At 64.8% G+C, this 55573-nt stretch carries 54 protein-coding genes and 1 pseudogene (2 of these 55 running past the window's edge); 15 read left to right on the plus strand and 40 right to left on the minus strand.

Features of this window, described 5'->3' with window-relative positions:
• Together ppc and ACSKT0_RS02195 are read left to right on the plus strand one after the other, a co-directional pair.
• Window positions 1–2172 carry the 3' portion of a phosphoenolpyruvate carboxylase gene (ppc, locus tag ACSKT0_RS02190; RefSeq protein ID WP_437772304.1) on the plus strand. 627 nt of this gene lie to the left of the window's left edge, so 2172 of the gene's 2799 nt are visible here — the last part of the coding sequence; the start codon falls outside the window, past its left edge; it ends in the stop codon at window positions 2170–2172.
• Window positions 2173–2296: 124 nt separating this feature from the next.
• Window positions 2297–2602, plus strand: coding sequence for a hypothetical protein (locus ACSKT0_RS02195; protein WP_437772305.1), 306 nt, complete (start codon window positions 2297–2299; stop codon window positions 2600–2602).
• 19 nt (window positions 2603–2621) lie between these two features.
• Here ACSKT0_RS02195 and ACSKT0_RS02200 read toward each other — a convergent pair whose 3' ends face one another.
• Window positions 2622–3245: a DedA family protein gene (locus ACSKT0_RS02200; protein WP_437772306.1), complete on the minus strand. Its 624-nt coding sequence runs from the start codon at window positions 3243–3245 to the stop codon at window positions 2622–2624.
• Window positions 3246–3302: 57 nt separating this feature from the next.
• Between ACSKT0_RS02200 and ACSKT0_RS02205 the strand changes: the two genes are divergently transcribed.
• Window positions 3303–3830, plus strand: a complete 528-nt coding sequence (locus tag ACSKT0_RS02205; protein ID WP_437772307.1) for an O-acetyl-ADP-ribose deacetylase — start codon at window positions 3303–3305, stop codon at window positions 3828–3830.
• A gap of 60 nt (window positions 3831–3890) precedes the next feature.
• Here the strand turns inward: ACSKT0_RS02205 and ACSKT0_RS02210 are convergent, their stop codons facing one another.
• The 3 genes from ACSKT0_RS02210 to ACSKT0_RS02220 all read right to left on the minus strand — a co-directional run bounded on the left by ACSKT0_RS02210 (window position 3891) and on the right by ACSKT0_RS02220 (window position 7311).
• Entirely contained in the window at window positions 3891–4331 is a 441-nt protein-coding gene (locus tag ACSKT0_RS02210) for an SRPBCC family protein (RefSeq protein ID WP_437772308.1), read from the minus strand.
• 366 nt (window positions 4332–4697) lie between these two features.
• A complete protein-coding gene (locus ACSKT0_RS02215) occupies window positions 4698–5645 on the minus strand; it encodes an RluA family pseudouridine synthase (protein ID WP_437773950.1) in 948 nt (315 codons plus the stop codon).
• Between the two features lie 31 nt (window positions 5646–5676).
• Window positions 5677–7311 (minus strand): alkaline phosphatase family protein, encoded by a 1635-nt coding sequence (locus ACSKT0_RS02220; protein WP_437772309.1) that lies wholly within the window; start codon window positions 7309–7311, stop codon window positions 5677–5679.
• Window positions 7312–7600: 289 nt separating this feature from the next.
• Between ACSKT0_RS02220 and ACSKT0_RS02225 the strand changes: the two genes are divergently transcribed.
• Both ACSKT0_RS02225 and ACSKT0_RS02230 read left to right on the plus strand, forming a co-directional pair.
• The gene (locus tag ACSKT0_RS02225; protein WP_437772310.1) at window positions 7601–8233 is read left to right on the plus strand and encodes an ArsR/SmtB family transcription factor; all 633 of its coding nucleotides are present in this window, start codon (window positions 7601–7603) and stop codon (window positions 8231–8233) included.
• Window positions 8226–8918, plus strand: a complete 693-nt coding sequence (locus tag ACSKT0_RS02230) for an SRPBCC family protein (protein ID WP_437772311.1) — start codon at window positions 8226–8228, stop codon at window positions 8916–8918. Before ACSKT0_RS02225 ends, ACSKT0_RS02230 begins: the two co-directional genes overlap by 8 nt.
• A gap of 68 nt (window positions 8919–8986) precedes the next feature.
• Here the strand turns inward: ACSKT0_RS02230 and ACSKT0_RS02235 are convergent, their stop codons facing one another.
• Window positions 8987–9589, minus strand: coding sequence for a TetR-like C-terminal domain-containing protein (locus ACSKT0_RS02235; protein ID WP_437772312.1), 603 nt, complete (start codon window positions 9587–9589; stop codon window positions 8987–8989).
• 92 nt (window positions 9590–9681) lie between these two features.
• Between ACSKT0_RS02235 and ACSKT0_RS02240 the strand changes: the two genes are divergently transcribed.
• Window positions 9682–10170 (plus strand): DUF4188 domain-containing protein, encoded by a 489-nt coding sequence (locus ACSKT0_RS02240; protein WP_437772313.1) that lies wholly within the window; start codon window positions 9682–9684, stop codon window positions 10168–10170.
• 73 nt (window positions 10171–10243) lie between these two features.
• Here ACSKT0_RS02240 and ACSKT0_RS02245 read toward each other — a convergent pair whose 3' ends face one another.
• Window positions 10244–11728, minus strand: coding sequence for a PLP-dependent aminotransferase family protein (locus ACSKT0_RS02245; protein ID WP_437772314.1), 1485 nt, complete (start codon window positions 11726–11728; stop codon window positions 10244–10246).
• 60 nt (window positions 11729–11788) lie between these two features.
• On the opposite strand from ACSKT0_RS02245, the gene ACSKT0_RS02250 reads away from it, so the two are divergent.
• A complete protein-coding gene (locus ACSKT0_RS02250) occupies window positions 11789–12409 on the plus strand; it encodes a YczE/YyaS/YitT family protein (protein ID WP_437772315.1) in 621 nt (206 codons plus the stop codon).
• Between the two features lie 71 nt (window positions 12410–12480).
• Here ACSKT0_RS02250 and ACSKT0_RS02255 read toward each other — a convergent pair whose 3' ends face one another.
• From ACSKT0_RS02255 to ACSKT0_RS02325, 15 genes are all read right to left on the minus strand, one after another.
• Window positions 12481–13404, minus strand: a complete 924-nt coding sequence (locus ACSKT0_RS02255) for an Fpg/Nei family DNA glycosylase (protein WP_437772316.1) — start codon at window positions 13402–13404, stop codon at window positions 12481–12483.
• 11 nt (window positions 13405–13415) lie between these two features.
• Window positions 13416–18455: an ATP-dependent helicase gene (locus tag ACSKT0_RS02260; RefSeq protein ID WP_437772317.1), complete on the minus strand. Its 5040-nt coding sequence runs from the start codon at window positions 18453–18455 to the stop codon at window positions 13416–13418.
• Window positions 18456–18545: 90 nt separating this feature from the next.
• Complete coding sequence (locus ACSKT0_RS02265) at window positions 18546–19196, minus strand: DUF4232 domain-containing protein (protein ID WP_437772318.1); 651 nt, start codon at window positions 19194–19196, stop codon at window positions 18546–18548.
• A gap of 105 nt (window positions 19197–19301) precedes the next feature.
• Complete coding sequence (locus ACSKT0_RS02270; RefSeq protein ID WP_437772319.1) at window positions 19302–20030, minus strand: YcnI family copper-binding membrane protein; 729 nt, start codon at window positions 20028–20030, stop codon at window positions 19302–19304.
• A gap of 83 nt (window positions 20031–20113) precedes the next feature.
• Complete coding sequence (locus ACSKT0_RS02275) at window positions 20114–20737, minus strand: hypothetical protein (RefSeq protein WP_437772320.1); 624 nt, start codon at window positions 20735–20737, stop codon at window positions 20114–20116.
• A gap of 69 nt (window positions 20738–20806) precedes the next feature.
• Window positions 20807–22096, minus strand: a complete 1290-nt coding sequence (locus ACSKT0_RS02280; protein ID WP_437772321.1) for a hypothetical protein — start codon at window positions 22094–22096, stop codon at window positions 20807–20809.
• A gap of 568 nt (window positions 22097–22664) precedes the next feature.
• Window positions 22665–23879: a cation:proton antiporter gene (locus ACSKT0_RS02285; RefSeq protein WP_437772322.1), complete on the minus strand. Its 1215-nt coding sequence runs from the start codon at window positions 23877–23879 to the stop codon at window positions 22665–22667.
• A gap of 39 nt (window positions 23880–23918) precedes the next feature.
• Complete coding sequence (locus ACSKT0_RS02290) at window positions 23919–24314, minus strand: hypothetical protein (RefSeq protein ID WP_437772323.1); 396 nt, start codon at window positions 24312–24314, stop codon at window positions 23919–23921.
• On the minus strand, window positions 24307–24879 hold the full coding sequence (locus ACSKT0_RS02295) for an SRPBCC family protein (protein ID WP_437773951.1): 573 nt from the start codon (window positions 24877–24879) through the stop codon (window positions 24307–24309). The genes ACSKT0_RS02290 and ACSKT0_RS02295 overlap by 8 nt, the downstream gene beginning before the upstream one ends.
• Before the next feature lie 93 nt (window positions 24880–24972).
• Window positions 24973–26124 carry a sulfite oxidase gene (locus tag ACSKT0_RS02300; RefSeq protein WP_437772324.1) on the minus strand — a complete coding sequence of 384 codons (1152 nt, stop codon included), beginning with the start codon at window positions 26122–26124 and terminating at the stop codon, window positions 24973–24975.
• Window positions 26125–26779: 655 nt separating this feature from the next.
• Window positions 26780–28180 (minus strand): dihydrolipoyl dehydrogenase family protein, encoded by a 1401-nt coding sequence (locus ACSKT0_RS02305; protein WP_437772325.1) that lies wholly within the window; start codon window positions 28178–28180, stop codon window positions 26780–26782.
• A gap of 261 nt (window positions 28181–28441) precedes the next feature.
• Window positions 28442–28594 (minus strand): hypothetical protein, encoded by a 153-nt coding sequence (locus ACSKT0_RS02310; protein ID WP_437772326.1) that lies wholly within the window; start codon window positions 28592–28594, stop codon window positions 28442–28444.
• Window positions 28595–28672: 78 nt separating this feature from the next.
• A complete protein-coding gene (locus ACSKT0_RS02315) occupies window positions 28673–28999 on the minus strand; it encodes a DUF981 family protein (protein WP_437772327.1) in 327 nt (108 codons plus the stop codon).
• Window positions 28945–29349, minus strand: a complete 405-nt coding sequence (locus tag ACSKT0_RS02320; protein WP_437772328.1) for a DUF981 family protein — start codon at window positions 29347–29349, stop codon at window positions 28945–28947. Before ACSKT0_RS02320 ends, ACSKT0_RS02315 begins: the two co-directional genes overlap by 55 nt.
• Before the next feature lie 3 nt (window positions 29350–29352).
• Window positions 29353–29592, minus strand: a complete 240-nt coding sequence (locus ACSKT0_RS02325) for a hypothetical protein (RefSeq protein WP_437772329.1) — start codon at window positions 29590–29592, stop codon at window positions 29353–29355.
• Between the two features lie 55 nt (window positions 29593–29647).
• On the opposite strand from ACSKT0_RS02325, the pseudogene ACSKT0_RS02330 reads away from it, so the two are divergent.
• Window positions 29648–29821: pseudogene (locus ACSKT0_RS02330) on the plus strand (IS1380 family transposase); the annotation flags it as partial.
• Between the two features lie 270 nt (window positions 29822–30091).
• Here ACSKT0_RS02330 and ACSKT0_RS02335 read toward each other — a convergent pair.
• The 4 genes from ACSKT0_RS02335 to ACSKT0_RS02350 all read right to left on the minus strand — a co-directional run bounded on the left by ACSKT0_RS02335 (window position 30092) and on the right by ACSKT0_RS02350 (window position 34421).
• Window positions 30092–31603, minus strand: a complete 1512-nt coding sequence (locus ACSKT0_RS02335; RefSeq protein ID WP_437772330.1) for an MFS transporter — start codon at window positions 31601–31603, stop codon at window positions 30092–30094.
• Between the two features lie 10 nt (window positions 31604–31613).
• Window positions 31614–32840, minus strand: a complete 1227-nt coding sequence (locus ACSKT0_RS02340) for an amidohydrolase (RefSeq protein WP_437772331.1) — start codon at window positions 32838–32840, stop codon at window positions 31614–31616.
• 1015 nt (window positions 32841–33855) lie between these two features.
• Entirely contained in the window at window positions 33856–34149 is a 294-nt protein-coding gene (locus ACSKT0_RS02345) for a type II toxin-antitoxin system RelE family toxin (RefSeq protein WP_437772332.1), read from the minus strand.
• A complete protein-coding gene (locus tag ACSKT0_RS02350) occupies window positions 34146–34421 on the minus strand; it encodes a type II toxin-antitoxin system Phd/YefM family antitoxin (RefSeq protein WP_345450542.1) in 276 nt (91 codons plus the stop codon). The genes ACSKT0_RS02345 and ACSKT0_RS02350 overlap by 4 nt, the downstream gene beginning before the upstream one ends.
• Window positions 34422–34956: 535 nt before the next feature.
• Here ACSKT0_RS02350 and ACSKT0_RS02355 point away from each other — a divergent pair.
• From ACSKT0_RS02355 to ACSKT0_RS02365, 3 genes are all read left to right on the plus strand, one after another.
• Window positions 34957–35559, plus strand: coding sequence for a DUF1214 domain-containing protein (locus tag ACSKT0_RS02355; protein WP_437772333.1), 603 nt, complete (start codon window positions 34957–34959; stop codon window positions 35557–35559).
• Window position 35560: 1 nt separating this feature from the next.
• Complete coding sequence (locus tag ACSKT0_RS02360; protein WP_437772334.1) at window positions 35561–36214, plus strand: DUF1254 domain-containing protein; 654 nt, start codon at window positions 35561–35563, stop codon at window positions 36212–36214.
• An 87-nt stretch (window positions 36215–36301) separates the two neighbouring features.
• The gene (locus ACSKT0_RS02365) at window positions 36302–36607 is read left to right on the plus strand and encodes a hypothetical protein (protein ID WP_437772335.1); all 306 of its coding nucleotides are present in this window, start codon (window positions 36302–36304) and stop codon (window positions 36605–36607) included.
• A 26-nt stretch (window positions 36608–36633) separates the two neighbouring features.
• Here the strand turns inward: ACSKT0_RS02365 and ACSKT0_RS02370 are convergent, their stop codons facing one another.
• Entirely contained in the window at window positions 36634–37275 is a 642-nt protein-coding gene (locus tag ACSKT0_RS02370) for a dihydrofolate reductase family protein (protein ID WP_437772336.1), read from the minus strand.
• Between ACSKT0_RS02370 and ACSKT0_RS02375 the strand changes: the two genes are divergently transcribed.
• A complete protein-coding gene (locus ACSKT0_RS02375; protein ID WP_437772337.1) occupies window positions 37274–37645 on the plus strand; it encodes a DM13 domain-containing protein in 372 nt (123 codons plus the stop codon). The genes ACSKT0_RS02370 and ACSKT0_RS02375 overlap by 2 nt on opposite strands.
• Here ACSKT0_RS02375 and ACSKT0_RS02380 read toward each other — a convergent pair.
• Window positions 37637–38569 (minus strand): methyltransferase family protein, encoded by a 933-nt coding sequence (locus ACSKT0_RS02380; RefSeq protein ID WP_437772338.1) that lies wholly within the window; start codon window positions 38567–38569, stop codon window positions 37637–37639. The two genes, ACSKT0_RS02375 and ACSKT0_RS02380, sit on opposite strands and share 9 nt — an antisense overlap.
• Before the next feature lie 153 nt (window positions 38570–38722).
• Here ACSKT0_RS02380 and ACSKT0_RS02385 point away from each other — a divergent pair, with 153 nt between their 5' ends.
• Window positions 38723–39196, plus strand: a complete 474-nt coding sequence (locus ACSKT0_RS02385; RefSeq protein ID WP_437772339.1) for a MarR family winged helix-turn-helix transcriptional regulator — start codon at window positions 38723–38725, stop codon at window positions 39194–39196.
• On the opposite strand, the gene ACSKT0_RS02390 is transcribed toward ACSKT0_RS02385, so the two are convergent.
• From ACSKT0_RS02390 to ACSKT0_RS02435, 10 genes are all read right to left on the minus strand, one after another.
• Entirely contained in the window at window positions 39193–39447 is a 255-nt protein-coding gene (locus ACSKT0_RS02390) for a hypothetical protein (protein WP_437772340.1), read from the minus strand. The genes ACSKT0_RS02385 and ACSKT0_RS02390 overlap by 4 nt on opposite strands.
• Before the next feature lie 198 nt (window positions 39448–39645).
• Window positions 39646–40431, minus strand: a complete 786-nt coding sequence (locus ACSKT0_RS02395) for an SRPBCC family protein (RefSeq protein ID WP_437772341.1) — start codon at window positions 40429–40431, stop codon at window positions 39646–39648.
• Between the two features lie 22 nt (window positions 40432–40453).
• Window positions 40454–41308, minus strand: a complete 855-nt coding sequence (locus ACSKT0_RS02400) for an FAD binding domain-containing protein (protein WP_437772342.1) — start codon at window positions 41306–41308, stop codon at window positions 40454–40456.
• The gene (locus tag ACSKT0_RS02405; protein ID WP_437772343.1) at window positions 41305–43674 is read right to left on the minus strand and encodes a xanthine dehydrogenase family protein molybdopterin-binding subunit; all 2370 of its coding nucleotides are present in this window, start codon (window positions 43672–43674) and stop codon (window positions 41305–41307) included. The genes ACSKT0_RS02400 and ACSKT0_RS02405 overlap by 4 nt, the downstream gene beginning before the upstream one ends.
• Window positions 43671–44201 (minus strand): (2Fe-2S)-binding protein, encoded by a 531-nt coding sequence (locus ACSKT0_RS02410; RefSeq protein WP_437772344.1) that lies wholly within the window; start codon window positions 44199–44201, stop codon window positions 43671–43673. Before ACSKT0_RS02410 ends, ACSKT0_RS02405 begins: the two co-directional genes overlap by 4 nt.
• 89 nt (window positions 44202–44290) lie before the next feature.
• Entirely contained in the window at window positions 44291–45457 is a 1167-nt protein-coding gene (locus tag ACSKT0_RS02415) for an XdhC family protein (RefSeq protein WP_437772345.1), read from the minus strand.
• Entirely contained in the window at window positions 45450–46592 is a 1143-nt protein-coding gene (locus ACSKT0_RS02420; RefSeq protein ID WP_437772346.1) for a vWA domain-containing protein, read from the minus strand. The genes ACSKT0_RS02415 and ACSKT0_RS02420 overlap by 8 nt, the downstream gene beginning before the upstream one ends.
• 4 nt (window positions 46593–46596) lie before the next feature.
• Entirely contained in the window at window positions 46597–47493 is an 897-nt protein-coding gene (locus ACSKT0_RS02425; RefSeq protein WP_437772347.1) for an AAA family ATPase, read from the minus strand.
• A 63-nt stretch (window positions 47494–47556) separates the two neighbouring features.
• Complete coding sequence (gene moaA, locus ACSKT0_RS02430) at window positions 47557–48594, minus strand: GTP 3',8-cyclase MoaA (RefSeq protein ID WP_437772348.1); 1038 nt, start codon at window positions 48592–48594, stop codon at window positions 47557–47559.
• Window positions 48595–48703: 109 nt separating this feature from the next.
• Entirely contained in the window at window positions 48704–49390 is a 687-nt protein-coding gene (locus tag ACSKT0_RS02435; RefSeq protein WP_437772349.1) for a DUF2848 domain-containing protein, read from the minus strand.
• A 147-nt stretch (window positions 49391–49537) separates the two neighbouring features.
• Here ACSKT0_RS02435 and ACSKT0_RS02440 point away from each other — a divergent pair, with 147 nt between their 5' ends.
• Window positions 49538–50929 (plus strand): MFS transporter, encoded by a 1392-nt coding sequence (locus tag ACSKT0_RS02440; RefSeq protein ID WP_437772350.1) that lies wholly within the window; start codon window positions 49538–49540, stop codon window positions 50927–50929.
• Between the two features lie 63 nt (window positions 50930–50992).
• On the opposite strand, the gene ACSKT0_RS02445 is transcribed toward ACSKT0_RS02440, so the two are convergent.
• Entirely contained in the window at window positions 50993–51649 is a 657-nt protein-coding gene (locus ACSKT0_RS02445; protein ID WP_437772351.1) for a GntR family transcriptional regulator, read from the minus strand.
• A gap of 32 nt (window positions 51650–51681) precedes the next feature.
• Between ACSKT0_RS02445 and ACSKT0_RS02450 the strand changes: the two genes are divergently transcribed.
• Window positions 51682–52476, plus strand: a complete 795-nt coding sequence (locus ACSKT0_RS02450) for a carbon-nitrogen hydrolase family protein (protein WP_437772352.1) — start codon at window positions 51682–51684, stop codon at window positions 52474–52476.
• Here the strand turns inward: ACSKT0_RS02450 and ACSKT0_RS02455 are convergent.
• Together ACSKT0_RS02455 and ACSKT0_RS02460 are read right to left on the minus strand one after the other, a co-directional pair.
• Entirely contained in the window at window positions 52473–53015 is a 543-nt protein-coding gene (locus tag ACSKT0_RS02455) for a DUF2087 domain-containing protein (protein ID WP_437772353.1), read from the minus strand. The genes ACSKT0_RS02450 and ACSKT0_RS02455 overlap by 4 nt on opposite strands.
• A 133-nt stretch (window positions 53016–53148) precedes the next feature.
• Window positions 53149–55573, minus strand: partial view of a glycoside hydrolase family 32 protein gene (locus tag ACSKT0_RS02460; protein ID WP_437772354.1) — the 3' portion only. 29 nt of this gene lie beyond the right edge of the window; only the last 2425 of its 2454 coding nucleotides appear in the window; its start codon lies off the right edge, out of view — the gene reads right to left on this strand; its stop codon occupies window positions 53149–53151.

The raw sequence follows: 55573 nt of genomic DNA on the forward strand, positions 1-55573 counted from the left end.
CGCCCCACTCCCGTGGACGAGGCCCGCAACGCCATCTACTACCTGAGCAGCATCCTGACCGATGCCATGCCGGAGATGCTCACGGACCTTTCCGAGCTGCTCGCCGAGCACGGCGTTGTGCTGCCGGCGCACAACGCTCCCATCCGCTTCGGTTCCTGGATCGGCGGAGACCGCGACGGCAACCCGAACGTCACCGCTTCCGTCACGCGAGAGATCCTGCAGCTGCAGAACCAGCACGCCGTGCGGATCAGCATCTCGATGATTGACGAACTGATCTCCGTCCTCTCCAACTCCACCGCCCTCGTGGAGGCGGAAGAGGACCTCCTGGACTCGATCGCCGTCGACCTCAAGAACCTGCCCGGCCTGGACAAGCGCATCCTTGAGTTGAACGCGCAGGAGCCATACCGGCTCAAACTGACCTGCATCAAGGCCAAGCTCATCAACACGGGCCGCCGTGTGTCCGCATCGAGCCACCACGAACCCGGGCGCGACTACGCCTCCACCTCTGAACTCCTGGCAGAGCTCGAGTTGTTGGAAGCCTCGCTGCGCAAGCACTCGGCTGTGCTCGTGGCCGACGGCGCCCTGGCGCGGGTCCGCCGCGCGATCGCTTCCTTCGGGCTGCACTTGGCGACCCTCGACATCCGTGAACACGCCGACTACCACCACGACGCCGTCGGGCAGTTGGTGGACCGGATCGGCGTCGGAACTCCCTACGGCGAGTTGAGCCGCGCCGAGCGCTTCGAACGGCTGAGCGCGGAGCTGGCTTCGCGCCGACCGCTGTCCGGCCACCCCATCAAGCTCGACGGCGACGGCGACCGCACCTACGACGTCTTCCGCAGCATCCGCCACGCGCTCCAGACGTACGGGCCCGACGTCGTCGAAACCTACATCATCTCCATGACGCGCGGTGCGGACGACGTCCTGGCCGCCGCGGTGCTGGCCCGCGAAGCCGGACTGATCGACCTGTTCGGCGCAGCTCCGTATGCCAAGATCGGCTTCGCCCCGCTCCTGGAAACCGTGGAGGAGCTGCGCGCCTCGGCCGAAATCGTGGACCTGCTGCTCTCCGATCCGTCCTATCGCTCGCTCGTACGGCTGCGTGGGGATGTCCAGGAGATCATGCTGGGATACTCGGACTCCAACAAGGAATCCGGCGTCATGACCAGCCAATGGGAGATCCACAAGACCCAGCGGAAGCTGCGCGACGTCGCCGCCAAGCACGGCGTGAACGTCCGCTTGTTCCATGGCCGCGGCGGTTCCGTGGGCCGTGGTGGCGGTCCGACCTACGACGCCATCATGGCCCAGCCGAACGGCGTGCTCGAAGGCGCCATCAAGTTCACCGAGCAAGGCGAAGTCATCTCGGACAAGTACTCCTTGCCGGAGCTCGCCCGCGAAAACCTGGAGCTCTCCCTTGCCGCCGTGATGCAGGGTTCCGCGCTGCACCGCACCCCGCGCACCTCGGACGACGAGCGCGAGCGCTACGGCCACGTCATGGAGATCATTTCCGACGCCGCGTTTGCCCAGTACCGTTCTCTGATCGACGACCCGGACCTGCCTTCGTACTTCCTGGCCTCGACGCCGGTGGAGCAGCTCGGCTCCTTGAACATCGGCTCGCGCCCGTCCAAGCGTCCTGATTCCGGCGCCGGACTGGGCGGTCTTCGGGCCATTCCGTGGGTGTTCGGTTGGACCCAGTCGCGGCAGATCGTTCCGGGTTGGTTTGGCGTGGGCTCAGGCCTGAAGGCCGCCCGCGAGGCAGGCAACACCGCCGAGCTCGCAGAGATGATGAAGCGCTGGCATTTCTTCCAGTCCGTGATTTCCAACGTGGAGATGACGCTGGCCAAGACGGACATGGACATCGCCGGGCACTACGTGTCTTCGCTGGTTCCGGAAGAGCTGCATCACCTGTTCAAGGCAATCCGCGCTGAGTACGATCTCACGGTTGCCGAGGTGGAACTCCTGAGCGGCGAAACCGAGCTCCTGGAAGCGCAGCCGACGCTCAAGCGTTCCCTCGAAATCCGCGACCAATACCTCGACCCCATCAGTTACCTACAGGTGGAGTTGTTGCGCCGCGTCCGCGAAGCCTCCATTTCCGGCGCGGAGATCGACGAACGCCTCCAGCGGGCCATGCTCATCACCGTCAACGGCGTGGCCGCCGGCCTCCGCAACACCGGATAGCCGTTTTCTGCCCTTCAGACGCTCGCTCACTTATATGGGTCTTTTGGCGCACGCTCGCTCACATCATGTGAGCCGGCGTTTCCGGCGGGAGCGCCATAGGTGAGCGAGCGTTTAGGGTTGATAGATGCCGTCGTTCCAGACCAAGTTGAAGATCACCGGGCTCAAGCCAGGCAATCCGCCGGAGTCAGTAATGGCCGCTGCGCTTGAGGCCCTGGAAACGCGGCACCATGTCGAATCCAACCAGCTGGACATTGTTGGCGGCGTCGCCCAGATCAGCCTCCGCTTCCTGGTGGAGCCGCGCGACTATCCCGGTGAGAACCGCGAGGCCCGCGCGTCGGCAGCCATGATGCGCGACGCCGTCGAACGCGTAGCGCTCACTGGGAACCTTTACGTTCTGCGCCGCAAGCGGGGGAAATGGTCGCCGGTTTGAGCCCGACATCGGGACGCGCCTAAAGGTGCGGCGGCTCGCCCGGCTCGTCCACCGGCGAGCGGTCACCCCGGCGACGCGTGACGATCACGCCCACCACGACGCCGATCAGCAGCCCCACGCCGACGCCGATCAGTGAGCTCGCCCAGAACGGAAGCTTCGTCGTCGAGCCCGTAAAGTAACCCAGCCCCGTCTGCCACGTGGCCCACAACAGCCCGCCCAAGCCAGCGCAGAGGCTGAAGCCGCGGGAGGAAACCTCGGCGATCCCGGAAGCGGCCGACGCAGCAAGCCGCCCGCCAGGGATGAACCGGGCGCCGATGATCGCGCCGTAGGTGGAGGAGCGCCCGGCCCTGGCGATGGCCCGGTGGATGCCCTGATGGACTTTGCGGCCCCAGGCCCAGCGGTCCAGGACATGTCCCAGACGGCGCTTGAACAGTTGGAAAACGATCATGTCGCCCAGCCAGGAGGCGACGGCGGCCATCAGACCCACGAGCCACAGGTTGACCCGGCCCTCAGCGGCCAGCGCGCCACCCGTGATCACCAGCATCTCGGACGGGATGGGCGGGAAGATCGCGTCGCCCACCACCATGGGGATGATCCAGACATAGATCGCGGCTCCCCAGCCATCGGCGGTGGTGATGTCCATGGGCACAAATTACCCCACTTTGGTGCATCCGCCGGAGTGTCGTGCAAGACTGGCGCCATGCGGCTCGAAATCCTGCAAGGTGACATCACCACGCGCGACGTCGACGCGATCGTCAACGCTGCCAACTCGTCGTTGATGGGTGGCGGGGGAGTGGACGGCGCGATCCATCGCGCGGCGGGCAGGGAACTCCTGGCCGCGTGCATGGAGGTGCGCGAGCGGTACCCGCATGGACTGCCGGTGGGCCAAGCCGTGGCCACCCCCGGATTCAAATTGCCTGCCCGATGGGTGATCCACACCGTGGGTCCTAACCGCCACATGGGACAGAACGATCCGGAACTGCTCGCGTCGTGTTTCCTCGAAAGCCTGAAAGTGGCAGCATCCCTCGGGGCGGGTTCCGTTGCCTTCCCCGCAATCAGCGCGGGTGTCTACGGCTGGGACGCGCGCGACGTCGCCACAGTAGCGCTCGACGCCGTCAGCCGGTTCGCCGTCGAAAGCTCCAGTGGGCTGGAACTCGTCGAGTTTGTGCTGTTCAGTGCGGAGACGACGGACGTATTCCGGAGCGTGTTCGGGCCTTCGGAAGGGTGAGGGAAGCCGCGGGCTTTCGCGGGTGGCCTTTTCAGGTGGCGCGCGCTTTCGCGGGTGGCGTCAGGCAGACTGCGCCTCAAGCACGGACTTCAACTGCCCCAGTTGCCCGACTTCCGACTCCATGGTCTTGGTGATCATCGACCCCATGAGCTTCATGAAGCCCTTGGGCTGGAGATCCAAGGCAAAGCGTACGGTCGTGCTGCCGTTGTTCTCGTCCAGCGTGAAGGATCCTGTTGGTCGGGCGGGGCCGGCAATGACCTGGAAATCGAGTCGTTTGCCCGGCTGGGCTGCGATGATCTCGTAGTCGCCGGCGATCGTGCGGCCACCGGGGCCAGCCATCGTCTGGGAGTACACGGCACCTTTGTTGCCTGCTTCTCCGCTTGCGAGGGAGACCGTCTTTACGCCCGGACGCCACAGCTTATTGTTCAGCCCGTCCGCCAGGAAGGCGTAGACGTCGTTTGCGGGGCGGTTGATCGAGACTTCGTTTTCAGCGTGGGCCATCTGGTTCCTTTTCGCGAGACCGAACACCGCCCTCGGTCGTCGGGCCGGCAAAACTGAGCATATACGCCCGGTCCGCTTGGCAACTCGGGAACGCGCCATTGTTTCGGCGCCGCGGCGCAGGGCACCCGCTCCTTTCCCGACGCTCGCTCACTTGTGTGGGTGTTTGGGCGGACGCTCGCTCACTTGTGCCGCCCCTTTTGCCCAGCCCTCGTGCAGATATCGGGAGTGTCCGTTTAACGGTGGATCCGACACTCCCCCACTGTGATCACCCACCCAATCGTTTGGAACGGGTGGCTCAGTTTTCGACCGTCACCGACAGATATGCGAGCGAGCGTTCGAGAAAAAGCCTCCATATGTGAGCGAGCGTCAGGCCGGGTGGGCTTCGCTCAACTCGAGTCGGCTCCGGTACTCCACGGCCTGCTTGCTGATGGGGTCAACGAATCGGATGCCGCGCGCCAGCAGCTGGAGCGGCTTGGAGTAGTCGTCCGGGGCTTTGTCCAGCAGTTCGGGGTAGAACGCGTCGTTCACGATTCCCAGCCCGAGCGAAGCCATGTGCACGCGGAGCTGGTGGGTCTTGCCAGTGTGGGGCTCAAGCCGGTACAGCGCTCGGCGAGCGGGGGCGCCGTCGTGAGTGCCGCCGTCGAACGTTCTCAGCAGCTCAATGCGGGTCTCCGCGTTGGGTTCGCCGTCGATCACTTCGGCGAGGAGGTAGCTCCGGGATTTGGTCATGCGATTGCGCACGACGGCGGGAAGGTCGACGGCGGGAAACCCTGCGGCGGGTGCCGCGGCAGAGACGCACTCGTACTCCTTCTGCACCTGCCGTTTCTCGAAGAGCACCTGGTACTTGCCGCGGGTCTCCGGGTTCGTGGAGAGGAGCAACACGCCGGCGGTCATGCGATCGAGCCGGTGCATCGGGATGAGGTCTGGCAGGTCCAACTGGTTCCGGAGCCGGACGAGCGCAGATTCCTGGATGTACGTCCCGCCTGGGGTGGTGGGCAGGAAGTGGGGCTTGTCGACCACCATGAGGTGCTCGTCCTGGTGCAGGATGTTGATCTCCACCGGCATCCGGGTCTCTGGCGGGAGCGTGCGGTAGTACCAAATGAAAGTGTGTTCTTCGAGGGGCGTACCGCGGTCAAGGGGCGCGCCGCCTTCGCCCACGATTTCGCCGGCGTCGAACCTGTCCTCGATGCCTTGGGGGTCGATATGGCCCCAGCGGTGCATCATGTAGTCCATCGCGGTGTCCCAAGGCCCCTCGTCCGGGAGGCGCAGACGGGTGGCGTTGACGCCGTCGCGCACTGGAAGGGGGGATTGCATCACTGGTCTATTCTACCGGGGCCGCAAACACCTAGTACGTCGTCCCGCCCGGCAGGATGACGGGCTTGATGGGCTGCCGGTTGAAGTTGAAGTCGTTCACCAAGTTGCCGAGCTGGGGGTTGTCCTCGCGGACGCCGGGCCGGGGATCTGGCCGTCCGTCGGTGGCCGGGTCTAGGCGTTGGCCGTGCAGGAAGTCGTCTTCGATGAATTTGGCGTAGGCGTCGTGGCTGAGGATTTGATGGTCGATGTTGCCTTGTTTGGCGTAGGGGCTGATGACGATTCCCGGGACCCGGAGTCCGTAGCCGTTTTGGTCGACGGTAGGCGGGGTGACGTGGTCGTAAAAGCCGCCCCAGTCATCCCACGAGAGGAAGATGGCGGTGCTGTTCCAGTCCGGGCCCGACATGACGGCATTGATCAGGCCCGTGACGTAAGCCTGCCCGGTGCTGATGAGCGCCGGGGGGTGCTCGCTGACGGCTCCGGTGGGGTCGATCCAGCTCACAGCAGGCAACGTACCGTTCTTGGCCGCGGTGTAGAAGTTGGTGAGGGACTGGATGTTTCCTAGCTGTCCGTCCTGTTTCACGGTGTCGAAGTAGGGTAACGGATTCCAGATGCCCGGCGTCTTCGCATTCTGGGCAACGGGAGCGCAGGACATGGCTGCATCGTCTTGGCAGTCGGGTTCGGTGCCGTTGAAGACGTAGTAGGCCCAGGGCACGTTCTGTTTGTGCAGCAGGTAGGTCAGATCGGTCCAGGCGTAGTCAGGGGGAGCAAGCAGCTTGGCGGCCGCCAGCAGCTTTTGCTTAAGCGCTTCAGGGAGTGTTGCTTTGTCGATGGCGGCCTGGCAACTCGCATAGGAATCCGAGCCCGCGCAGTTTTGCGTAATGAGGGCGTGCAGTTGCGCGGCAATATCCGGGGTGATCCCGGCTGCAGTGAGCGCATCCTGGCAGGCCTTGTTCTGCAGGCCGGCCCGGCATTTGCCGATGAGGGTGGACTGGATCGAGGTGGTGAAGTCCGGTGGACTGCCGGGATTCTGGAGGGCGTTCACGCAGGATTGCGGGTCGCCCGCCCGGCTGCATTTGGCCGACCATTCCGAGACCATGTACAGGTGCTCGGGCAGGCTCCAGGAGGCGTTGGGTTCGAACATGTGGTCCTGCAACGTGAAGTCCTCGGCATACGCCCAGTAGTTGGGCAGGTCACGCGCGTCGTGGTAGCCCATCACGTCGCTTTGGTTGCCGCCCGCGCAGGCTGGGGCGTTCGGTGCGCAGTTCGTCGAGGCCTTCTCGGCCTGCGCGATGAAGCCGTCCATTTTCCCGCCGTCGATGTCCGCAGTGGCATTGCTCTGGCTGTGCGGGCCACCGGAGTTCCGGTCAGAGGGGTCGTAGTACGGTTTCACGCACGAGCCATTGGCCGGATCCGGGACGCACACCGCAGGGGAACCGTTCTGCATCGGAATCCCGTCAGCTCCGGGGAACGTCCCGAAGTAGCTGTCGAACGAGCGGTTCTCTTGCATGATGACGATGACATGCTGGATCTTCGAGATCCCCGGATCCACCGCAGAGGAGCCGGACTCCCCGCCGGCCGGGCTCCCGGCCGCCACCAATGACCGGGACCAAGAGGAGCCGAAAAAGACGGCGGCGCCCACAAGCGCGATGACCGCGACGATCGACAAGGCAGCGAGTGCGGGGCGCCGTAACGCCCAGGCCCGAATCCGCCCCCTGCGATGCCCGAGTGGCCGATCGGCCCCGGACCCAGCGGGCGGACTATTGAAGCTCATCTTGCACCTCACGGACAGTGATACCCGCAGGGTACTCCTTCGCTGACCGCTGCGGTACAGCCCAGTACGGCCTCAGGTACGGCCTCAGGTACGGCCTCAGCGACGGCGTCCGCACGGCGGTCCGCAACCTCCGACGATTAAAAAGTTCTTGACAAGAAAAGTTGTCGGCGGGCAGAATGGAAGCATGTTGGACATCGAAGTGATCGAGGATCCCGCCGCGGCGGAAGCGTCGCTGGACCCGATCCGCACCCGTATTCTGCAGGAGCTTGTCGAGCCCGGTTCCGCCACGCAGTTGGCGATCAAGGTGGGCCTGCCCCGGCAGAAAGTCAACTACCACCTCAAGGCCCTTGAGCGTCATGGGCTCGTTGAGCTTGTGGAGGAACGGAAGAAGGGCAACGTCACCGAACGCGTTTTGCGCGCGACGGCAGCGTCGTACCTGATCTCGCCGGTGGCGCTTGCATCCGTGGCGCCGGATCCCCGACGCTTCTCGGATCGCTTTTCCGCCTTCTGGCTCCTGGCCCTCGCGGCCCGGACGGTCCAGGAGATGGGCAAGCTGATTGCGGGCGCGGCCGCGGCGAAGAAGAAGCTTGCGAGCTTCGCGATCGACGGTGAAATCACCTTCCGATCGGCGGCGGACCGTGCCGCTTTTGCCGAGGAACTCGGCGTCGCGGTGACCCGGCTCGTGGACAAATACCACGACGGTGGCGCTTCCGCAGCGGCGAGCGGCGCACGCAAGCACCGGCTCGTCGTCGTACTTCATCCCGCACTCAAGACAAACACGCAGCACTCTCCAGAAAAGGAACAGGACAATGACTGACAACCGTGAATTCGAAATCGTGGCCGACACCGAACTGCCCGGCACTCCTGAACGGGTCTGGCAGGCTGTCACGCAGGACACCTCGGCCTGGATGTTTCCCACCGATCAGTGGCCGGCCGTGAAAACCGTCGACGAGTACCCCAGCCACCTTGTGACGCGGATGGACGGGCCGGACGGCTGGTTCAACCAGCTGGAGCATGTCCTCGAACCGCTCGACGGCGGCCGGGCCAAGCTGCACTATGTCCACAGCGGCATCTTCGCGGACAACTGGGAGGGGCAGTACGACGGCGCCAGCAAGCACACCGAGTTCTACCTGCACACCCTGGGCCAGTACCTTCAGTACTTCGACGGCAAGCCCGTGGTCTTCACCGACATCCAGGGCCCGGCGGCCTCGCAGACCCCCGACGGTTTCGTGCGCCTGAAGAAGGCCCTCGGCGTGGACGGTGTTGCGCAGGGTTCAACGGTTGAGGTGGACGTCGACGGCGTCGGGCGGCTGAGCGGGGAGCTCGACTTCTCCAACCAGCACTTCCTGGGCCTGCGCACGGCCGACACCCTCTACCGCTTCTTCGGCCGAAACTCCTTCGGGGCGCCCGTTGGCATGACGGTGCACGATTTCGGCGGCAACGGTGATTCCGAACTGACCGCCAAGGCCTGGGGCGGGTTCCTGGAGAAGGTGTACGCCTAACCCCCGGCCCACCCAACTGACTCGCAGTTAACGTCGTTTTGAGCCCTCTAAACGACAACAACTGCGAGTCAGTTGGGCTGGGGAAGCGAATCTGGCTCAGGCTGCCAGCCGCGTGCCACAGCATCCAGCGCCGCGTCGTAGATCCCTTCCCAGTCGGTTCCGGAGTCATTCATGTTCGCCAGTTCCAGGCTCACGAGGCCGTGGACCTGTCCCCAGATGGACATGGCGATCGTCGCGGCTTCGGCATCCCGAACGGTCCCCGCTTTCTGCGAGGCGGTCACGGCTTCCATGAGGGGAAGCATGGCTTCCGAGGCGACTGCCGGCGTCGGGCTGCAGTCCACATAGCTGGCAAGTGCGCCGCCAAACATGAGCCGGTATAGAGCCGGATGTTCCAGCGCCCAGGAACGGTAGGCGAGGCCCAGGCCTCGGAGCCCACCCCTTTCAGCGAGCCGTTGCGATTCGCCGAAGGAGCGGAATCCGTCGTCGACGGCGGCCGTCAGCAACTGTGCTTTGCCCCCGAAAAGCGAGTAGATCGCGGTGGTTGAGGTCTGGGCGGTCGCGGCGACGTCCCGGAGAGTGACCCGCGCGGGGCCATCCCGGTCGACAAGTTCGGCCGTTACCTGAAGAAGCCGCTGCCGGACGAGCTGGTCATGAACGATGGGTCTTGCCATACCTACAAGTGTTTCATAACATTGTTTCATAACGACGTTATGAAACTCGATGAACGGAACTTGAGCTACCGTTCCCAGACCGAAGGATTCACATGGCACAGGAAGTCTTCCCCGGACGCTTCACGGCGGACACCGGGCGCGAGTCGGTGACCGTATTCCTTATCGGAATGCGGGCCAATCGGTGGTGGAAGATCGGCAAAGTGGCGCGCGTGGCATCGGCAATGCCCACCATGCTCCGCCATCTCGCAACACATCCCGAGTCCGGATTGCTCGGCTGTGAACAGTGGTTTGGGCGCACCACCATGCTGCTCAGCTATTGGGAGAGCCCCGAGCATCTCAGGCGCTTCGCGGCGGACAGGGACTCGCCGCATTTGGGGCCCTGGCGACGTTTCATGAAGGAAGTCTCGGGAAGCGGTGACATTGGGGTCTGGCACGAAACCTACCAGGTGCCGGCGTCGGGAATTGAGGTGGTCTACAGCGGCATGCCGCAGTTTGGCCTGGCCAAAGCCACCTCGCATGTCCCGGTCGGTCCAGGCACCAACACCGCCAAGCAGCGCATGGGTGCCGGGCAACCCAACTGACTCGCAGTTAATGCCGTTTTGAGCCTCCAAAACGACAACAAATGCGAGCCAGTTGGGCGGCGAGTAACGCGCGCTACGCGACGGCGGCGGCTTCCTTGGGTGCCTTCAAGGTCCTCCGGAGCTGCGGCGACGCGTCGATCCTGGCTTGGGCATCGCGCAGTGCCAGCACCGCCGTCTCAAGCTGGGCCGGCGCGAGCGTGTACGGGACACGCATGAAGTGCTCGAAAGCCCCGCCGACGCCGAAGCGCGGACCTGCGGCCAGCCGCACGCCGAAGTCCGGGGCGACGACCGTGAGCGCGGTGCTCGACGGCGTGGGCAACCTGCACCATGCCGTCAGCCCGCCGCGCGGACGCTCCACGTGCCAATCGGGCAGGTGCTCGGCCAGTAGTCCAAGGAGCGCTTCCCGGTTCCGCCGCAGCTCCGCAAGCCTGGCGTCCAGCGGTTCAGCGAAGGCCCGGAGCAGCCGAGCCGCCGCCAATTGCTCGACGATAGGGCCGCCCAGATCCATCGTCGTCCGGGTCTGCACAAAGCGGCTGATCAGGTCCACTTCAGCGCGGATCCACCCTGTCCGGAGCCCGGCCCAATGGGATTTGCTGAGCGAACCGATGGTCACCACGGCCGGACTGAACGCCGCGAGCGGCGAGGTGCTGACGACGTCGAGGTTCAGCTCCCGCAGGGTCTCGTCCACCACCAGGACAGTGCCCGTTCCTGCCGCCTCGCGGACCAGGCGGCGGCGCTGAAGGTTGGACATGATCCGCCCAGTGGGGTTGTGGAAGTCCGGCACGAGGTAGGCCATGGCCGGGCGTTGGTGGCGCATCGTCGCCACCATGCCGTCGATATCCCAGCCGCCCGACGTCGACTCCCCGCCACCGCCCGACGTCGGCTCCGCGGCAGGCGGCATCGGCACCGGAACCGTGCGGGAGCCCGAAGCTCGGATTGCGTCGAGAGCGTTGGGGTAGCTGGGATGCTCTACGAGGACCTTCTGCTGCCGCCCGGCGAGGGTCTTCAAGATAATGTTCAGTGCGTGCTGGGCCCCCGAAGTCACCAGTATCTGGGCGGCCGTGGTGGGGATGCCGGCTGCCGTGTAGCGGTCCGCGATGGCTTCCCGGAGGCTCGGAAGGCCGACCGCGTCGTAGCCAAAACCGGGCAGCAACGCCGGAAGGTCAATCAGCGCATCAGCGAATGCGCGGTGCACCACTTCACCCGTGGCCGGCAATGAAGCATAGGCGAGGTCGAGAATCCCATCCGGAACCGCCAGACCGGGTCCGCTGACGGGAACCGTCCGGTGCGGAATGCCCGTCCGGCCCCGGCTGCCCTGGCCGCCGCTGAGGAAACCTTGCTCGCGCAGGCTGGCGTACGCGGCGGTAACGGTGGTCCGGCTGACGCCCAACGTGACGGCAAGCGCGCGTTCACTCGGTAGCGCGACATCGAGCGGGATGCGCCCGTCCATCACCAAAAGGCGCACGACGTCGGCAAGCTCGCGATACGCGGGAGCGGCGCCAGTGTTCCACGGGCCGAGGAGACGCACCATGGCTGTGGGGTTCAGGGATCCGGGCATAAGACCAGTATTGCAAACTGGCTATGGAAAGCAATGCCAGTTTTCGGGGAGCATGGTTTCATGATGACCCGCAGAATCACCCAGCTCCTGATCGGCCTCGCAATGTATGGGATTTCCCTGGCTTTGTTCATCCGGGCCGGCCTTGGCCTGGATCCCTGGGACGTGTTCCACCAGGGCGTCGCCGGGAAGATCGGGTGGAGCATCGGCACGGTCGTGGTGGTTGTCAGCTTCCTCGTTCTTCTTCTCTGGATACCGCTGCGGCAGATGCCTGGCTTCGGAACCCTCGCCAACGCCGTGCTCGTGGGTGTCTTCGCGGACATCGGCCTGGCCCTGATCCCCGCGTTCTCGCACCTGGGTGGCCAGATCGCCATGCTCGCCGGCGCCGTGGTCCTCAACGGCATCGCCTCCGCTTGCTACATCGGCGCACGCCTTGGACCGGGTGCCCGCGACGGACTCATGACGGGACTTGCCCGCCGCACGGGCTGGTCCGTGCGCTTGTCACGCACGTTGATCGAGGTTGTTGTTCTCGGTGTGGGCTGGCTGCTGGGTGGGTCCGTCGGCGTGGGAACCGTTGTCTATGCCTTGGCCATTGGACCGGTGGTGCAACTGTTGCTGCCCCTGTTCACGGTTCCGGTGAAGGCTCCCCAGAGTCCGGTGGAAGCGGTGCCGGCCGCGCCGTGACGCGGATACACCAGCGAATTTCGGTTTCGCCACGCGGATTGGGCAGCGTCAGCCGCGCGATTCCTCCAGCGTCAAGGACCGGGCTGGCACTTCGGGCAGAAGTAGATGGTCCGGTCTTCCAACCCCGACGCCGGTCCCAGCAGCCCGCGGCGAATGGGCGTACCGCACCGAAGGCACGGCTGGTGCTCGCGGCCATACACCCAATAGCCGGAGCGGGGAATCCCCCGGACTCCAGGGAACGCGGTGCCACGCGTCATCCTTCGGCCCGGTCCTAAGTTGGCCTCGAGCAGGCCCTTCGCCTCCGTCAGCATCGCCGCCAGATCCTTCACAGCCGACACCGGCGAGGCCGGATGCACCCCAGCCAGGAAACACGCTTCGCAACGGTAGATATTGCCGATGCCGGCGAGATTCCGCTGGTCCAACAGTGCGACGCCGATCGGAGTGTCCGGTGCGGCCCGCAGCCGACGAAAGGCCTCTTCGGCGTCCCAGCCCGGCCCTAGCAGGTCCGGGCCAAGGTGCCCCACTACGCGCGACTCGTCCGGGGTCGGGATAACTTCCAGGATTCCCAAAGAGAAGCCGACGACGTCGGCCGTCGCCGTGCGGAGGACGCACCTGGCCGTGTGGCCGGGTTTCCTCCAGCGGCCGCCGGGGGCATAGACCTGCCAGCTTCCCTCCATTTTCAGGTGCGAGTGGATGGTCAGGGCACGCCGGGGCCGTGCGGCCGCCGCCGATCCGGCCTCGTCCGGCGAGGCCGCAGCCGATCCGGCCTCGGCGCTCCCGGTCCCCGCCGATCCGGGGGCGGCCGAACCCGCAGTCGGCTCCAGCAAGCGCATGAGTAAGTGCTTTCCGCGTGGCACCACTTCGGACACGGTCCATCCGGCCAGGTTCAGCGTGGCAAACCTAGGCACGCGGAAGTCAGAGGAGACAAGCGTCTGCCCGGCAAGGGCCTTGTGCAGCTCCGCGGCAGCCCGCCAGATCGAGTCGCCCTCAGGCACGGATCCCCGTTTCAGGCACGGATCCTCAAACCCTTCGGCGTGGAGTACGCTCCGGCGGCCGCAAGGGCAAAAGCCACGGGGGTGTCCAGGAGGTCATGGCCATTGACCTTTTCCATGATCAACTTGTCCACTGCTCCCCGCCGCACCACGCCTACGAGCGCCGCAGCGGCGGCCGCCAGGACGGCGTCGTCATGGCTGAAAGTGAGCAGGGTCTTCCCTCCGCGTTCGACGTACAAAACCAAAGCACCGTCGACCATGACCACCAAGGCCCCTGCCTTCCGCCCCGGACGGTGACCCGATCCGGCGTCGACTGCCAACGCGGGCCACGGGAGGGCCGCGCCGTACGGGTTGGCGGGATCCGTGGAGGCCAGGGCCAAGGCGACAGGCTCGGCCTTGGCGAGTTGGGCATCCTCCGTGAAGGAGCGCAAACGGTCCACAGTGGCCGGCACGGCAAACTGGGCGGCTCCGAGGTGCTCGATGAAGTAGCCGCGACGGCACCGCCCTGCTTCTTCGAGGCGCGCGAGGACCTTGTACATCAGCCCGAATCCGCCCACGATGTTCTCCACCATGACGGAGCCCCGGGTCACGATGCCGTACCTGTCGAGGAGGAGTTCGGCGGTGCCGCGCGCGTGGATCGTGGGGTCGAGCTCAGGAGCCGGCAACGCCGACCAGCGCCCGACGGCGAGCGGGGGAGTCGGAGCTGTTCCGGTGACCGAGCCATACCGACCACCCGTCAGTCCCGGCGACCCCATCAAGCCCGTGCCGTGCGAGCGGCCGAGCCTGCTCATGCGCAGGGACCTGGCCCGCGGCGGCCGGGCGGGCTGCTTGTGTGCCGTGCGGCCGCCTGCGATCATCGCACGGACGGGGGCGAAAGTGTCGCCTGTGATGCGGCCGGCCCAGACGAGATCCCACAGTGCGGCGACCACGGCGTCGTCGCTGAGCACCGCATCCATGCCGCCCGCAACCTCGGTGAGTTGCCGGAAGAAATAGGCGCCCCCACCGGTCTGCAGGTATTCCAGAAGGCGGAGTTGGGAATCGCCGGGCTCGAAATCAGGGTCCGGGTTGAGCGTCAGTTCCGCGGCTTCGGCCACATGGAGGCTGATCCAGCCGTCGTTCCCGGGCAGCGAGCCGGCTCCGGACCACAAGACTTCGCCTGCCGCCATGAGCTCGTCCAACATTGCCGGCTGATAGTCGGAGATCCGGCTGGCCAGCACCAAAGGCTCCCAGGCCGACGCCGGAACAGGCACGCCGGAGAGCTGATCGACGGCGGTCATGATGCCGTCCAGCCCGCGTAGCGCCGGGGCACCCCGGGAACGGCCGGCAGAGGGCACGGACACGTTTTGCCAGGCGGGGAGGAACCGGCCGTAGGCGGCAGCGTCCACCGGCTCCACTTCGGCGCGCAGCGCGGCCAGTGAACGACGCCGAAGCTTGCGCAGCACTTCGGAATCGCACCACTCGCTACTAAAGGGGACTCCGCGGATCGGCACAGCCGGGAGTTCCGGCGCCTCCAACAACTCGGCCCCCTCACCGGGAACCGTGTCCGGCGCACTCGGGTGCGGGCGGAACTCGCCCTCAACAACACGGCCGTCCGCCGCCAAGCGCTTCAGTGCGGTGCCCACGACGGCGACACCCAGTCCCAGCCTCGCAGCAGCTTCCTCGGCCGTGAACGGTCCGTGGGTCCGCGCGTAACGGGAGACCAGGTCCCCGAGTGGATCGTGGACGGGTTCGACGAAGGCGAGCGGCACTCCCATGGGCAGCGGAACGCCGATGGCATCCCGCAGCCGGGCCGCATCCTCGATGGCTGCGAATCGTTCAACGCCGCTGAGGGTCACGGTGAGGGCGCGGTTGGCCTTGCGCAACGCAGCCAGATGCGCTCCGGCCGCCAGCTGCAACGCGGGCAGATCCAGGGAACCATCCGGGGAGGCTTCCACCCCTTCGGGCTGTAAACGGGCAGCCACTTCTTCGACGCTCAGGGGGCCCAGCAGGCGCAGCAAGTCGGCGACGCCTTCCATGCCACGGACCCGCCGGCCCGGTGCCAGCCGCTGGAGCTCGAGTTCCGTGGCCTCGATGACCTTCGCGTCGAGGAGTTCGCGCAGTTCCACCCTGCCCAGGAGCTCGTTCAGGAGCGTGGAGTCGAGGGCCAAAGCCGCGGCCCTGCGTTCGGCGAGCGGGGAATCGCCCTCGTACAGGTACTGGGCCACGTACCCAAAGAGCAGCGACTTGGCGAAGGGGGAGGGCTGCTGCGTGGTGGTTTGAACCAAACGCAGTTCCCGGCGCTCGATCGAGGCGGCAATGTCTTTCAACGCCGGGAGGTCGTAGACATCCTGCAGGCATTCACGCACGGTTTCGAGGACGATGGGGAACGAAGGGTATTTCTTGGCGACGTCCAGCAATTGCGCCGAGCGTTGCCGTTGCTGCCAGAGGGGCTGCCTTTTCCCAGGATTCTGCCGCGGCAGCAACAGCGCACGCGCGGCGCACTCGCGGAAGCGGGAGGCGAACAAGGCACTGCCGCCAACCTCCGCCGTCACGATCTGCTCAAGTTCCTCCGGATCAAACAGGAACAGCTCAGCCCCGGGCGGTTCGTCCTCCATCATCGGAACCCGCAGCACGATGCCGTCGTCGGCGGCCATGGCGGAACCGTCCAGCCCGTAGCGCTGCTGGAGCCGCTGTCCGACGGCGAGGGCCCACGGTGCGTGGACCGGCATGCCGAAGGGGCTGTGCAGGACGACCCGCCAGTCGCCGAGTTCGTCGTGAAACCGTTCGACGACGAGTGTCCGGTCATTGGGGACGACTTCCGTGGCCTGCTTCTGTTCGCCCAGATACTGAAGCAGGTTGCCGGCGGCGAAGTCGTCCAGCCCGCTGGCCTTGCAGCGTTCCAGCGCTGGACCTTGGTCCGAAGCGGAAAGTTCACGCACGAATGCTCCGAGTGCCCGGCCGAGATCCACCGGCCGGCCCAGGGAATCGCCTTTCCAGAAGGGGAGTTTTCCAGGCTGGCCGAAGGCGGGCGAGACAAGGACGCGGTCGTGCGTGATGTCCTCGATTTTCCAGCTGGTGGCACCCAGGGCGAAGATGTCCCCGACGCGTGATTCGTAGACCATTTCTTCGTCGAGCTCACCGACGCGTCGGCCGCCTTTGGCAGCGCGCGACGCCGGACTGGGCTCCTGTGCAGACGCCGCACCGTTCTGGCCGGATCCAGAAGCAGAGCCAGAACCTGAGCCTTCGGTCTCGGTGCCGATGATGTAGACGCCGAAGAGTCCGCGGTCGGGGATGGTTCCGCCCGAGGTCACGGCTAGGCGCTGTGCTCCCGGGCGGCCTTCGATGGTGCCGGCGTTCCGGTCCCAGATGATGCGCGGCCGGAGTTCGGCGAATTCGTCCGATGGATACCGTCCAGCCAGGAGGTCCAAGGTGGCTTCGAAAGCCGAGCGTGGCAGGGTGGCGAACGGAGCGGACCGGCGGACGGTGGCGAACCATTCCTCGACATCGATGCTTCCCAGAGCGGTGGCGGCGACCGTTTGTTGGGCGAGGATGTCCAAGGGGTTGGCGGGAACGTGGAGGCGTTCGATCTTCCCACTCAACATCCGTTCCACGGTGATGGCGGTGTGGACGAGGTCTGCCCGGTGTTTGGGGAAGAGTACGCCTTCGGAAATCTCACCCACTTGGTGGCCGGCGCGGCCTACCCGCTGGAGTCCGCTGGCCACCGACGGCGGCGACTCGACCTGGACCACCAAGTCCACGGCACCCATATCGATGCCGAGTTCCAGGGATGACGTCGCTACGACACACCGCAGCCGTCCGGACTTGAGGTCGTCCTCGATGAGTGCCCGCTGGTCCTTGGATACGGAACCGTGGTGCGCACGGGCCAGGACCGGATCGGCGCCGCTCGTGCTTCCGGCCTGGGCCATCATGTGGGCGGGCGTCGCCGTCGAGGACGGCAGCCCCGAGGGACCCGGCCCCCCGGACGGCCCTCCGAAATCGGCTAGCCGTGAGTCCAGAACCGAATCCGACGCGGCAGAAAATACGTCCGCCGCCATGAGCTGGCGCTCAGCGTAGATCTCGTTCAGCCGGGCCGTGAGTCGCTCCGCGAGACGCCGGGAGTTGGCAAACACAATGGTGGACTGCTTCGACAGCACAAGATCAACGATCTTCTCCTCGACATGCGGCCAGATGGACGCTTGCGGTTGAAGTCCGGAGGCTGGCCCGGAGTCGAAGGCGCCCGCAGCTCCCGCCAGGTCCGACATGTCCTCCACAGGAACGCTGACGCTGAGGTTCCAGTTCTTGTGCGATGGCGGCGCGACGATTTCCACCGGGGCCGAGCCCGCTAGAAACTGTGCAACCAGCTCGCGCGGCTCCACGGTGGCCGAGAGGCCGATCCGTTGGGCGGGTTTCGGCAGCAACGCATCAAGCCGTTCCAATGAAACTGCGAGGTGCGCGCCACGCTTGGTGCCTGCAACTGCGTGGACCTCGTCGACGATGACGGTGTCCACCTCGCTGAGAGTCTCCCGGGCTTTGGACGTCAGCATGAGGAACAAGGACTCGGGCGTGGTGATGAGGATGTCCGGCGGGTGGCTCAGCAGCGCGCGGCGGTCCGCCGTCGTCGTATCTCCTGAGCGCACGCCGACGCTCACAAGCGGGGCCGGCAATCCGAGCCGTTTGGCGGTCTGGGTGATGCCGATCAGCGGCGAGCGGAGGTTCCGTTCGACGTCGACGCCGAGTGCTTTGAGGGGCGAGATGTACAGGACACGGGTCTTGCGCTTGGGGGCTCGGGCACGGGCGCGGCCGCTTGTTTCCTTAAGACCAGGAAGGGCTTCCGGTGAAGCAGCCGGCGACACGGACAAGAGCCGGTCCAGCGCCCACAGGAATGCTGCGAGCGTCTTGCCGGAACCAGTAGGTGCCACCACGAGGGCGTGCGATCCGGAAGAAATGGCTTTCCATGCACCATCCTGGGCAGGTGTGGGCGCGGAAAAAGCACCGAGGAACCACTCGCGCGTGGCAAGGCTGAAACGGCCCATGGCCATATGGCCCGGACCGCCCGGTAGCTCCTGCTCCTGCATTCCTCCATCATGCCTCACGGCACTGACACAATCAGGAACAGCGCAGGATAAGGCTCAGGCGCTGAACCCGCCTACCCCGACTGAACCCGCCTACCCCGCCTGGAACGCCTGGACGCTCAGGAGATTGATATTGGTGTTACTGCAGCCCGTACGCTGCTGCGGGATGAAAAGCGAAGCGGTGTCCTCCGGTGGGTAAACCCGGAAACCGGCGGCAGGGGTCTGGGTGCATTCGGGGTAGTTCCCGGCCTGGGTGTAGCGGAGTTGGGCGAAACCGGCCTTCCCGGGAGCAAGAACCACTTGTGTCGCAGGCTGGGAGTCGTCCCGCGCGGCGGCCGCGCCGATCGGATCGCCCGTGGCTCCAGACGTGAGTGAGACGCCCGGGAAGCCATTGAGGACGCAAGGTTCCGTGCCGGAGTTGGTCAGGATGAGTTTCATGTAGACGCTGCCTGCCGCTCCGCCCCCTGTGGAGTCGACAGAAGCTGTCAGCGAGCCCGCCTTGCAGAGCGCGACGCCGGATGCCGTCGTCCCGGTGCTCGATGGCGTGGCGCTGCCGCTTGAAGTAGGAGTACTTGAGGCTGAGGCTGAGGCCGAGGCCGACGGTGACGACGAGGCTGAAGCCGTGTCGCTGGGTACGGCTGAGCCCGAGGGCTGGGCCTGGCTTTGGAAGCAGCCGGAGAGCAGGAATACCGAGGCTGCTGCCATCGTGAGCAGGAGACCGTTCTTGACTCGCATATTCGTCATGCGCACAGCTTTTCGTCGTCATTTGCCGGAGTCAACTGCGGCGCGGCAGCGGCGCCGGATTGGCGTCCGGATCGTGATGTTCCGGACGCCGACCCAGCGGAGCCGTTATTTGGACACTGAAGCCTTGGCGGAGCGGCTGCGGAAGAAGGCCGCGCCACCCAGCCCCAGCCCGGCCACACCGGCGATCAGGCCCGCCCAACTGCGTGCCTGTGAGCCGTCGTCGGTCACGGAAGCTGCCTGCTCAGTGGAGATTGACGCAGCCATGTGACCATCACCCGCGGCCGCATCTGCGGCTGTCACGGACACCGACGGAGCCGGAGCCTTCAGCGAGTGCGGGTCCTGGCCGTCCTTCGGGATTTCAGCCCAGTCTGTCTGCCCTTGCTCGCAGTTCTGGAGCGTGGGGAAGTAGAGCGTCTTGCCGGCGGTGTCGGGCAGCTTCACGGACAAGACCAGCGCGTCGCGCAAATGCGGGTCCAGCGGAGCCTTGGCCGTGTAGACGATCTGGCTGGTGCGCTTGGTGATCGAGGTGCCGTCGGCCAGCTTCTTGGGTTCGGGCAGCGTCTGCGTCACCTTCTCGACCGTCCAGTTGGAATTCACCGTGGGCGTAGCGTCCGTCAGTTCCTCGGGGAGGTTGATGGTCAGCTTGGTGGTGCCCGAGGTGTCGCAACCGTGCGGGACGCCGAAGGTCAGCAGCGCGTACGAGTTGGCGGCGGTTTTGTCCGGGTTGATGGAGACGTGCGCAGATGCGCCTGCGAGGCCGGCCATCATCAGTGCGGCGGTGCCGCCGGCGATTCCGGTGGCGGAGAGGGCGCGGCGGAGTGAGGAGTTGTTCATGGTTGTTGCCTTTCAACGGGCGCGCGAAAGCGCCAAAGTGCGGGGATGTGCCCGTCACCAGTTGAAGGCGGTGCCGGGCGGAGTCAGGAAAGCACGACGACGGCGGGCGGGCCGCGTCTGCTGTCTTGCCTGAGGTTCCGCCACGGGCGGGGGACGAATACGGCAGGTGCGCTGAACGCAACAGCTGCGCTGCCGGCGTCGGGCCTGAAGATCAGGCATATGAGCTGCAGGAAGGGCCGGAGCCAGGCTTCGAGCTGCCACAGTGCCTGCTCGCCCTTGGCAAGGAGCAATGCCGAAGCGGCAGTGGCGAGGGCGTGCCCCGTCAACATCAACCAGCTGAGCGGAGTGTCGACCTCGTGAAAATGTACTGTTTCAGCGCCCAGCGGCGGGGAAAGGTGCTCGGCCGCCAGATGGTGTCCAGGTGATCCCGGAGCCGGTACGGTAAGCGGACCGAATGCCGTGAAGGCTTCGTGCAAGGCCAGCTGGCCGGCTCCCAGAAGCGCGGCAATGACCGGGAATCCGAGCTTGAACCGGGTGGCAAGAGTGGTGACGAGCCCGGTCAACGCGAGGACGGCCAACAAGACCGGCGCGACGGGAAGCGCACCGCCGGAGAGCACGTGGGCCCCTGCCGCGAGGGCAACAACGGCGACCGCCAGAGCGCCCGAACGCATGGCATGGAAGGGCGTCCGGGCATGCGATGCGCGCACGGGTTCCTCCCTCGGTAGCGTTCAAGCGGGCGGTTGACCGTCCAGTTCGGGCTGGTCAACCCCGCAATTCTACCGGTGGTTCGTGGCCGCGCGGCTGTCGGATGGGTCGTGTGACGGGCTCTGCTCGCCTGGGTGGACCGGGCCCGGCTCGAAATTGCCTTCCATCGTAAGAACCAGGGCGAGCGCCGGGATCACACACTGGATGACCACCGGGGGAACGGTATAGTGGGTGCCCGCGTCGACGAGGCCAAGATCGGCGAGGGTGGCCAGCTCGCGGAGCGCCCGCAGCGCCTCGAAAGCGGGCAACGCGCCGCCCACCGATTCGTCCTCTGCCGCAGCCTTGAGTTCCTCCGCACTGACGGGCTCTCCGGTGGCTCCCCTCAGCAGGACCCTGGCCAGGGTTGCATTGTCCCGTGGACCTTCCTCCCACATGCTGCCCGAATCCATCACGGCACTCGCGAGGAATACCGTGAGCAACTCACGCCGAGTCTGAAGCCTCGAATCCAGGTCCGGGGAGTGCCACGATTCGGCGCCTGCGCCGGGGGTTGCACGCGTTGATCCAATCGACAGGACATCGATGTCCACCAGTGCGGCCCAGATTTCGCGAAGCACGGGAACTTCGTGCATGGAGCCGACTTCAAATGACTCCGGATCGGCTTCGGCCGCGCCTTCGCCCTCCGGGAGAGGCCCTTTCCCGGTCTTTCTCCCCCTGGCTTTCACTCCTACCGCTCCGGCACCACCTTCAATGTCTTTCAGCCGGAGCACGCCAGTGCTGGTGACGTCCTTTCCGGCTCCAATCCACTCCAGCAAACGTCCGGTCAACTGGAGAACGGGGAGTTCCTGGAACGCCCGGTCCTGCTCTTCGTCGGAGAGTTCCGGCATGTCGCCAGGAAGGTCCAAATCCCCGGCAGTCTCTTCAGTGAGGAACATATGGACGACCAAATATTCCTCCTCGGTACCGGTCCAGCGGCCCGTCTCAGAGAGGAAGTCAACGTAAAGGTGCAGGTAATCGTAGATCATGGCCAAGGCCTCATCGATGTCGGACTCGTCATCGATGTCAGACCCGTCAAGCATGTCGGCAAGGGCAAGGGCGGCGTCGTCCAAACTGCCAGGGTCGAAGCTCGTTGCGGAGCTTTCCTCGCTGATCGCGTGGTTTGCCGTGATGAACAGCTTGACTATCTGCAGACACCTCAGGGCGTCCGGGGCGTCCCCAAATCTCTCGAACCAGTGAACGAAATCCGGGGTGAAGGAGTCGACTACGCGATGGTTGAGGACCAACTGCAAGGGCATTTTGGGGGCCGAAGGCACTGCCTTGACATGCCCGCCACGGGCCTTTGGTTTTTTCGCTTTCCGGCCCACGGCCACTCCTTTACTTCCCGGGCTCATAACTACCGTACTGACGTTACCCGACGCCGCGTAGGCGAGATCAGGGGCTTTGTTGGCAGCACCGACCCATGTCGCGGTAGCTCCATACAAGGTCCTCTAGTCCGCGGATTTCGGTCGCGTCTCCGCCCGAAAGTGTTTCTTCTTGTTGATCTCAGATAGGCTGATTGCGGTCAGTGACAAGACGTCCATGGGATGTCTTCCGGGGTTTCCTGGATAGCTGGCCTTTATCTTGCCCTACCCCAGGGAAAAAAGTAAGACTTCAACTGGGGCTGGACCACTGGCTCGAACCACGAGCATTCACGCTCCTCCAGACGTCGCTGGACAGCCCAAAGCGCGTAGTCGGCTACTTGAAGCCCCCATGACGATGAAGATTCCCAAACGCACAGGATGATGTTCCGGTCCTGGACTGCCTCATAAGCATTCGCTTTACAGAGAAAAGTAGTGTCAATTCGAGGCTTCTGCCGGTGGATAGCGGCGAAGACCTCGTTCCGAACAGCATGCCGGTCATTTTTCGCGTGGAAGCCCGCCGTGGGTTTGGGAATCAGGTAGTTATTGCCGGACCACCTTCCGACGGCTTGCCTGCCGGGCCCTCGCTCTTTGGCCCCTCGCCTGCCGGACCCGGCGCGGCTTCCGAAAAGCTGCGTGCCGCCCTCGAGCCGGCGATGGTGCTTGCCCCGATACTGATGAGGGCACCGAGGATCATGGCGGCGGCTTCTCCTGGTTCCAGCAAGTGCAATTGGGAGCCAATGGTGGCGGCTGCAACCGGTACTCCCAATTGGGACGAGGCCAGTACTGCGAGCGGCAGGGGCTGGCCGAGGGCCCGGAGGCTTCCGTGCACCAGCAGCGTTCCGAAGCCAAGGCAGATCCCGAGGAGGATCATCCGTGGGCTGCCCGCGAGGGTCCGCAGGTCAAGCGATGCCCCCAGCCAGACGAAGAACACTGGACCCAGGAAACCGTCGCTCACGGCGAAAAGCTGATGCGCCAGGCGACGGGGTTCGCCCACCGCGGAGACCACCAGGCCGAAGGAGAACCCGGCCAGCATGATGGAGACGTGGCCCAGAACCGCGAGTCCGGAAAGTGCGAAGAGCAGGGCCAATTGGATCCGCAGTTCCAAGGCGAACTTCCGGTCTTCGGATATGTCGTGCAACCGTCCGCGGTTGCCGCTGTTCTCCAGCCACCGAAGCACAAAGAACAAAACCAGCGCGCATGCCGCGACGACGGATGCCCCCACGGCCGCCCGGCCCGCGTTAGGCGGATCAACGGCTAACGGAAGCGCCACAATGCAAGCGATGTCAGCGATCGCCACTTGCGCCGTCGTCGTCAGGACCTTCGGCCCTGTCAGCCGGAGCGAGTCGACGATCGGCAAGACCAGTGCTGCGGAGGAGGAAGCGAGCAGCACGATGTAAAGGGGAGCATGTCCGGTACCGAAGGCGAAAGCGATGACGACTCCGACGACGGCGGCCAGCACCGCGGCGACGCCGGCGCGCAGGGCGCCGCTACCCAGGGCAGGGCGGATGGCTTTGTCCCGCACGGGGACGTGCGTCCCGGCCACGAACATGATGAGGGCGAACCCGACGTCGGCTACAAAGGTGAAGGTGGGATCCGAAGAGTCCACCAGTCCCAGACCCGTGCGTCCGATCACGATGCCCGCCAGCAACTGCCCGAGCACAACGGGAAGGTGCCATTTCCGCGGCAGCGCCAGGAGCGGCCCGAGGAGCGCGACTGCGGCGATCAGCGCAAGCTGAAAGAACGACACGTTCCTCCTTCTCCAGGCATGGCGGTTGGCCTGCGGTGGTTACCGGGGTGCATCAGCCAGTTTCAGCGGAATGTCCGTGTTCTCGTCCGTGTAGTAGCTTGCGCACACGCGGTGATAGCCGTCGGCTACCTGCGCGGGCATGCCCGTGGCCAGATCTCCCCGGACCATAAGGATGGGCGAGAGCTTCTTGCCCTCCTTGATTTTCTTCAGGTCCGAGGCCACGTGGGCGTTATCTTCCGGGAGCAACGCAAGGCGGGCGGCCCGGAGAATGTCCTTGGCTTTGCGGTGCTGGATGGGCGCCTCCTTGAGGGCGGCGACGACCGAGGCCACCACGTGGTCGGATTCCAGGAGGGAAAGGTAGTCTGCGGCGCTCGGGTAGTCCTGGTCCTCGGGCTCCGGCAACCAGCGGACTTCGCCTTTGTTATCGTCAGGCATGCGTTGTACTCCTTGGCCAGCGGTATCGGTTTGCAAACGTAGGCGGCGCCGGACGGGGGACCTTGGAGAGGTCCGTGCCGGGGCGTCGCCGTCGTAATTCAAGGGCGAGGCTTTCTTGGCCGCGGGCCATCGCCCAGTGGTGATTCGCGGCAAAAGCGGGCTTGAGCAGCCAGCTTAGTCGTCGGAGCAGTGGTTTCGATGTACTGAGCCGCCAGTCGTAGGTGACCACGGTTTCGGGGCCGTCCTGTTCGAAAGTCCACCGCCCGGTCCCATGCAGGTCGCCGCTCGCCGCGATCGCGAAACCTCGCTCCGTGATGGGTTCGGTGACCGTGAACCTCCAGCGAAGCGTGTACGGCATCCAGCCCTTGGAGTGCAGGGAGAAGGCTTTTCCCGTACCGTCGGCATTTCCCGGATCCAACGGAACAACCCTCAGATACACCGAGGGCCACCAGCGCGGCAGTGTTCCGGCGTCGCCCAAAATATCCATGACCTCACGCGGGGTCCCCGCGACGCGCCAGACAGTGAGGAACTCGTAGTCGGCGTTGCTCTTGGAAGTGCCGCCCATTGTTGCCTCCAGGGCGCGGATGGATAGTGGACTCACAGTACTCATGCCGTTGCACACGGTCAACGGCCCGGCTTCAGCGTTCACGCGGGCCGGTTACTCCCGGACGGTCACCGTCAGCCGTTGGATGTCGTTGTTTCCCATGCCTTGATAGTTCCACTCCGGCGTCCCGGGCTGGATCTGCCCGGTGGAATCCGTCGCACGGCATGCCAACTCGTGGGAACCGGGAGTTGCGATCCACGTGAATGTCCATCCGCGCCACGCATGCCGCCCGGCTGGAGGTTGAAGTTGGGCCTGCTCCCAGACCCCGTCCACAGAGACTTCCACGCTGTCCACGGTTCCTTTCCCGGACCAGGCCCGGCCGCTCAGTTGGACCGGTCCCGCCTCCACGGTGCGTTGCCGCGTGAAGAAATCGGGAACGCCGGGCGGAACCATGAGGGAGCGGACCTTGATCCGCTGGACGGGCTCGCCGGGATCGTCTGCATCTTGGGTATAGCGGTAAGAGTCGAGCTGTTGGTAACCGTCGAAGCTGTGGTCAATTGCCTCGATGGATTGCAGCCATTTGACGCTCGTCATCCCGTACCAGCCCGGGACGAGCAAGCGGACGGGGTAGCCATGCTGCGGTGGCAGGGCTTGGCCGTTGACCTCATAGGCGAGCAGGACGTCGTCGGACATTGCTTCCGCGAGGGTCAGGCTGCGCGCGTACTGATGCTCCACGCCGCCCTGGATCCCGCGGTCCGCGCCCGTGAAGACGAGCTCGACGGCGTCCGGCGACACACCGGCGTCGAGCAGCAACGGAGCGAGCGGGGTACCGGTCCACTCGGCGGTGCCCACTCCACCCTGGTCCCATGGCTGGCTCACGGGCCGCGGTTCCAGCCGCGAGCGGCCGTTGCCGGCGCACTCCATCGTGACGGCGTGGGTGCGGCGCTCGCGGTGCTGGAGGTCAGGCAGGGTGTACTCGTGCGGATGGTCCACGAGCCCGCCAATATTCAACCGCCACGAAACGGGATCGATCTGGGGAACGTCGAAATGGACCAGGAGATAGTGCATGCCCAGCGGTGTGACAGGCCATCGGAGCATCTCCAACGGCATGGCGTGGTTGCGCGAAGCTAGTTGCAGTTCTTCACGGGTGATGGGACCGGTGGTTGGGGTGACCGGTGCGGTTGGTTCTGTCGGAGCAGCGGGGGCGGTGGGGGCCGGGTTGGCAACAGCGGCGCCTTCCGCTGTGCGGCGGGTGTTGACGCTCATGCTCCCAGTATGGTCGTCCGTAGCGGTGGTGTCACTGGAATTTGCGCGGGGAAGAGTGGGCGCGTCTCGGTAGCGGGGGCGCCCCGGCGACGGATGCGCCGCGGTCCGCGTCCGACGTCGGGCTACTGGGAAAGTATTCTTGGTCTTTGGCGCTTGCGCTCCTGGACAAAGACAGTTGGAAGAAGGAGAGCCTCCGTGAAGATCCGAGCCCCACGACTCGACGTCAGCGGTGTTCTCCTTGTTTGGGCCCTGATATTCGGACTTTGGCAACCTTTTATTTGGTGGCGGGGGATTGTCGCGGCCGTGTGTTTGATCGTCGCACTGTGGGGCTTTGTTGCTTGGTACCGGCGTCGTCCGAGGCAGGGGCGTTAGGTCATTTGAACGGTTAGGGCTACCCCTTCTGGACAGAGCGGACGACTCCTAACTGAGAAGGGAAATTGTCGGGGTCTCCGATTACCGTGGGGCGCATGACTGACTCCCGCGACCTGGGCTTGCCCGTCGGCTACTCTGAACCGCTTGATGCATGACGACTTTTGCGGGCGCGTGGCAGGAAGGGCCAATTGCGCAACAGCTTGTTGCCCAGGAGTCCGAACTGGCCCAGCAGATCGCGAAAGATCCGTACAACTTCGAATTCCTGAGCCGTGCCGGGCGTTGTTCAGTCTTCGAGGTAGGCTGGAGTGAACAGCAGGGTCAGGCCCTCGGCCATGGTGGGATGCGTGATGATGGCGTCGCGCACGGCGGTGTAGTCCAGCCCTGCCAGCATGGCCATCTGCACCACTGCGATGGCTTCGCTGGCTTCGGTTCCCAGCAGGGCGGCACCCAGGATCTTGTTCGTTTCGCGGTCAATGACCGCCTTCCAGAAGCCTTCCAGATGTCCCACGGTTCGGGCCCGGGGAACGGCCGTCACCGGCATTTTCGCGATGCGGACGGTGTGGCCGGCGTCTCGGGCCTGCCGCTCGCTCAGGCCTACCCGGCCGAGCTCGGGGGTGGTGAACACGCAGTAGGGAATCAGCCGGCCGTCGGTGCTGCGCGGCTGGCCGGCGCCGGTTCTTGCGGCCAGATTGGTCTTGAGCACGCGGTAGTCGTCATAGGAGGCGTGTGTGAACTGGGGTGTTCCGGCGGCGTCACCCGCTGCCCACACTCCGTCGGCAGTCGTGCGCAGCTGACCGTCCACCCGGATGTATCCGCGGTCGTCAAGTTCCACGCCGGCACCTTCGAGGTTCGCGCCGCCGGTCATTGGCTTGCGTCCCACCGCCACCAGGATGTCTTCCGCGCTCAGGGTCTCACCGGAGGAGAGCGTGAGCGTGACAGTGCCGTCTGCGGCGCGGGCCATCCTGTGCGCCCTGGCCCCCAACCGCACGGCGATACCGGCGTCGGTGAAGTTCTGCTCGATAGCAGCGGCAACGTCCGCGTCCTCCCGGGCGAGCAGTTGTCCCCCGCCCTGGACAAGGGTGACCCTGACGCCGATGGTGTTGAGCAGGTCCGCGAATTCGCACCCGACGTATCCGCCTCCCAGCACGATGATGCTCTCCGGCAGCGATTCCAGCTCCAGCAGGGTGTTGCTGGTCTGCACCCTCGACTCCGCCAGGCCTTCGATGGCCGGCAGGAGCGGCTCAGTGCCCAGGTTCAGGACGACGTCGGCTCCGCGCAACGTTCGCACGCCGCCGTCGCGCAGGGTCACCTCGACCGTCCGGGGAGCGACGAACTTTGCCTCGCCGAGGATGAAGTCCATGCCCGAGCCGGTGAAGGAGGACAGCTGGCCCTCGACCATGGTGTCCACGACGTCTTCCTTGCGGTGGCGTAGCAGTTTGAGGTCCATTTGCGGGTCCTCCGCCCCGGAAATGCCGAATTCGGCGGCCCGACGGATGGTTTCCAGGACCCGGCCGCTGTTGATGAGGGTCTTGGTGGGGATACAGGCAACATTGATGCACGTCCCCCCGATCATCGAGCGTTCGACCATGGCGACGTTCCTGCCGGCCCGGGCCAGGTCCAGGGCCAGGGTTTTCCCGGCCTTTCCGCCGCCGACCACCACCAGGTCCACATCCTCGATGTCCATGCGTCCCGTCCCGTACTGTTGCCTGCCCCGGCTATGCCGCGACGATTACCAGAGTCCCGGCCAGCCTACGCCCCCATGCAGGTTGCTTCGAGCACTCCCCGATGCATTATGTGGTACCAAGTCGATGAGGAAAGGGCATTAACGTAGGCGCCATGGAGGCGGCGTCGGCAGGGTTCCCCGGCTTGACGCCGGAGTTAAGTCCTTAGACGGCGCCGGCTTCCGGGATGAGGCCTCGCTCTGCGATGACCTCCTTGACAAGCGTCAGGGTGTTGAGCACCCGCCGGAACCCGATATAGGGATGCGACGGATCAGCGCACCGACGATCTTCGTCAGGCCCACGGTGAAGCCGGTGTTGATGTGCAGCTTCAGCTGGAGCTCGGTGCCTAGGGCGACCAGCGTGGAGGTGGTCACCATCGTCTGCTCCTGCTGGGTCAGGCAAATCCGCTCAAACCGGTTACAGGTCATCCCCCAGGCAGATGGGTGGATCAAGGCTTAGTGCGGGAAGAAACCGACGTGTCCGTAGAAGACGGTGATGCTGAGGAACAGCCACATCATTCCTGCGATGAACAGCGACACAGCGAAGACCCAGGCCACCACGCGATTCTCAGGAGCGAACGGGGCCGTGATCGCGGCGACGCCAGTGATGGCGTAGGCGAACGCCATGTAGAGAGCTTCCAGGATGGAGCCCGCCAGCATCCCAGCAATCGGTTCCTCCTTCGGGGGATGCCACATCCCGAACTCGAGTCCGGCGACGGCGATCATGATCAGCCCGATGCCGCCAAAGGCACCCGCGTACAGGAACGGCCGGACGGTGGCCACGAGCTCGAGCTGCCCCCCGCGTCGACGGCGGTTCTCTCGGCACGCAGCAACGCTATGGCCCCGAAGAACACCAGAAAGCCAAAGAACATGGCGGGTTCACCGAAGGTGAGGTTGTCCACCGCACAGCAGGGGACGCCGGGAACGGGAATCTGTTTCAGTGGCCACGTGAGGGTCATGTGAGTGCCGGTGACGGCCAAAAACAACCCGAGGGCAGCAAACATCCAGGCCCATCCGTCGATCGTTTTGCGACCAGGTTGCTGGACCACTCGCAGGAAGACGAGTGCCAACAGCATGATGGCACCAGCGACCATCGCCATGGTCGTGTTGTAGGTGATGCCCTGCTCAAGCATGCACTACCCCCGTTCTGCCCGAAGTGCCTGCCGAATGACCAGCAGGCCCGCGCACGCCGCGAATGTGGCGGACAGGATCAGTGCACCCATGTCGCTACTGATGGCTGCCCAGAGGATCGCCGACAGGACAACGCCGACCACCAGGATCGTAAAGACAGCCTTGACCAATATCGCTCCCCACCGGCGAGTTTGCCCGTCGTTGAGTTCAATCGGGAGCCCGGTGAACGCATCATGTTGGGACATATAGATGTCTTACCACGCGTAGGCATGGACTGAAAGGGGCAATTGGGGCACGACGTTGGCCCTCGACGCCGGGTTGCAGGAACCGGCCGATGAATGGCTGTCGCTGCCGAAGGACAAGGGCGCGAATGCCGCGCTGAAGGTCGCCTCGCTCGTGGCCGGGATGGTTGCCGGGGCGGACAGCATCGATGACATGGCCCTGTTGCGCGACCCCGGGATGTGCAGGCTCTTCCCTAACAACATGAGGAGAGCCGGACGTTGGTTTCCTTGGGGCCGATGGCCTGGCAGCCCGCGCACGCGTCCAACCCTGATGGTCATCTCCTGAACGGGCAGCCACGAGCGGTTGAATGGGAACGTGCGAACACGTGGCCAGCTCGACCGGGAAGTGATGCTCGTGTTCGACGCAGTAGGGACAAAACCATTACGGTCAACCTCACACCGGACCCGTCCACACGGTCTCCCCGGGGATCTTCCGATACATCCGTGCTGACTCAGCTCATAGTCAGCTTCCGATCGATGGCGTCGCGGGGACCTCGGGCCGTTTGGCTGTCCGCTCGTTCGGAACGGTGACCATGATGGCGATGATGGCGATCACTACCATGAGGAGGTTGAACAGGATACCCACGGCACCGCCGAACCTGAGGCCGACGTTCTCCTGGTTGCCGATGAACAGGCCCCAGGACCTGATGGTGGCCGGGTCCATGGACTGGGCCGCGACGTACAGGGCCGCGGAGACGGCGACGCCGATCGCGTTGCCCAGCGAGGAGGCCATCTTGTAGATGCCGGCGGCGGCACCGGCCTCGTCGTCGGGTACGTTCGAGAGTGCCGCATCCGTGGAGGGTGTCGCGTAGAAGCCAAGACCGATACCGAACAAGGTGAAGCCGATGACTGCCAACACGATGTATTGCCCGATGAGGGTGAACGTCATTGACGTCAACAGGATTCCGACGCCGGCGATCGCGCTTCCCCAGATCATGGGCCGCTTGGGGCCGAAGCGCTGAAGCAGTTTCTCCCCGACGCGGATGGTTGCCAGGATCGCCACGAGGTAGCCGAGGGTCAGCAGACCTGACTGCAATGAGGACAAGCCTGCGGCCACCTGGACCAGGCCGAGGGAGACGATCAGCGTCCCGGCCGCACCATTGAGCAGGAAATTCGAGAGGGTTGCTCCGGCGAACGTCGAGTTGCCGAAAAGCTTCAGGTTCAGGACTGGGTTGTTCCTAGTTGTCTCGATTCCGAAGAAGACGAGTGCAGCCACGACCGCGGCAACGATGAGCCCGATTCCGGTCCAGCTGAGCCAGCCGATCCGCGGGCCCTGCGAGATATACACGTTCAACGCCACGAGCGCGATGATGAGGCTCACCATGCCGCCCCAGTCGAACCTTCCGCCGGCTTTCCCGGCAGACCCGGATTCCGGGGTGCGACGCAGCAGGAATAGTGCGATGACCGAGAGCGCGATCGAGATCCAGAAGATCGACCGCCAGCCCAGGAACGATGTCGCCATCAGGCCGCCGAAGAGGGCGCAGAAGCCCGAGCCTCCCCACGAGCCGATCGACCAGAAGGACAGCGCACGCTGGCGCTCCTTTCCCTCGTAATAGTTCTTCACCAGGGCCATGGTGGAAGGCATAATGCACGCCGCAGACAATCCCTGAACGACGCGGCCACCGAGCAACGCCGCCGCAGTGAGCCCACCGGCGTTCTCGGGAGTCAGCGCAATCAGGAGGGACCCGAGAATACTCAGGTAGATGCCGACGTTCATGAACCTGACCCGCCCCAGCCGGTCCGCCAGCCCGCCGGCAACCACGATGAAAATGCCGGAGAACAGCGAAGTGATAGACACCGCCAGATTCCCCAGGGTCCGTTCGATCCCCAGTGATCCCTGGATACCTGGGATGACGTTAAGCAGGGTCTGTGCGAACAGCCAGAAGTTGATGACAGCCAAGACGATGCCGATCAACCATGCGTCGTTCGGTTTCCACTGAGTCCCGGTCGTGGCCGCGGACTGGGCGGTGCTCATGGTCTTGCTCCTAATTGGAGAGGTACGACAGTGCGGCGACCACATGGGTTTGGACGCCGATGGACAGGGCCGGGTCGATCACCGGCGCGAACAGCGGGGAGTGGTTGGCCGGTATGTCCCGGGCTACTGTCCCGCGTTCGACGGCGGCCCGGTAGGTTTCGGGGTCCGCGCCGCCGAGGAGCCAGAACGTGTATGGCACGCCGAAGGCGTCCGGAATGCGGCTGAAGTCCTCCGACGCTGTCTGCGGGTGGGCCTGGCGCACGGAGTCCGCCCCGAAATGGGCGGAGAATGCGGCCCGGACCTTTTCTGTCACGGCCGCGTCGTTGCTGGTGAGCGGGAACTGGTCGTAGTACTCGAAATCGGGGTCTTGCGGTGATCCGGCGGCGGAGCACTCGCCCCTGACTATCCGCTCAATGGCAGTGAGGACGGACGCACGGACCTGGGTGTCGTAAGTGCGGATGTTGAGCAGGAGGGTGGCGCGGTCCGGGATGATGTTCGACGTCGCTCCGGCGTTGAGCGCCCCCACCGTGACAACGGCGAAGTCACCAGGCTTCGTCTCGCGCGAGACGATGGACTGCAGCCTGAGCACGATCGAGGAGGCCAGTACCACGGGGTCAACTGACATGTGCGGCATCGAGCCGTGCGCGCCCTTCCCGTACACGGTGATCTTGAGCGAATCCGCGGCCGACAGCACGGGGCCGGCTGTAGTGGCCACGATCCCCGCCGGGATCGGCATCACGTGCTGGGCGAAGGCGACGTCGGGCCGCGGCACTTTGGCCACGAGTCCGTCGTCGACCATTGCTTGTGATCCGGCCCCGATCTCTTCGGCCGGTTGGAACAGCGCGATGTACGTCCCGGACCAGGCTGTGCGCCCGTCGGACATGAGCTTGGCCGCGCCGACCAGGGCAGCGACGTGGAGGTCGTGCCCGCACGCGTGCATGACCCCGTCCACGGCCGACGCATAAGGCAGCCCCGTATCCTCGGTGACTGGCAGGGCGTCCGTGTCCGCGCGGGCAAGCACCGTTGGGCCGTCCCCGTTTGCGAGGATCCCGACGACGCCGGTGCCCCCGAGGCGTGTTACGGCATAGCCGAACGCGGTGAGTTTCCCCTCGACGAGCTTCGAAGTCTCCTGCTCCTCGAGGCTCAGCTCGGGGTGCCTATGCAGATCGATGTACGTATCCCGGATCCAGCCGAGCTCCGCTTCAAGGCCTGCCAGGACTGCTTCGGAACCGCTCATGGACCTTCGCTCTCAGTAGCAGTTCGGAGCGCCTGGGCGAGCCGGCGCAACCGGGAAACCCAGCATAGACCCGGAAACCCCAGCGGGGGAGTGCCGTCCAGTCCCGGACAGTTTCCTCCGAGTGCGCCGCGCACCGGACCGTGGCGGCATGCGGGGCGCCGTCGCCGGTCCGAAGACCTTTGGCCTACGCCATCCGGCACATGCTCACCAACGGCACACTATTCGAAGATCTCGGCTCGGATCACTTCCAGCGCACTACCGCAGAACGACCGCACGTCATGTCGTCCACCAACTCCGCCAATACTTTTGTAAGAGAGTTGGCTTCAGCGCAGTCCAACAGGTCGAAGTCGGTCCTGCCGCGGAGGAGATCAACGGTCGGCCTCGGGCCGGCCTCGCATGGGACGCACTGCAACCGTCAGGTTTATGTTCCTCCAATCGGCGGCTGCGCTTCAGGAGGCGGCGATTCCACTGCCACAACGAGGACAATCTCCGTAAGTTATCCACCGCTACGGCCGTCAGGGTTCCACCCCAACGGCACCCTATCCAGCCGTGGATAACCCGAATTTGACTGACACCCATCTGTGGAAAGCTGGGGTGGTGGGCCTGGGGGGTGTTCCCCTGCGGGGAGGCCCCGAGTGAACGGGGAACGAGGAGCGTCCCCTCGGCTGGAGGGGGCGCGCGGGTGCTGCCGGTTTCGGGTTAGTTCCCGAGGAGTTTCGTTCCGTCGTGGGGGTGGAAAATATGCGTGCCGGGAACCTGGATCGGTCAGCCTTCTAGTGCTGTGGAGCGGTATGCGGGCAGACTTGGTGAGTGTGTTTCGGCCGTCCCCGATACGTCTATGGTGCCGGTGAGCCTGTGGGTTAGTTTGGTGGTGGGGGCACAGTTTCTTGTCCGCGGGCGCCGCTCTCATATTCTGTAGCTAACCCTCTTCGGCTCGCGAAGGATAATGGACGTTTCTTCGGACTGAGTTGGTGGAGAGGCCGCACAATGGCAAGTCTTTCCTCGAGGAGTTCGGCTAACGCGGTTTGTAGACGTCGGAGCGGTGTTCGATCCGGTGGACGTAGAGGATGCGCTCTTCGATGTCGAGGGTGAACAGCACCCTGTAGTCGCCGCGCCGTGCCGTGCGGAGTCCGAGCAGTTCGTTCGTGAGGGGCTTGCTGAGCCGGTGGGGATTCTCGGCAAGTGCGCCGGTGACGAATTCGATGATCGCGGTTGCTGCTTTCTCCGGCAGCCGCCGGAAACCCTTCAGTGCCGGGCTGGTGACCTCGACGTTCCATGGGGCGGAAGCGGTGGATTTTGCGTCGGTCACCGCGGTGGCAGCCCGAATTCACGACGGAGGTCTGCGCCGCTGGTCGTGTTGCCCTCGACGATGTCGCGCCGGGCCTGGTCCAGGTCTTCGCGGATGCCCGGCTGCGAGAGCCAGTGGATGGTCTCCTGCAGGGATTCCAGGTCATCGGCGGACATCAGCACCGCTGACGGGTGCCCGTGCCGGGTGATCTGGATGATCTCGTGCGTCGTGTCTGCTTCCTCCACGAGGGCGGACAGCTTGTCCTTGGCTTCGCTGAGCGGTACCGTTCTCATGCTGGGAATTATAGCCTGATATCAGGCCATCAACTAGCCTGACTTTTAGCCGATAAGCTGCCTTGTGTAAAGTAATACTCTGCGTATCTCATCAGATGAATCAATTCGCCCCAATCCCCTGGATCCGCCGGGGCGGGCTCGCTCACCCCGGGATTGCGCGGATTTTTGCGCCTCTGCAACCCTGACGGGCAGCTTCCCGGACGATCCAGACGGCTGCGCGTGGTTGTCTGTGACGGCGTGATCGTGAACCTTTCTTCCGGAAGTACGTTGACGAACTCGGCAATGACCTTCCAGGGCCGGTGCAGCCGGTCGGGGAATTAGGCCTTCAGAGTTTCAGGACCATCGACGAAGCCGTCAGCACAGGGTTGGGTATTCCGCTAGCCGTCGAAGTCTGACGGCCACGATGCACTCGAGAGGTTGCCGGTACTCCGCGCCATCGCCGATGTTGGGCGGCTGAGGACGCCTCGCAGAGTCTCCGCTCGACGGTTTGGTGCGAACACCACCCAACCACACAGTGCAGTGGTAGTTTGCGGTTATGGCAAATGCCCTCGCGTGGTTCTCACAGTCCGGTGTGGTGCAAGGATTGATTCTCGGTGCCGTGCTGGCGTTCTTGACGGCGATCCTCGTGATGAATGCCGTGGGCAGGGCGGTCACAACGACTGTCAACGGTTGGAGTGCCATCCGGAAATGCGGCCAGCCTGGCAACGGAGTCCTCGTGCGGGCCGCCTGCGCCAAGGCCCTGCCCGTCGTCAATGTGTTTGAAGAGGCCGCGTACTGGACGACCACGGTGGATGGCTCAGGGCAAACGCTGAGCGGCGGGAATGGATATGTCCTGCATTTTCCTCCCGGGAAACTCCCGCCGCATGATGCGTTCTGGTCGCTCACCCCGACCGATACCGTCGGGTACATGGTGGATAATCCCACTCATCGCTACAGCGTTGGCGACCGTTCCCCTCTCGTGCAGAACGCCGACGGTTCTGTCGACATCTATCTCCAGCATGAGGCTCCGAGCGGCTACGAGCAGAACTGGTTGCCCACTCCTTCCGGGAAGTTCAAGCTGATGTTCCGGGTGTATCTGCCCGGCGCGGCGATTCTCGACGGCACGTACCAATTGCCGAGCATTGTCAGGGCGCATTGAAATGAACCGCCTCATCTTGAAGTACGGACGCCCGCTTACCGCCGTCATTCTGGCGGTCTTCGCGTGGGTCATCTACAGGCGGATCGCCAACGGGGACGGGATCATTCCACTCGTCATGGCTGCGGTTATCGTATGGGGGCTCGGCGCGCCCGCGTTCATCTACCTCTGGCCGCGACTCACGGTCAACGGATTCAAGAGGGCGATTCTCAAGCACGGGTTCGGTGAGGGCCCGATCCCCGTCAACACGCTTTACGCCGTGCCCGGCACCTCTTCGCCGTCGACGTCGCGCGGGAGCCTCATGGCAACCGGAGCCGACGACTTGCTCTACGTCGGTGGCTGGCTCGACTTGAGCGAAGGGCCGCAAGTCCTCCACATACCGGACATGTCCGGCCGTTACTTCAGCGTGCAGTTCACCGACTCGTCGAAAAGCACCAATTTTGCCTACGTCGGCAAACGCACGACAGGAACCAAAGCCGGCGACTTTCTCCTCAGCGGGCCCGGTTGGAAGGGAACCGTTCCGAACGGCATGACGCAGATTTCTTCGCCAACCGATTCCGCACTCGCTATCGGCCGTGTCTTCGTCGAAAGCGACAGCGATCTTCCGACCGCTTACTCGCTCGCGAAGCAAATACAGATCGCGCCGCTGAAGCAGTAGCGGTCGACGTGACCGGCCCGGATGTACGACGGCGAACGGCTCGCCGCCGCTGGCTGGCCGAGGGCCAGGACGCAGGAGGGGATCAGAATGACTGCAACGCTCAAACTGACGCACAGGGCCATCGGGGTGGAAGTCCGTCGCGGCACGTATGAGGCCATCGTCGACGGGAAAAGTGCCGGGACTGTCGAACTGAACAAGACGATCGACATCACGCTCGAACCGGGACGTCACACCCTTCACGTCCGAAATGGCCGAAATTCGAGCCGGACCAGGTCTTTCGACGTCGCCGAGGGCGAGATCGCCAGGTTCCGGTGCAGCGGGAAGAGCCCCCTGCCGATCTTTCTCCTGTCCTTCGCGGTTCCCAGCCTGGCACTCACGCTCAAACGCGAGTAGACGCAATCAGCCGATCCCGTGTGGGCTTAGCGGTGGAAGGTGACGTGGATGATGCCGCTTTCGGCGGTCTCTGACGTGACCGTGTAGTCGCTTTCCAGCCCCCGGAGGTCGTCCCAAAGCCGTATTCCACTACCGAGCAGGATCGGTGTGATCGCGACATGCAGCCGGTCGACAAGTCCAGCACTGAGATAGTCGCGCACAACGGTAGGGCCCCCTCCGATACGTACGTCCTTTTCACCCGCCGCACTCAGCGCTCGTTCAAGCACTTCTTCGGGGCTGGTATCTACGAAGTGGAAAGTTGTACCGCCGGCCATCGTGATGGCAGCGCGAGGCGTGTGAGTGAGGACGAACACCGGGACGCGGAACGGAGGCTCGTCGCCCCACCAGCCCTTCCACTCGGGGTCATCGGGGAAGTTATGGAACCCGAACATTCCGGCACCCATAATCTCAGCTCCGATCCCCTCGAAGTAGGCCGCGGCGTATTTGTCGTCGACGCCGGACGTACCTTCTCCACTGGTGTCATGCAGAACCCGCTCACGGAACGTGCGGGTGGACGTATATGCGTCAACCAGGCGGCCCCAATCCGACCCGAACGGATTCTCCGGAGTTGCGTCGGTGGTCGTGGCGAAACCATCCAGCGAGATATTCAGGTCAACTCGAACAGCCATGGTGAAGGTCCCTTCAGATCAGTGGTTGCGTTATGCACCCACCATACTGGTGCTTAGATCATCGACGCGGAAGTATTCACGGGAGAAATCAGGGAGTTCCGGAGCAATTCTGGAACTGAAAGACTTTGCAACGGAAAACAGCAAAGACCTCCGGGTGTTCCTCAGCCCGGGGACTCTGAGCCTCGGCGCGAATGGCGAACCCGGCCTGACGTCGACCGTTATGTATGAGCTGGGTGCGCTAAAAAGTAGCCAGGGAGACCAGCAGTACGAAATAGGCAGCCAACAATGGGCCAACACGCCGGTTATCGGCAGCGTTGTGATCTACGACTACCCGGCGCGGCTGGCCTACGGCGCGGCCAATCTAAGATGAAGCCTTCGACACCCGCGGTACCCAGCAGCGCACGGCGTCGCGGTATTGCCGGAATTCTTCGCCGAACCGTTCCTCCAGGTCAGATTCCTCGAGCGGTCTGACAACGTAATTCCACACCAGCGAACCAACGACGGCGTAGGCCACCACGAGCCATGACTGCAGGAGGACACCGACTGCCGCGCCTTGGAGGATGCCCGCGGCCGCCATAGGATTCCGGATCCAGCGATACGGACCTGCGATGACCAGGCGGTTCGGCATTGCCGATGGTAGCGGCGTGCCGTTTCCCAACGTCGACATCGCTACAGCCGCCGAGATGCCAAGGACGCTGGCGAGTACCAGAACCGCGATGCCGACAGGAATTGCAAACGACGGAAACGGGAGTGCCACCGCCCAGCGCCCTTCGAGAAAAGCGACGGCGAACGGAATCGCCGCCAGGAAGAAGCCCCAGAAGAGGACAATTTGCCCGAATGTCGAGGCCACGTGGCTTGCGGCGGTGGGGCGGGGGATTGCGGGACGGAATGCGAACGGACCGCGGATGATCCACCCGGTAGGTACACGCCCGAGCAAGACAAAGCAGAGCGCGATCAGCGAACCCGCAGTCGCAGCGCCCATGCCGAGCACGCCCCAGCCCGCTTCGGTTGTGACGGTGGCATACACCGTCAGTGCGACGGCGACAACACCCGTCCAGCCTGTACTCACCACCGCAGCGGCCTTAACACCAAACGCCGCCACGGCTGACGCCGCGACGAACAAAGGAATGTCGAGGGCAGCAACCGCAACCGGGTCGAGGTTACCCAGAGTCGACTCGCGCACCACCGGCGACAGGAAAACCGCGGCCCACCACAAGAAACCGGCAATCGCCTGCACGGCGAAATATGCTTTGCCCCACGAAACGGCTTCGCCCCGCCGAATCAAGGGCGACACCGGCTCAACCCAAACATCAGCAGCCCCAATCGAAGACAATTTTGGCTCAGCCTACCCAATTCGAAGACTGCATCCCTCTTCACGGCCGACCGCCGCAGGACGAGTTACCCCCCGAACCCCCGGCAAAATGCCCTCACGGCTACAATGAGACATATGCCGGACATCGAGCGTTGGCCCACCGGAAGGTTGCTGTCTACAGCGGCCCGGCTGGTGGAACACGCTTGGGACGAGAATCTCAGGGCGATCGGCCTCACCCACGCCGGTGTCATCGCGCTGGAGGTCCTTGCAGCCACTGGCCCCATCACCCAGACCACGCTGGCGCAGATCGTGCGCGTGCAGGCCCAGACCATGGGGCAAACCCTCAGCAGGCTCGAGGCCCACGGCCACGTAAGCCGCAGTCGAAATTCCGAGGACCGCCGGGCGCACGTCGTTTCACTGACCGACGCAGGCAGGGAAGCGCTTGAGCGGGCGGCGGAGTCGGAACGGCAGGTTCTCGCCCAAGTGTCGATCGATACGTCGATGTTCAGGCAGGAATTGAAAATAGTCGTGCGCGAACTGGCAGACCGGCAAGCACCAGGGGCAGAGAGTGCCAGCGCCGCTTTAGCCTCCGCGGCGCTGGAAGACTAGCCCAAGGAAACGTCGACGGCGGTCCGCTCATCGGGCGTAGGACCCCCACCGCGCGCGGACCGCTCGCCGCGCGCAGCCAACTCATCCAGTACCGCGTCGTACCAGGACTTGACCCCGAACTCAGGCTTCCCGACGTCGAGCAGCCTGAAGAGGGCGTCGGCCAAAAAGTTGAGCTCCGCAACAGACAACTTCGCAAGCCCCTGGATTGGGTCCAGTTCGCCCGCCAGGCATGCGGTGAGTAGCGCGTTCACAGCGCGGCTCCAGGCATGTGGGCAGACACGCAAGAAGCGTTGGAAGAGAGGGGTGTCCGGCGGGTCATGGGGTCGCTCCATGGAAAGAGATCCGAGGGCCGCTGCATAACCCACCCTGATGATATCGACACGCCGAGGGGCGCGGCAAGCGCGCCGCGCTGCCCGAGAACCAGCATCAATACAGCCCAAATAGCGCGTTCAGTCCCGTCCACGTCGCCGGACAAGCCAAGCCACCAAGATCACGGCAGCGGCGGCGCAAAGCACGGGGCCGAAACGACGAACCAGCACCGGCCACACGGCCGAGCCCAGATCCAATTCCGACGACGGCGCGGACGGCGTCGCGGTTCCGACTGCGGCCGCAGGCACGGGCGACGCCGGGGGCCCGGCCATCGGTGCTGCAGGACCCGCGGCGGGGGGGCCGACGCCGGCGGGCCCGGCCGCAGTCGCGGCATCAGGCTCCCCGGGCTCCGTTGCCCCAGCCGTCCCGGACTCTGCCGACGCAGCCGACCCTCCGGCGTCGGTCTCGGTATCGCTCGGAGCCCCGCCGCCCGCCTTCCCGATCACGCACTGGACAAACTGGTCCAGCAGCTTGTCCGAGATGTCCTGGATGACGCCCCGGCCGAATTGGGCCGGTTTCCCGGTGACGTTCATGTCGGTGGTCACGTCCACGGAGGTGCCGTCGACCTCGGGCGTCAGCACTGCCGTCACGGTGGCGCCAGCCGTGCCGTTACCGCGTTTGTCCTTCCCGGTGGCCGAAATGACCACCGTATGCGTCTCCTGGTTGCGCTCGAGGAATTCACCGGTGCCGGTGTAGATCATGGCGATCGGGCCGAGCTTGACCTTGACCGTTCCGGTGAACTGCTCGCCGCTCACGGACGTAAGGGTCGCCCCCGGGAAACAGGGCGCGATGTCTTCCAGCTGGTTGAACGAATGCCAGGTGTCCTCCAGCGAACTGGGAACCACGAAGTGATGTTTGAGTTCCACGTCTGCCTCCGTCCGTTTTCCGCTAGAGTCCGGCGGCCGCGAGGACGGCCCGCTTGGTCAGGACCCCGGCCAGGTGGCGGCGGTAGGCCGCGTCCCCATTGAGGTCGCTGGCGGGATCGGTCCCTTCGGCTGCGTGTGCGCTCGCGGTGGCGATCGCTTCCCGGGTCAGCGGGGCACCCGCGAGTGCCTGTTCGACGGCGGTCGCCCGCAAGGGCGTGCTGGCCATGTTGGTCAGGCCGATCCTGGCCTCGGCGATGGTGCCGCTTTCCACCCGGACCATGGCGGCCACTGAGACGATGGACCATTGCTGGGCCACGCGGGTGAATTTCTCATAGTGCGCACCCCATCCGGTGTACTTCGGCACCCGGATATGGGTGAGGATCTCGCCGTCGTCAACGGCGGTGGTGAAGTACCCCTGGAAGAAGTCCGCCGCTGCCACCCGGCGTTCCCCGTTAGGACCGTTCAGGATGAACGTCGCGTCCGCGGCCAGCACCGGCGCGGGCATGTCACCCGCCGGGTCGGCGTGCACCAGAGCGCCACCGAACGTGCCGCGGTGGCGGACCTGCGGATCCGCGACCGTCGCCGCGGCCTTGGCCAGCAACGGCACGTGCTCGGCAATCAGAGGGTCGGTGGCGATCTGGTGGTGGGTCGTCATGGCTCCGATCAGCAGTGCGTCGCCGTCGTCGCGGACCCCGGACAGCTCCCCGATCCGGCCCAAGTCGACCACCATGGCTGGGTCGGCCAGGCGCAGCTTCATCACGGGGATCAGGCTTTGGCCCCCGGCCAGCAGCTTCACGTCGTCTCCGGCGTCGGCCAACACGCTCAGCGCCTCCGCCAGCGTAGCCGGAGCGGCGTAATCGAATGCGCTCGGAATCATTGCACACCTCCGGTGGTCTTGGCTTCTTCAAGGGCGGCCCATACGCGCGACGGCGTACAGGGCATCTTGATGTCCTTCACTCCAAGGTGCCGCACCGCGTCCAGCACTCCGTTGACAATGGCGGGCGTCGAGGCGATGGTTCCCGCCTCGCCGACTCCCTTTGCCCCCAACTGATTGGTGGTGGACGGCGTCTCGGTACGCGCCGTCGTGAAGTGCGGCAGATCCGGCGCACTGGGCACGAGGTAGTCCACGAACGAGCCCGTGACCAGGGTCCCCGCGTCGTCGTGCACGGCCTCCTCATAGAGGGCCTGCGCGATTCCCTGCGCCAGGCCGCCGTGGACCTGGCCTTCCACAATCAGCGGATTGACCACCACCCCGACGTCGTCCACGCAAACGTACTTGCGGATGGTGACGTGCCCGGTTTCGGTGTCCACTTCCATGGCGGCCAGGTGGGTGCCGTGCGGGAAGGAGAAGCTCTGCGGGTCGAAGGTGGCGTCCGAGTCCAGATTGGGCTCAAACCCTTCTGGCAGGTTGTGCGCCGAGAAGGCGGCGAAGGCGACTTCACCGAATGCCGTGGATTGATCAGTGCCCTTCACGCTGAACTTGCCGTCCGTGAACTCGATGTCCTCTTCGCTGGCCTCCATCATGTGCGCCGCCAGAACCTTGGCCTTCTCGATCACCTTGTCTGCAGCGGCCAGCACCGCCATGCCACCGACGGTCAGCGAGCGGGAGCCGTAGGTGTCCAGGCCGCGCTGGGAGACCTGGGTATCACCATGGAGCACTTCGACATTTTCGAACGTCACGCCGAGCCTGTCAGCCACGAGCTGGCTCCAGGCGGTTTCGTGACCCTGACCGTGGGGGGATGTGCCCGTGACCACCTCGACGTTGCCGGTGGGCAGCACGCGCACCTGGGCATGCTCCCAGCCGCCGGCCGCGTAACTGAGCGCGCCAAGCACTCGGGACGGAGCCAGGCCGCACATTTCCGTGAACGTGGAGATGCCGATGCCGAGTTGGACGGGATCGTTGGCCTCGCGGCGCCTGGCCTGCTCAGCCCGGAGCTCGTCGTAGCCAAAGAGCTCCAGCGCCTTCGCCGTGGCCGCCTCGTAGTTGCCGCTGTCGTATTCGAGCCCAGTGACAGTGGTGAAGGGAAATTCCTCGTGGTTGATCCAGTTCTTCTTCCGCACTTCCAGGGGGTCCATGCCCAGTTCGACGGCGAGTTCATCCATCAAGCGCTCGATAGCGAAGGTTGCTTCCGGCCGGCCTGCGCCCCGGTAAGCGCCCGTCCACGCCTTGTTGGTGAAGAGGTTGTTGCATTCCAGTCGGTACGCCGGGAACTTGTAGATGGCGTTGTACATGAACGCGCCCAGGATCGGGACTCCCGAGCCGATAATGCCCAGGTAGGCGCCCATGTCCGCCAGCAGCTGGATGTCCAGCCCGGTGACGATTCCGTCCTTCGTCGCCGCGAGCTTCACCTTCTGCACTTGGGCCCGGCCGTGATGCCCGGACTGAAGCGATTCGCTGCGGGTTTCAGTGTATTTGCAGGGCTTGCCGACACGTCGGGCTGCCATGAGGGTGATGAATTCCTCCGGGATCACCGTCAGTTTTCCGCCAAAACCACCGCCCACGTCGGGGGCGATCACACGCAGCTTGCTTTCCGGGATTCCCAGCGTCAATGTCAGAATCAGCCGCAGGATATGGGGAATCTGAGTGGACGACCACATGGTGATTTGCTCACTTGTAGGGTCAACCACGATCGAGCGCGGTTCCATGAAAGCCGGGATGAGGCGCTGTTGATAAAAGGTGCGTTCGATGAGCACCTCGGCGTTCGCCAATGCCTCGGCGATCGGCTTGCCTGTGCCTGCCTCGCCCGAGTCAAACACCCACGTCGCCGACAGATTGGACTCCAAGCTGGAGTGGGCGAGCACCTTGTCCGTAAACGCCTCCTCCAGATCCAGGACCACCGGAAGTTCGTCGTAGCTGACGTCCACGAGTTCGACGGCGTCCCGCGCCGCTGCGGCGCTGCGGGCAACGATGCAGGCCACTACCTCGCCGGCAAAGGCCACCTCGTCGACGGCGATCGATGGGAACGCGGGCGCCTTCTGCTCGGCGGTCACAGGCCAGACGTTCGGCAGGCTGCCCTGTTCCGCGGCCACGTCGTCTCCGGTAAGTACGGCGACGACGCCGGGCGAAGACTTCGCTGCGGAAACGTCGATCGACGTGATCGTCGCATGGGCGAACGGGCTCCGGACCATGGCCAGATGCAGCATGCCGGGCAGCGTCATGTTGTCCGTGTACCTGGAGCGTCCGGTGATGAGGTGGGCGTCTTCCTTGCGGAGTCGGGGCCTGCCGATTTCGGCGATGGTCATGCCACACCTGCCGTTTCCGTCTCGTCGCTGTCTGCGGACACGGTGCTGTCCGCGGAAACCGTTCCGTCAGCGGCGGCCTGTACCGCGGCAACGATGTTCTGGTACCCGGTGCACCGGCAAAGGTTCCCCTCAAGGCCGTCCCGGATTTCCTGCTCGGTGGGATGCGGGTTCTCGGCGAGAAGGGATGCCGACTGCATGATCATGCCGGGCGTGCAGAAGCCGCATTGCAACGCATGGCATTGGTGGAAGGCTTGCTGCAGCGGGGCGAGCTTGCCGTCCCGGGCCAGGCCTTCGATGGTGGTGACGTTGTGGCCGTCTGCCTGAACCGCGAACATGGTGCAGGATTTGACGCTGACTCCGTCCAGATGGACGGTGCAGGCGCCGCAGTTGGTAGTGTCGCAGCCGATCAATGTGCCGGTCTTGCCAAGCCGTTCGCGCAGGTACTGGACCAGCAGCAATCGTGGCTCGACATCGTCTGTGTAGCTCACATCATCGACTTCGACGGTGATCGTCTTGGAACTCGCCATTGGGATCTCCTGTCGCGTTGGAGACGAGCACACTGCCCGGCATCCAGTCCTGATGTGACACAGGTTACTCCTCGGAGGAGGTGAGCGCCCTAGCTCGGATTGAGTTCGTACCCCGCATCCTCATGGTCCGCTTCTACCGTGGGTTCGTGATGGATCCGGGCCTCCATGGTGCTCAATCTTCCGCCCCCGCCACCCCAATGAAGGGCAATGATCTCGGCGGCAATGGAGACGGCCGTTTCCTCCGGAGTGCGGGACCCCAGATCCAGGCCGATCGGGCTGGAAAGCCTGGCCAATTCGGCCTCGCTCAGGCCCGCTTCGCGCAGCCGTTCCAAGCGATCGTGGTGCGTGCGCCGGGATCCCATCGCCCCCACGTACGCCACGTTGTGGCGCAGCGCCAACTCCAGCAGCGGCACGTCGAATTTCGGGTCGTGGGTCAGTACGCAGATCACGGTGCGTTCATCGACTTGGCCGGCGCTGATCTGCGCCTGCAGGTAGCGGTGCGGCCATTCCACCACCACCTCGTCCGCCTGCGGGAACCGGGCAGCCGTTGCGAAAACCGCGCGTGCGTCGCAGACCGTAACCCGGTAGCCCAGGAAGGTGCCTTGTTTCGCGACGGCGGCGGCGAAGTCGATCGCCCCGAACACCAGCATCCGCGGTTGCGGGGCGAAACTGAGGGCGAAAACGCGCATGCCTTCCCCGCGCCGCTGCCCGTCCGGTCCGTACATGAGCGTGGCGTTGCGGCCCGCGGCGAGCAGGCCTTGGACGTCGTCGGATACCGCATGGTCGGCACGCTCGCTGCCGAGGGAACCGACGAACCCGTCAGGGCGGACCACCAGGTGGCGGCCCAGCCAGGCCGGATCGGGGTGTTCGATCACAGTGACGATGGCAACCGGGCGGCCGGCGCCGACGTCGTCCGCTACCTGGGCCAGTTCCGGGAAGTTCTCAGTGGAGACCGGCTCCACAAAAATGTCCAGGATCCCGCCGCAGGTCAGGCCGACCTCGAACGCGGCGTCGTCACTGATGCCGTAGCGCTGCAGCACCGGCTTGCCCGATTCGACCACCTTGGTGGCCAGTTCGTAGAGCGCTCCTTCGACGCACCCGCCGGACACCGAGCCCACCGCACTGCCGTCGGCGTCGACCATCATCGCGGCGCCGGCCGGCCGCGGTGCGGAGCGGAAGGTCCGCACCACCGTTCCGAGTCCTACAGTGTGGCCGGCCGCCATGGCGGCGACCAGATCGTCCAAGACCTCACGCATTGGCAACCACGTCCAACAACTCCTCGAAACTCTGCATTGAGTGCCCCCCTATAAAGAAGTCAACGTGCGGCAGCACCGCCCTGATTCCCCGTTGCAGGGGCTCGTACCCCGCCTTGCCGCGGTGCGGATTGGACCAAATGATCCGCCTCGCCAGATGATGCAGCCGCTCGGCCTGGCGTCCCAGCAGTGCCGGGTCGCCTCGCTCCCATCCGTCGCTGGCAATCACGACGACGGCGCCGCGCACCATCACGCGCTGGCCCCAGCGGTCGTTGAATGCTCGCAACACCTCTCCAAGCCGGGTTCCGCCGGACCAGTCAGGGACGGTGCGGCCGGCGAGGGCCAGGGCATTGTCCGGGTCCGGAACCCGAAGCGCGCCGGTCACACGGGTCAGCCGGGTTCCAATCGTGAATACCTCCACCTGGCGCGGGGCGGCTTCCACTACCCGGTGGGCCAAGCGCAGGAGGCTGTCCGCGTAGGGTGTCATCGAACCCGAAACATCGATCAACCAGACCGTCCGGCGGGGTTTGCGCGGAGCACGGGCGCGGCGCAGCGGCCCCGGTTCCCCGCCGCGGCGCAGCTGGTCGCGCAGGGTCCGTACGCGGTCGACGTCGCCGTGCCGGTCGAGGTGCTTGCGCCGGGTCTGCCGGGTGGGCAAGCGGACCTGCAGCTCCTCGAACATCCGGTGCAGCAGTGCGCGTTCCGCGTCGTCCAGGACGGCTATATCGCGGTGCCGCAGCAACTCCCGGCGGCTGGCGAGTGCCCGCAACTGTTCCCGCCCACCTTCCGGGCCGCCGTCGTCGTCCAAAGCGGCGGCGCTGACGGACGTCGCCGAGGTTTCGAGCTGCTGCGCGGCGGAATGTTCCACGGCGAACCAGGCCTCAAACGTCCGCTGGTAGGCGGGCAAATCCTCCGGGGAGGCGCAAAGCGTGGCGCGGCCGGCCCAGAACACATCCGAGCGGCGGTCCACGGCGAGCCTGCCAACGGCGTCGACGAAGCTGAGCGAGCGGTCCGCGGTCACTTTCACGCCTGCCGCGCGTACCGCGGCAGCAAAGGCCAACAGGATCTCTTCGGCGCTGTGGCCTGTGCCCTGGCTTGCGCTCTGGCCTGCCGGGGGGCTCCCTCCTGCGAGTGGCATGGGCTCAGCCGAGCATCCGGGCCAGGGCCGCCGAGACCCGCTCGGTGTCTTCGCGGTACTTGCACAGCGCGCCGATGCTGGCCGCGGCCGAGGCCAGGTCAAGCTCGGCCCGGCCGAGCTGGTGCAGCGCACGGGCCCAGTCCAGGGTTTCGGCCACTCCGGGAGGCTTGAGCACGTCGTCAGTGACCCGGATCTGCTGGACGGCGCGCACCACCTGCTCGGCCAGGAGCGCGGGCACCTGGGGGAGCCGGGTGCGCACAATTTCCACTTCGCGGGCCAGCCCGGGGTGGTCGATCCAGTGGTAGAGGCACCGGCGTTTGAGCGCGTCGTGCAGGTCGCGGGTCCGGTTGGAGGTGAGCACCACGATCGGCGGGGTATCAGCCTTGACCGTGCCGAACTCGGGGATGGAGACCTGGTAGGTCGAGAGCACCTCCAGGAGGAACGCCTCGAACTCGTCGTCAGCCCGGTCGATTTCGTCAATCAGCAGCACGGCCGGGCTTTGCTGCAATGCCTTAAGGATGGGCCGGGCCAGCAGGAACCGTTTGTCGTAGAGCGAGCTTTCCAGCTCGGCCACGCTCAAACCCGCACCCATTCCCGCGCCGCTGCTGGCCTCCACGCTGCGCAGATGCAGGATCTGGGCAGTGAAGTCCCAGTCATATAGCGCCTGCGACGCGTCGATTCCCTCATAGCACTGCAAGCGGATCAGCGGCAGTCCGAACCCTTCCGCCAGCGCTTCGGCGAGGGAGGTCTTGCCGGTGCCCGGTTCGCCCTCCAGCAGAAGCGGCCGTTCCATGCTCAGGGCGAGGTAGCCAATGGTGGCCAGGCCCTCGTCGGCGAGGTAGCCGGTGGCGGCCAGCATTTCGGCCAGCGCTGTGGCGGAACTGATCGACGTCTGCGTCATGGCACCAGCATAGGGTCACTGGCCGGGCTGCGGGGGAGCCTCGGGTGATGCGGTCCGCCTGGGCTACCCGCCGATGTACGACATCTCGATCTTGTGTGCCGTGGGGTCTTTCGGCGTGTGCGAACTGCGCAGTTCCGAGTAGCGGTCCGTACGGCCACCCCACAGGGCGGACAACGCCGTCGAAAGCTCGACGTCGGACGCGCCGCCCCTCAGGAGAGCCCTTAGGTCAGTGCCGGTTGTGGCGAAAAGGCACGTGAACAACTTCCCGTCTGCAGATAGCCTGGCCCGGGTGCAGCCGCGGCAAAAGGCCTGGGTCACGCTGGAAATGACTCCGATTTCGCCGCTGCCGTCCGCGTAGCGCCAGCGATCCGAGGTCTCGCCGGGGTAGTTGGGCGCCACGGGCTCCAGCGGGAACACCGCCCCGATGCGGGCCAGGATCTCGGCGGAGGGCACCACTTCATCCATTTTCCAGCCGTTGGACGCCCCCACGTCCATGTACTCGATGAACCGCAGGACGAACCCGGATCCCTTGAAATGGCTCGCCATGGGAAGGATGTCCTGGTCGTTCGTGCCGCGCTTGACCACCATGTTGATTTTCACCGGCCCCAGTCCCGCGGCCTGGGCAACGTCAGCGGCGTGAAGGACCTTCGCCACGGGATAGCCGACGTCGTTCATGGCCTGGAAGGTCTCCTCCCGGAGTGAGTCGAGCGAGACCGTCACACGGTTCAGCCCGGCATCCTTGAGGGCTTGTGCCTTCTGCGCCAGGACCGAGCCGTTCGTGGTCATGGCCAGGTCCGGTGCCAGCCCGTCGGGGGTGCGCAACCGGGCCAGCATCCGGACCAATTCCTCGATGTCCTTCCGCAGCAGGGGTTCCCCGCCGGTCAGCCTGATCTTGCGCACCCCGTGCCCCACCGCGATCGACGCCAGCCGGGTGATTTCCTCAAACGTCAGCAGCTGATCCCGGGGCATGAAAACGAAATCCCGCCCGAAGATCTCCTTGGGCATGCAATACACGCAACGGAAATTGCATCGGTCCGTGACGGAAATCCGCAGGTCCCTCAGGGGCCGGTGGAAGGTGTCGGTGATGGAATTGCCGTCCATGCAGCGCCCTCTCAACGCGGTAGTAATGCCAACCGCTTGTGCCTCTCCCAGCGTAAGCCCGGTTTCGGGCGCCCACAATGGAGACGGCTGAACGACGGCGGAGCCGGACTCAGCCGATGGGCTTCGCCATCCGCTCCACAACGTACTGGGCGTCCACCGACGTGCCGGTCACCGGATCGCTCATTTCCACTTTCCAGCTGCGGGCAAACTGGTCAACCCCATGCTTCATTGCCACCGTGCCTGAAATGAGGACCGTGCCCGGCTGGTTCAGGCCGCGCTCCGCCAGGACCTCGAGCCAGTAGTCAGGGCTGAGGAGCGCCTCCAACGAGCTGTCCTGGATAAGGGTGTCCGGCGTTTCGCCGTCGCCCACCCACCCCTTGAGCGTGATCTTGTCCAAATGGTCGCGGACATCATCCAGGCGCCAGGCCTTGCGCCCCAACACGTCCGGGCTGGCGTTCTTGCTCCAAGCCACCCCGTGGACCTCGAGTTCGCGGTCGGTGTGGTCGCACGCCACGGTCAGGAGCACGTCCTCATCAGTGATCACCAGGGCCCATTCGGCTTCACCCGAGGTCCTGCCGTGCTGGACGCGGACTTCCGAAACCTGCTGGGCCAAGTATGGCGACACGGGGTACAGCGCCGGCGTGGTCGCGGGGCCGGGAACGCCAAGTTCGGCCAGTTCGGCGATGTGGGCCTGCACTTCTTCCTGCTCGCGTCCCGCGTAGCCGGCGTTCAGGAGGTGCTTGACCTGGACGTTCCTCGTGGTGCCATCGGGAAGTTCAAAGCTCAGAGTCGTCATTTTCTGTCCATCCTTTGCGTGTCCTGCTGGAGAAATTTTTCAGATCGGAAACCGGAAACAGTCGCCAATGTACATCCAGTATGCGTAATGTATACATTTAACGCCAGTGTGGCAGGCGTCACCGTAAACTTCTCGTGGAGGAAACCCATGGCCAACGTTCCAGTTCCGGCTTCCGGCGCAGCGCCGCGTCCGGGAAAGCCGATGCATCCCAAAGGCCTGTACAGGGCCTTTGCCGCAAGCCTCACCGGCACCGCGCTCGAGTGGTACGACTTTGCTGTCTACTCCGCCGCGGCCGCCGTCGTATTCCCCATCGTCTTCTTCCCGTCATCGGATCCCTTGACCGGGACCATCCTGGCGTTCTCCACCTATGCCGTGGGCTATGTGTCCCGTCCTGTAGGCGGCATCATTTTCGGACGGCTCGGTGACCGCATCGGCCGCAAAAAGGTGCTGGTGACAACGCTGATGATCATCGGCGTCGCCACCGTACTGATCGGGGTGCTGCCTGGTTACGGCAGCATCGGCATCTCGGCCCCGATCATCTTGGTATTGCTGCGCTTCGCCCAGGGCGTGGGGGTCGGTGGCGAATGGGGCGGCGCAGTGCTGCTCTCCAGCGAGTACGGCGATCCCCATAGGCGCGGGTTCTGGGCTTCCGCGGCCCAGGTCGGACCGCCGGCCGGCAACCTCCTGGCCAACGGGACGCTGGCCGTCCTGACCGTTACCCTCAGTGAAGCGCAGTTCATCAGCTTTGGCTGGCGCATCGCCTTCCTGGTCTCGGCCGTGCTGGTCGGGTTCGGCCTTTGGATTCGGCTGAAGCTTGAAGATACCCCGATTTTCAAGGCCATCGAGGCGCACGGTGAGCAGCCCAACGCTCCGGTCCGTGAGGTCTTCAGCAAGGAACTCCGGCCGCTCGTCGCCGCCACCCTGTGCCGGGTAGGCCCGGACGTGCTCTACGCCCTGTTCACCGTCTTCACCCTGAGCTACGGGATCCAGACGCTTGGCTATGACCGCAGCCAGGTCCTCACTGCCGTGTTGATCGGCTCGGCGTTTCAGCTGTTCATGATCCCGCTTGCCGGAGCCGTCTCCGACCGCTTCAACCGGCGCCTCGTCTACGGGATTGCGGCAGTGGTTGGAGCCGTCTGGACTTTCGTCTTCTTCGGCATCCTGGGCGGGCACAGCGAGCCACTGCTGATCGTGGGAATCGTCCTGGGTCTCATGGCGCACTCCTTCATGTACGGACCGCAGGCCGCCTTCATCGTGGAACAGTTCTCCCCGAGGCTGCGGTCCACCGGAAGTTCGCTGGCCTACACCTTTGCCGGCGTGATCGGGGGCGCCATTGCACCCTTGATGTTCACGCTGTTGCTGTCCCAGTTCGGCACCTGGATTCCGGTTGCCATCTATGTGGCCCTAGCCGCCGTCGTCACCGTAGTCGGCTTGGCGCTCGGCCGGGACTCCAACACCGTGGAGGATGAGGACTACCGTCTGCTGCTCGAAGGATCTGCGGCAGGAAGCCGACCGTCCGCCGGCGCGGAAACGCGCTGACGCTGGCCGTCCGGAGGAATCGTGAGGATCTCAGCGAGCTGCGCTGGGGGGGCGAAGGCCGTCTCAAGTCCGGAGCAGGATGTCCCGGGTCACCGCGAGGTGATGGTCAATGGCCTTCTGGGCCGTCGCCGCGTCGCCGGACATCAGGGCGTCGAGTATGTCCTGATGTTCGGCGCACACTTGCTCGCGGCGGCCTCCGGTACGGAACAGCGCGGAGACTCCCACCAAAATTTGCCGGACGTGGAGCTTACTGTACGTCCGGGAAATGAGCTCGTTGCCCGCCGCGTCGATGAGCTGCTGGTGGAACAGGGTGTCCAGACGGATAAACTCACGGGCCGCCTCCGGGCTCAGTTCCTCGGGAAGCTTTGCCTGCAGGTCAAGGGTTTCCTGCATCGTCCCGGCGGGGACACGTCCCTGCTCGATGACCAAGCGGGCGGCGTGGCTTTCGAGGATCCCGCGCAGTTCCATCAATTCGGACATTTCCCGGCCGGTCACCGGGGGAACGTAAGCTCCGCGCTGGGGAATCAGTTCCACCAAACCGTCCGAGACCAGCAGCAAGAGCGCCTCACGCACCGGCGTACGCGATACGCCGATTTCCGCGGCCAGTTCCTGCTCATTCAGGAACTTCCCCTGCACCTCGGGGTCGATCAGGATATTTTCACGCAGGTACGCGTACGCCTTCTCGCGGCCGGACGCCGCAGTCCCCGAACTTTTTCGCATACATCATGTATACAACAATCTGGAGTAAATTCATGCGTTTAGCCGTGGCACAAATCATCACCGGGGCCGATGTGGCCGCCAACCTGGAACTGATCCGAGAATACGCCACCCGGGCCAAGGCTGCTGGAGCCGAACTCGTTGTCTTTCCTGAAGCAGCCATGCGCGCCTTCGGCAACAGCCTGGCCGACATCGCCGAACCGCTGGACGGGCCGTGGGCCGCAGCGGTCCGCAGCCTTGCACGGGAGCTGGATATCGCCGTCGTGGCGGGAATGTTCACCCCCGGCGAGGGCGGACGGGTCCGGAACACCCTCTTGGTCACCGGCCGCGGGATTGACACGTCCTACGACAAGATCCACCTCTTTGATGCATTCGGCTTCGCGGAGTCTGATTCGGTCGACGCCGGCACGTCGCCTGTAACCTTCGAACTCAACGGCACCGTGTTTGGCCTTGCCACGTGTTACGACGTTCGTTTCCCCGCACTCTTCACCGCCAACGCACGGGCAGGAGCGCAGGTCAACATCGTCTGCGCCTCATGGGGCGCCGGCGAAGGCAAAGCAGAGCAGTGGGAACTGCTGGTGCGGGCCCGCGCAGTGGACAGCACCACCTTCGTCGTGGCGTGCGGCCAAGGCGATCCCGCGAGCGTCGGCCTCCCCTCCACAGACACGGCGCCCACAGGCATCGGGCACAGCGCTGTGATCTCGCCACTGGGTGTCGTAGTCGCCGCCCTCGGGGAAATGCCGGAACTCGCCATCGTGGACATCGATCCGTCTGTTGTGGAAGAAGTCCGGGGCAAGCTTCCCGTTCTGGCGAATGCCAGGGACCTCTAGCGGCCGCCGTCGGCGTCTTCTTCGAGGGCCAGCCAGTAGGCCGAGCCGTCGGGCGTGCGGCTCACGATGCCGGAGTCAACAAGGTACCGCCGGAGCATGGGCACGTCTCCGGTGAACCGGGCGACGCGTTCGTTAAGCTCCCGTTCCGCCACCCGCTCGCTGGTCTGGAGGACGCGCGTCGCAACCCAGGCGAGAACCTTGAGTCGGTCTGCCTCCCTCGCCGGATAGCGATCAATGCGGCCATCCGAGGTCAAGAAGCGCTCGACGCCGGACGGGCTGGGTGCCGACGAAAGGCTCGCCAGCGCGTCCCGGAAGGCATGCTCGCGGATGCGGTAGCGAACATCGCCTTCGGTCTCAACCGTTTCGACCAGCCCTGCTTGGTCCAGGAGCGCGAGCGCCCGTTCGAGTTTCGCTGGCGAGAGCGAACTGCCCGGGGTACCGCCAACGCTGATCTCAGCGAAGACCCTCCGGGCTTGGGTGTTTGCCAGTGCGGCGAGGAGGCGCCGCGCATCCGGCGTCGTCAGTGAGTTGCTCCCCATGAGCCCAGCTTAGGCACAAACCGACGCGCCGTCCTGACCTTCTTTCGTTTGGGAAAGCGCTTACGACACGGCGAGCCGCGTCATTTTAGGGCTTTCGAGCGGCAAGAAGGTCAGGACGGACAAGCCGAGCGAGCTAGGCGGCCGGGATGTCTTCGAAGATGACCTGGTCCAGCAGGACATGGCCCCAGCTTCCCGTGCCGTTATCGACCACCTGGAGCTGGGCGCTCTGGCCGATGAGGTCGGAGACGTTCCACGACGTCCATGCGAGGTGCTCGCTGTTCTGGCCCGTTGCGGTGCGAACGACCTGCCCGTTGACGACGAGATTCACCGTGGTCTGATTGTCCGGCCCACCGCCAACCGCGTTCGGCATGCTGCTGAATACGATCTGATCCACCATGAGGTGGCCCCAGGATCCGCTTGCGTGGTCGATGACCTGGATTTGGGCTTTCTGTCCCACGAGCGTGTGGACGTCCCAGTTAACGTTCGACATCGTCGATGAATTCTGGCCCGTCGCCGTGCGGACTACCTGCCCGTTGACGAGGAGGTTCACCGCAGCGGCACCTGACTGGCCCCAGGGGTGATTGCCTCCGGCAATGAGGAAATCGATATAGTCCCGCGTGATCGTGAATGTCGGCGACGTGACCGCGCCCGTGGCGGCATCACCCCCTCCGGCGTACGTATCGAGGACCTTGGAGCCGAGCCGGTTCGGGAGGGATTCCGCCGTCGGGCCTTGACCAACGTAACTGCCCGACGCCGTCCAGCCGGCACCCCACGTCGCGCCCTCGAAATCGGCGAAGACATCCGAGGGCCTCGGGTTGTTCCCGCCTCCTGAGAGGAAGTTGACGTACGAGTGGCCGATGGTGAACGACGGCGAAGTCAGCGTTCCGGTCGACGCGTCGCCGCCGTTGAAACTGTTGACGAGCTTGTTCCCGAGGTAGCCCGTGACGGGCTGCTGGTTGGGGAGCGCGCCGGTGGCGGGCCCGGAACCGAAGGCCGTGCCCGCCGTCGTCCATGGGCCATAGCTGCTGCCCTCGAAGTCCGCGTAGGGCGCCGCGGGATTCGCCTGTTCGGTGATGTTGGCGAATTCCGTGATCGAAAGGTTGGCGAAGTCGGCGCTGCCGCCGATCGTGTAGAGGGAGATCCCCGTGTCCGACGACGTGAAGAAGTCCTGGTTCGAGAGGGCGATCCGGCCGTCGTCGGCGAAGACCTCCACGCTGCCGTGGTCCACAAGGATCCGGAGATGTACGGACGTTGCACCCGAAGCGAGCGGCGCCTGGGACTGCTGGTACGTCCCGAAGGAGTACGGCACTTGGTCCTGCGCGGAGCGATCGACGTAAAGGTTGCCCCCGTAGACCCCGATGTTCGTGTGCCGGCTGGCGTCCTTGTTCTCGCCGACGGAGATACCGACGTTGTTCAGCGTGGTCCAACTGACGTCCGCGTCGAGCTCGTAAGCCGAGCCATGGTAGTCGAGGGATGTCCGTCCATTGACCGTTGCGTTGGCGGGCTTCACGGTTTTTGTGGCGTAGTTGGCCAGATTTGGCGTCGGCTGGGATAGAAGGCTGTAGACACCGCTGCCCTCGGACTTGAGGCTGAGCTGACGCACCACGGACATTTGGCCGTTGTAGTTGTCGGTGGCGTCAGTCGGCACGGTGTGCGGGGCGTAGTGCCAGTTGTTCATCCAGCCGATCGCGTAACGGGAAGCGTCGGGATTCGCGGCGTCCGGCCACGTCACCGAGGCATACCAGTCCGAGCCCCAGTCGAGCCACTGCGGGTCCGTCTGGTCTGCGACGAACGCCGAGCCGTTCCACGTGCCGGTCCAGTATGCGTACGTGTCCGGCTTGCCGCTGTAGTCACCCTGCATGCTCCCGGCCATGATCCAATGCCACGAACCGTCGTTGGCCTTCATCTGGAAGATATCCGGGCACTCAACGCCGCCGATATTCGGCGTGGTGTAGCTGAAATCCGTCTGGTGTGTCCAGGTCTTGAGGTCCGGCGAGGTGTAGAACGTGATTTTCTGCGCGCGGCCGATCGCCGCTACCCACGTAGAGTGCGCCGCGTCCCAAACGATCTTCGGGTCGCGGAACCAGTCCGAAGCGTCCGGGTTGGCGATGACCGGTGCGCCGTACTGCGTGAAGGTGGACCCGCCGTCGGTCGAGAACCAGAGGTATTGCGATTGCTGGAACGCGTCGCCGTCGGCGGGTTGCGTGGCGAGCGCGACGACGGTTCCGGCCCCGAATCCCGCGGTGTTGTTCGTATCGATCACGGAGGAGCCGGTCCATACGGGGAAATTGCTCTGGAGCGGAAGGGAGTCGCCTTGGTCGTTGAACACCACAGTGTCCGACGACGTCGCATGTCGCCAGCCGCCAGGGCCGTTGTCCTGGTTGCTATGAAGGTAATACAGGTTGTACTTGCCGTTGAGATAGATGGGCCGCTGAGGATCGCTCAGCCATCCTGACGGGGGAGTCATGTGGTATATGGCGCGCATTGTCGGTGCGGTCGCGCTGCCGACGGCTCCCGCGCCGGGAATGTCGGCAGTAACTATGGTGGTCGTGAAGAAC

It is taken from the genome of Arthrobacter sp. KNU40, assembly GCF_051515115.1.
Classification (GTDB): Bacteria; Actinomycetota; Actinomycetes; order Actinomycetales; family Micrococcaceae; genus Arthrobacter.

Excerpts from the sequence above, each read along its gene's own strand:
- ACSKT0_RS02195 (WP_437772305.1), top strand. The coding sequence starts at position 2,297 with ATGCCGTCGTTCCAGACCAAGTTGAAGATCACCGGGCTCAAGCCAGGC.
- ACSKT0_RS02200 (WP_437772306.1), bottom strand. The coding sequence starts at position 3,245 with ATGGACATCACCACCGCCGATGGCTGGGGAGCCGCGATCTATGTCTGG.
- ACSKT0_RS02205 (WP_437772307.1), top strand. The coding sequence starts at position 3,303 with ATGCGGCTCGAAATCCTGCAAGGTGACATCACCACGCGCGACGTCGAC.
- ACSKT0_RS02210 (WP_437772308.1), bottom strand. The coding sequence starts at position 4,331 with ATGGCCCACGCTGAAAACGAAGTCTCGATCAACCGCCCCGCAAACGAC.
- ACSKT0_RS02215 (WP_437773950.1), bottom strand. The coding sequence starts at position 5,645 with ATGCAATCCCCCCTTCCAGTGCGCGACGGCGTCAACGCCACCCGTCTG.
- ACSKT0_RS02225 (WP_437772310.1), top strand. The coding sequence starts at position 7,601 with ATGTTGGACATCGAAGTGATCGAGGATCCCGCCGCGGCGGAAGCGTCG.
- ACSKT0_RS02230 (WP_437772311.1), top strand. The coding sequence starts at position 8,226 with ATGACTGACAACCGTGAATTCGAAATCGTGGCCGACACCGAACTGCCC.
- ACSKT0_RS02235 (WP_437772312.1), bottom strand. The coding sequence starts at position 9,589 with ATGGCAAGACCCATCGTTCATGACCAGCTCGTCCGGCAGCGGCTTCTT.
- ACSKT0_RS02240 (WP_437772313.1), top strand. The coding sequence starts at position 9,682 with ATGGCACAGGAAGTCTTCCCCGGACGCTTCACGGCGGACACCGGGCGC.
- ACSKT0_RS02245 (WP_437772314.1), bottom strand. The coding sequence starts at position 11,728 with ATGCCCGGATCCCTGAACCCCACAGCCATGGTGCGTCTCCTCGGCCCG.
- ACSKT0_RS02250 (WP_437772315.1), top strand. The coding sequence starts at position 11,789 with ATGATGACCCGCAGAATCACCCAGCTCCTGATCGGCCTCGCAATGTAT.
- ACSKT0_RS02260 (WP_437772317.1), bottom strand. The coding sequence starts at position 18,455 with ATGCAGGAGCAGGAGCTACCGGGCGGTCCGGGCCATATGGCCATGGGC.
- ACSKT0_RS02265 (WP_437772318.1), bottom strand. The coding sequence starts at position 19,196 with ATGACGAATATGCGAGTCAAGAACGGTCTCCTGCTCACGATGGCAGCA.
- ACSKT0_RS02270 (WP_437772319.1), bottom strand. The coding sequence starts at position 20,030 with ATGAACAACTCCTCACTCCGCCGCGCCCTCTCCGCCACCGGAATCGCC.
- ACSKT0_RS02290 (WP_437772323.1), bottom strand. The coding sequence starts at position 24,314 with ATGCCTGACGATAACAAAGGCGAAGTCCGCTGGTTGCCGGAGCCCGAG.
- ACSKT0_RS02295 (WP_437773951.1), bottom strand. The coding sequence starts at position 24,879 with ATGGGCGGCACTTCCAAGAGCAACGCCGACTACGAGTTCCTCACTGTC.
- ACSKT0_RS02300 (WP_437772324.1), bottom strand. The coding sequence starts at position 26,124 with ATGAGCGTCAACACCCGCCGCACAGCGGAAGGCGCCGCTGTTGCCAAC.
- ACSKT0_RS02305 (WP_437772325.1), bottom strand. The coding sequence starts at position 28,180 with ATGGACATCGAGGATGTGGACCTGGTGGTGGTCGGCGGCGGAAAGGCC.
- ACSKT0_RS02310 (WP_437772326.1), bottom strand. The coding sequence starts at position 28,594 with ATGGTGACCACCTCCACGCTGGTCGCCCTAGGCACCGAGCTCCAGCTG.
- ACSKT0_RS02320 (WP_437772328.1), bottom strand. The coding sequence starts at position 29,349 with ATGCTTGAGCAGGGCATCACCTACAACACGACCATGGCGATGGTCGCT.
- ACSKT0_RS02325 (WP_437772329.1), bottom strand. The coding sequence starts at position 29,592 with ATGTCCCAACATGATGCGTTCACCGGGCTCCCGATTGAACTCAACGAC.
- ACSKT0_RS02335 (WP_437772330.1), bottom strand. The coding sequence starts at position 31,603 with ATGAGCACCGCCCAGTCCGCGGCCACGACCGGGACTCAGTGGAAACCG.
- ACSKT0_RS02340 (WP_437772331.1), bottom strand. The coding sequence starts at position 32,840 with ATGAGCGGTTCCGAAGCAGTCCTGGCAGGCCTTGAAGCGGAGCTCGGC.
- ACSKT0_RS02350 (WP_345450542.1), bottom strand. The coding sequence starts at position 34,421 with ATGAGAACGGTACCGCTCAGCGAAGCCAAGGACAAGCTGTCCGCCCTC.
- ACSKT0_RS02355 (WP_437772333.1), top strand. The coding sequence starts at position 34,957 with ATGGCAAATGCCCTCGCGTGGTTCTCACAGTCCGGTGTGGTGCAAGGA.
- ACSKT0_RS02360 (WP_437772334.1), top strand. The coding sequence starts at position 35,561 with ATGAACCGCCTCATCTTGAAGTACGGACGCCCGCTTACCGCCGTCATT.
- ACSKT0_RS02365 (WP_437772335.1), top strand. The coding sequence starts at position 36,302 with ATGACTGCAACGCTCAAACTGACGCACAGGGCCATCGGGGTGGAAGTC.
- ACSKT0_RS02375 (WP_437772337.1), top strand. The coding sequence starts at position 37,274 with ATGGTGAAGGTCCCTTCAGATCAGTGGTTGCGTTATGCACCCACCATA.
- ACSKT0_RS02370 (WP_437772336.1), bottom strand. The coding sequence starts at position 37,275 with ATGGCTGTTCGAGTTGACCTGAATATCTCGCTGGATGGTTTCGCCACG.
- ACSKT0_RS02385 (WP_437772339.1), top strand. The coding sequence starts at position 38,723 with ATGCCGGACATCGAGCGTTGGCCCACCGGAAGGTTGCTGTCTACAGCG.
- ACSKT0_RS02400 (WP_437772342.1), bottom strand. The coding sequence starts at position 41,308 with ATGATTCCGAGCGCATTCGATTACGCCGCTCCGGCTACGCTGGCGGAG.
- ACSKT0_RS02405 (WP_437772343.1), bottom strand. The coding sequence starts at position 43,674 with ATGACCATCGCCGAAATCGGCAGGCCCCGACTCCGCAAGGAAGACGCC.
- ACSKT0_RS02410 (WP_437772344.1), bottom strand. The coding sequence starts at position 44,201 with ATGGCGAGTTCCAAGACGATCACCGTCGAAGTCGATGATGTGAGCTAC.
- ACSKT0_RS02415 (WP_437772345.1), bottom strand. The coding sequence starts at position 45,457 with ATGCGTGAGGTCTTGGACGATCTGGTCGCCGCCATGGCGGCCGGCCAC.
- ACSKT0_RS02420 (WP_437772346.1), bottom strand. The coding sequence starts at position 46,592 with ATGCCACTCGCAGGAGGGAGCCCCCCGGCAGGCCAGAGCGCAAGCCAG.
- ACSKT0_RS02425 (WP_437772347.1), bottom strand. The coding sequence starts at position 47,493 with ATGACGCAGACGTCGATCAGTTCCGCCACAGCGCTGGCCGAAATGCTG.
- moaA (WP_437772348.1), bottom strand. The coding sequence starts at position 48,594 with ATGGACGGCAATTCCATCACCGACACCTTCCACCGGCCCCTGAGGGAC.
- ACSKT0_RS02435 (WP_437772349.1), bottom strand. The coding sequence starts at position 49,390 with ATGACGACTCTGAGCTTTGAACTTCCCGATGGCACCACGAGGAACGTC.
- ACSKT0_RS02440 (WP_437772350.1), top strand. The coding sequence starts at position 49,538 with ATGGCCAACGTTCCAGTTCCGGCTTCCGGCGCAGCGCCGCGTCCGGGA.
- ACSKT0_RS02445 (WP_437772351.1), bottom strand. The coding sequence starts at position 51,649 with ATGCGAAAAAGTTCGGGGACTGCGGCGTCCGGCCGCGAGAAGGCGTAC.
- ACSKT0_RS02450 (WP_437772352.1), top strand. The coding sequence starts at position 51,682 with ATGCGTTTAGCCGTGGCACAAATCATCACCGGGGCCGATGTGGCCGCC.
- ACSKT0_RS02455 (WP_437772353.1), bottom strand. The coding sequence starts at position 53,015 with ATGGGGAGCAACTCACTGACGACGCCGGATGCGCGGCGCCTCCTCGCC.